This is a genomic window from Burkholderia arboris (assembly GCF_038723655.1).
Classification (GTDB): Bacteria; Pseudomonadota; Gammaproteobacteria; order Burkholderiales; family Burkholderiaceae; genus Burkholderia; species Burkholderia arboris.
Window position 1 is genome coordinate 3,346,032 of record NZ_CP109821.1, and the last position, 55,902, is coordinate 3,401,933.

At 68.5% G+C, this 55,902-nt stretch carries 53 protein-coding genes (2 of these 53 running past the window's edge); 28 read left to right on the forward strand and 25 right to left on the reverse strand.

Annotation, left to right across the window (positions count from 1 at the left end; all coding sequences use genetic code 11):
* Nucleotides 1-609: the 3' portion of a gamma-glutamyltransferase gene (ggt, locus tag OHZ10_RS15675; protein ID WP_342702982.1), read on the forward strand. It extends 1,266 nt beyond the left edge of the window; 609 of the gene's 1,875 nt are visible here — the last part of the coding sequence; its start codon lies beyond the left edge, outside the window; its stop codon occupies nucleotides 607-609.
* 52 nt (nucleotides 610-661) lie between these two features.
* On the opposite strand, the gene OHZ10_RS15680 is transcribed toward ggt, so the two are convergent.
* The 6 genes from OHZ10_RS15680 to OHZ10_RS15705 all read right to left on the reverse strand — a co-directional run bounded on the left by OHZ10_RS15680 (nucleotide 662) and on the right by OHZ10_RS15705 (nucleotide 5,856).
* Nucleotides 662-1,621, reverse strand: coding sequence for an ABC transporter permease subunit (locus OHZ10_RS15680; protein ID WP_059233098.1), 960 nt, complete (start codon nucleotides 1,619-1,621; stop codon nucleotides 662-664).
* On the reverse strand, nucleotides 1,621-2,418 hold the full coding sequence (locus OHZ10_RS15685; RefSeq protein WP_174994461.1) for a taurine ABC transporter ATP-binding protein: 798 nt from the start codon (nucleotides 2,416-2,418) through the stop codon (nucleotides 1,621-1,623). Before OHZ10_RS15685 ends, OHZ10_RS15680 begins: the two co-directional genes overlap by 1 nt.
* Before the next feature lie 28 nt (nucleotides 2,419-2,446).
* Nucleotides 2,447-3,463 carry a taurine ABC transporter substrate-binding protein gene (tauA, locus tag OHZ10_RS15690; RefSeq protein ID WP_342702985.1) on the reverse strand — a complete coding sequence of 339 codons (1,017 nt, stop codon included), beginning with the start codon at nucleotides 3,461-3,463 and terminating at the stop codon, nucleotides 2,447-2,449.
* Nucleotides 3,464-3,714: 251 nt separating this feature from the next.
* Nucleotides 3,715-4,707 carry a lipoyl synthase gene (gene lipA, locus OHZ10_RS15695; protein ID WP_059233095.1) on the reverse strand — a complete coding sequence of 331 codons (993 nt, stop codon included), beginning with the start codon at nucleotides 4,705-4,707 and terminating at the stop codon, nucleotides 3,715-3,717.
* Nucleotides 4,700-5,446, reverse strand: coding sequence for a lipoyl(octanoyl) transferase LipB (gene lipB, locus OHZ10_RS15700; RefSeq protein WP_059233094.1), 747 nt, complete (start codon nucleotides 5,444-5,446; stop codon nucleotides 4,700-4,702). The genes lipA and lipB overlap by 8 nt, the downstream gene beginning before the upstream one ends.
* An 83-nt stretch (nucleotides 5,447-5,529) precedes the next feature.
* Nucleotides 5,530-5,856: a DUF2917 domain-containing protein gene (locus OHZ10_RS15705; RefSeq protein WP_174994463.1), complete on the reverse strand. Its 327-nt coding sequence runs from the start codon at nucleotides 5,854-5,856 to the stop codon at nucleotides 5,530-5,532.
* A 102-nt stretch (nucleotides 5,857-5,958) separates the two neighbouring features.
* Between OHZ10_RS15705 and OHZ10_RS15710 the strand changes: the two genes are divergently transcribed.
* A complete protein-coding gene (locus OHZ10_RS15710) occupies nucleotides 5,959-6,948 on the forward strand; it encodes a transcriptional regulator GcvA (RefSeq protein ID WP_059233093.1) in 990 nt (329 codons plus the stop codon).
* A gap of 24 nt (nucleotides 6,949-6,972) precedes the next feature.
* On the opposite strand, the gene OHZ10_RS15715 is transcribed toward OHZ10_RS15710, so the two are convergent.
* From OHZ10_RS15715 to OHZ10_RS15760, 10 genes are all read right to left on the reverse strand, one after another.
* A complete protein-coding gene (locus OHZ10_RS15715) occupies nucleotides 6,973-7,281 on the reverse strand; it encodes an HP0495 family protein (protein ID WP_011353335.1) in 309 nt (102 codons plus the stop codon).
* A complete protein-coding gene (locus OHZ10_RS15720; protein ID WP_059233092.1) occupies nucleotides 7,281-8,207 on the reverse strand; it encodes a D-amino acid aminotransferase in 927 nt (308 codons plus the stop codon). The genes OHZ10_RS15715 and OHZ10_RS15720 overlap by 1 nt, the downstream gene beginning before the upstream one ends.
* A gap of 48 nt (nucleotides 8,208-8,255) precedes the next feature.
* A complete protein-coding gene (locus tag OHZ10_RS15725; RefSeq protein ID WP_059233091.1) occupies nucleotides 8,256-9,566 on the reverse strand; it encodes a D-alanyl-D-alanine carboxypeptidase family protein in 1,311 nt (436 codons plus the stop codon).
* Nucleotides 9,567-10,112: 546 nt separating this feature from the next.
* The gene (locus OHZ10_RS15730; protein ID WP_059233090.1) at nucleotides 10,113-10,757 is read right to left on the reverse strand and encodes an alpha/beta hydrolase; all 645 of its coding nucleotides are present in this window, start codon (nucleotides 10,755-10,757) and stop codon (nucleotides 10,113-10,115) included.
* Nucleotides 10,758-10,770: 13 nt separating this feature from the next.
* Entirely contained in the window at nucleotides 10,771-11,088 is a 318-nt protein-coding gene (locus OHZ10_RS15735) for a (2Fe-2S) ferredoxin domain-containing protein (protein ID WP_059233089.1), read from the reverse strand.
* 147 nt (nucleotides 11,089-11,235) lie between these two features.
* Complete coding sequence (locus tag OHZ10_RS15740) at nucleotides 11,236-12,387, reverse strand: VanZ family protein (RefSeq protein ID WP_226197026.1); 1,152 nt, start codon at nucleotides 12,385-12,387, stop codon at nucleotides 11,236-11,238.
* A 19-nt stretch (nucleotides 12,388-12,406) separates the two neighbouring features.
* The gene (locus tag OHZ10_RS15745; protein WP_407045125.1) at nucleotides 12,407-13,045 is read right to left on the reverse strand and encodes an ABC-type transport auxiliary lipoprotein family protein; all 639 of its coding nucleotides are present in this window, start codon (nucleotides 13,043-13,045) and stop codon (nucleotides 12,407-12,409) included.
* A 68-nt stretch (nucleotides 13,046-13,113) separates the two neighbouring features.
* Complete coding sequence (locus tag OHZ10_RS15750) at nucleotides 13,114-14,043, reverse strand: MlaD family protein (RefSeq protein WP_059233087.1); 930 nt, start codon at nucleotides 14,041-14,043, stop codon at nucleotides 13,114-13,116.
* 24 nt (nucleotides 14,044-14,067) lie between these two features.
* On the reverse strand, nucleotides 14,068-14,982 hold the full coding sequence (locus OHZ10_RS15755; RefSeq protein WP_059233086.1) for an ABC transporter ATP-binding protein: 915 nt from the start codon (nucleotides 14,980-14,982) through the stop codon (nucleotides 14,068-14,070).
* Nucleotides 14,979-16,103: an MlaE family ABC transporter permease gene (locus OHZ10_RS15760; protein WP_059233085.1), complete on the reverse strand. Its 1,125-nt coding sequence runs from the start codon at nucleotides 16,101-16,103 to the stop codon at nucleotides 14,979-14,981. Before OHZ10_RS15760 ends, OHZ10_RS15755 begins: the two co-directional genes overlap by 4 nt.
* 293 nt (nucleotides 16,104-16,396) lie before the next feature.
* Between OHZ10_RS15760 and OHZ10_RS15765 the strand changes: the two genes are divergently transcribed.
* From OHZ10_RS15765 to OHZ10_RS15790, 6 genes are all read left to right on the forward strand, one after another.
* Entirely contained in the window at nucleotides 16,397-18,466 is a 2,070-nt protein-coding gene (locus OHZ10_RS15765; protein WP_059233084.1) for a bifunctional 2',3'-cyclic-nucleotide 2'-phosphodiesterase/3'-nucleotidase, read from the forward strand.
* Between the two features lie 8 nt (nucleotides 18,467-18,474).
* On the forward strand, nucleotides 18,475-19,320 hold the full coding sequence (locus OHZ10_RS15770; RefSeq protein WP_342702991.1) for a tetratricopeptide repeat protein: 846 nt from the start codon (nucleotides 18,475-18,477) through the stop codon (nucleotides 19,318-19,320).
* Between the two features lie 189 nt (nucleotides 19,321-19,509).
* Entirely contained in the window at nucleotides 19,510-20,055 is a 546-nt protein-coding gene (locus OHZ10_RS15775; protein ID WP_059233082.1) for a hypothetical protein, read from the forward strand.
* A gap of 84 nt (nucleotides 20,056-20,139) precedes the next feature.
* Nucleotides 20,140-21,060, forward strand: a complete 921-nt coding sequence (locus OHZ10_RS15780) for a biotin--[acetyl-CoA-carboxylase] ligase (protein WP_059233081.1) — start codon at nucleotides 20,140-20,142, stop codon at nucleotides 21,058-21,060.
* Nucleotides 21,057-21,842 carry a type III pantothenate kinase gene (locus OHZ10_RS15785; protein ID WP_342702994.1) on the forward strand — a complete coding sequence of 262 codons (786 nt, stop codon included), beginning with the start codon at nucleotides 21,057-21,059 and terminating at the stop codon, nucleotides 21,840-21,842. Before OHZ10_RS15780 ends, OHZ10_RS15785 begins: the two co-directional genes overlap by 4 nt.
* Before the next feature lie 168 nt (nucleotides 21,843-22,010).
* Nucleotides 22,011-22,253 carry a hypothetical protein gene (locus OHZ10_RS15790; RefSeq protein ID WP_027789017.1) on the forward strand — a complete coding sequence of 81 codons (243 nt, stop codon included), beginning with the start codon at nucleotides 22,011-22,013 and terminating at the stop codon, nucleotides 22,251-22,253.
* 16 nt (nucleotides 22,254-22,269) lie between these two features.
* On the opposite strand, the gene rfaE2 is transcribed toward OHZ10_RS15790, so the two are convergent.
* The 6 genes from rfaE2 to OHZ10_RS15820 all read right to left on the reverse strand — a co-directional run bounded on the left by rfaE2 (nucleotide 22,270) and on the right by OHZ10_RS15820 (nucleotide 28,268).
* Complete coding sequence (gene rfaE2 / locus OHZ10_RS15795) at nucleotides 22,270-22,755, reverse strand: D-glycero-beta-D-manno-heptose 1-phosphate adenylyltransferase (RefSeq protein WP_012329309.1); 486 nt, start codon at nucleotides 22,753-22,755, stop codon at nucleotides 22,270-22,272.
* Nucleotides 22,756-22,902: 147 nt separating this feature from the next.
* Entirely contained in the window at nucleotides 22,903-23,781 is an 879-nt protein-coding gene (locus tag OHZ10_RS15800) for a diiron oxygenase (RefSeq protein WP_011353352.1), read from the reverse strand.
* A 466-nt stretch (nucleotides 23,782-24,247) separates the two neighbouring features.
* Nucleotides 24,248-25,474 carry a patatin-like phospholipase family protein gene (locus tag OHZ10_RS15805; RefSeq protein ID WP_059233078.1) on the reverse strand — a complete coding sequence of 409 codons (1,227 nt, stop codon included), beginning with the start codon at nucleotides 25,472-25,474 and terminating at the stop codon, nucleotides 24,248-24,250.
* Nucleotides 25,475-25,498: 24 nt separating this feature from the next.
* Nucleotides 25,499-26,239, reverse strand: coding sequence for a PhaM family polyhydroxyalkanoate granule multifunctional regulatory protein (locus OHZ10_RS15810; protein ID WP_342702997.1), 741 nt, complete (start codon nucleotides 26,237-26,239; stop codon nucleotides 25,499-25,501).
* Between the two features lie 79 nt (nucleotides 26,240-26,318).
* A complete protein-coding gene (locus tag OHZ10_RS15815) occupies nucleotides 26,319-27,146 on the reverse strand; it encodes an enoyl-CoA hydratase/isomerase family protein (protein WP_174994215.1) in 828 nt (275 codons plus the stop codon).
* Nucleotides 27,147-27,275: 129 nt separating this feature from the next.
* Nucleotides 27,276-28,268 carry a fumarylacetoacetate hydrolase family protein gene (locus tag OHZ10_RS15820; RefSeq protein WP_342702998.1) on the reverse strand — a complete coding sequence of 331 codons (993 nt, stop codon included), beginning with the start codon at nucleotides 28,266-28,268 and terminating at the stop codon, nucleotides 27,276-27,278.
* Between the two features lie 130 nt (nucleotides 28,269-28,398).
* On the opposite strand from OHZ10_RS15820, the gene OHZ10_RS15825 reads away from it, so the two are divergent.
* From OHZ10_RS15825 to metH, 5 genes are all read left to right on the forward strand, one after another.
* Nucleotides 28,399-29,265, forward strand: a complete 867-nt coding sequence (locus OHZ10_RS15825) for an IclR family transcriptional regulator (RefSeq protein WP_059233074.1) — start codon at nucleotides 28,399-28,401, stop codon at nucleotides 29,263-29,265.
* Between the two features lie 113 nt (nucleotides 29,266-29,378).
* On the forward strand, nucleotides 29,379-30,632 hold the full coding sequence (locus OHZ10_RS15830; RefSeq protein WP_342703000.1) for a DUF3108 domain-containing protein: 1,254 nt from the start codon (nucleotides 29,379-29,381) through the stop codon (nucleotides 30,630-30,632).
* A gap of 241 nt (nucleotides 30,633-30,873) precedes the next feature.
* Nucleotides 30,874-31,131 (forward strand): BTH_I0359 family protein, encoded by a 258-nt coding sequence (locus OHZ10_RS15835; protein WP_006477667.1) that lies wholly within the window; start codon nucleotides 30,874-30,876, stop codon nucleotides 31,129-31,131.
* Between the two features lie 201 nt (nucleotides 31,132-31,332).
* Nucleotides 31,333-32,400: a homocysteine S-methyltransferase family protein gene (locus OHZ10_RS15840; RefSeq protein ID WP_174994217.1), complete on the forward strand. Its 1,068-nt coding sequence runs from the start codon at nucleotides 31,333-31,335 to the stop codon at nucleotides 32,398-32,400.
* 43 nt (nucleotides 32,401-32,443) lie between these two features.
* On the forward strand, nucleotides 32,444-35,161 hold the full coding sequence (metH, locus tag OHZ10_RS15845) for a methionine synthase (protein ID WP_342703002.1): 2,718 nt from the start codon (nucleotides 32,444-32,446) through the stop codon (nucleotides 35,159-35,161).
* 117 nt (nucleotides 35,162-35,278) lie between these two features.
* On the opposite strand, the gene OHZ10_RS15850 is transcribed toward metH, so the two are convergent.
* The gene (locus tag OHZ10_RS15850) at nucleotides 35,279-35,602 is read right to left on the reverse strand and encodes a DUF1840 domain-containing protein (RefSeq protein ID WP_011353361.1); all 324 of its coding nucleotides are present in this window, start codon (nucleotides 35,600-35,602) and stop codon (nucleotides 35,279-35,281) included.
* A 200-nt stretch (nucleotides 35,603-35,802) separates the two neighbouring features.
* Here OHZ10_RS15850 and argS point away from each other — a divergent pair, with 200 nt between their 5' ends.
* From argS to OHZ10_RS15880, 6 genes are all read left to right on the forward strand, one after another.
* On the forward strand, nucleotides 35,803-37,584 hold the full coding sequence (gene argS / locus OHZ10_RS15855) for an arginine--tRNA ligase (protein WP_342703004.1): 1,782 nt from the start codon (nucleotides 35,803-35,805) through the stop codon (nucleotides 37,582-37,584).
* 92 nt (nucleotides 37,585-37,676) lie between these two features.
* Nucleotides 37,677-38,579: an SPOR domain-containing protein gene (locus OHZ10_RS15860; RefSeq protein ID WP_059233069.1), complete on the forward strand. Its 903-nt coding sequence runs from the start codon at nucleotides 37,677-37,679 to the stop codon at nucleotides 38,577-38,579.
* A 70-nt stretch (nucleotides 38,580-38,649) separates the two neighbouring features.
* Nucleotides 38,650-39,288 carry a thiol:disulfide interchange protein DsbA/DsbL gene (locus OHZ10_RS15865; protein WP_059233068.1) on the forward strand — a complete coding sequence of 213 codons (639 nt, stop codon included), beginning with the start codon at nucleotides 38,650-38,652 and terminating at the stop codon, nucleotides 39,286-39,288.
* Between the two features lie 19 nt (nucleotides 39,289-39,307).
* Entirely contained in the window at nucleotides 39,308-40,081 is a 774-nt protein-coding gene (locus OHZ10_RS15870) for an SDR family oxidoreductase (RefSeq protein ID WP_059233067.1), read from the forward strand.
* 378 nt (nucleotides 40,082-40,459) lie between these two features.
* Nucleotides 40,460-42,055 (forward strand): ABC transporter substrate-binding protein, encoded by a 1,596-nt coding sequence (locus tag OHZ10_RS15875; protein ID WP_059233066.1) that lies wholly within the window; start codon nucleotides 40,460-40,462, stop codon nucleotides 42,053-42,055.
* A gap of 192 nt (nucleotides 42,056-42,247) precedes the next feature.
* Nucleotides 42,248-43,888, forward strand: coding sequence for an ABC-F family ATP-binding cassette domain-containing protein (locus tag OHZ10_RS15880; protein WP_342703005.1), 1,641 nt, complete (start codon nucleotides 42,248-42,250; stop codon nucleotides 43,886-43,888).
* Between the two features lie 16 nt (nucleotides 43,889-43,904).
* Here the strand turns inward: OHZ10_RS15880 and OHZ10_RS15885 are convergent, their stop codons facing one another.
* Nucleotides 43,905-44,984 carry an MBL fold metallo-hydrolase gene (locus OHZ10_RS15885; RefSeq protein ID WP_059233064.1) on the reverse strand — a complete coding sequence of 360 codons (1,080 nt, stop codon included), beginning with the start codon at nucleotides 44,982-44,984 and terminating at the stop codon, nucleotides 43,905-43,907.
* Nucleotides 44,985-45,288: 304 nt separating this feature from the next.
* On the opposite strand from OHZ10_RS15885, the gene aceK reads away from it, so the two are divergent.
* The 9 genes from aceK to bioB all read left to right on the forward strand — a co-directional run bounded on the left by aceK (nucleotide 45,289) and on the right by bioB (nucleotide 55,352).
* Complete coding sequence (aceK, locus tag OHZ10_RS15890; protein ID WP_174994221.1) at nucleotides 45,289-47,106, forward strand: bifunctional isocitrate dehydrogenase kinase/phosphatase; 1,818 nt, start codon at nucleotides 45,289-45,291, stop codon at nucleotides 47,104-47,106.
* Nucleotides 47,107-47,161: 55 nt separating this feature from the next.
* Nucleotides 47,162-47,929, forward strand: coding sequence for a carbonate dehydratase (gene can / locus OHZ10_RS15895; protein ID WP_059233062.1), 768 nt, complete (start codon nucleotides 47,162-47,164; stop codon nucleotides 47,927-47,929).
* 102 nt (nucleotides 47,930-48,031) lie between these two features.
* On the forward strand, nucleotides 48,032-48,709 hold the full coding sequence (locus OHZ10_RS15900) for an SDR family oxidoreductase (RefSeq protein ID WP_174994222.1): 678 nt from the start codon (nucleotides 48,032-48,034) through the stop codon (nucleotides 48,707-48,709).
* A gap of 39 nt (nucleotides 48,710-48,748) precedes the next feature.
* Nucleotides 48,749-49,186, forward strand: a complete 438-nt coding sequence (locus tag OHZ10_RS15905) for a YchJ family protein (protein ID WP_059233060.1) — start codon at nucleotides 48,749-48,751, stop codon at nucleotides 49,184-49,186.
* A gap of 106 nt (nucleotides 49,187-49,292) precedes the next feature.
* Entirely contained in the window at nucleotides 49,293-50,558 is a 1,266-nt protein-coding gene (locus tag OHZ10_RS15910) for a dienelactone hydrolase family protein (RefSeq protein ID WP_174994223.1), read from the forward strand.
* Nucleotides 50,559-51,047: 489 nt separating this feature from the next.
* Nucleotides 51,048-52,394 (forward strand): adenosylmethionine--8-amino-7-oxononanoate transaminase, encoded by a 1,347-nt coding sequence (gene bioA / locus OHZ10_RS15915; RefSeq protein WP_174994224.1) that lies wholly within the window; start codon nucleotides 51,048-51,050, stop codon nucleotides 52,392-52,394.
* Nucleotides 52,391-53,575, forward strand: a complete 1,185-nt coding sequence (gene bioF, locus OHZ10_RS15920; RefSeq protein WP_174994225.1) for an 8-amino-7-oxononanoate synthase — start codon at nucleotides 52,391-52,393, stop codon at nucleotides 53,573-53,575. Before bioA ends, bioF begins: the two co-directional genes overlap by 4 nt.
* Nucleotides 53,572-54,291 (forward strand): dethiobiotin synthase, encoded by a 720-nt coding sequence (gene bioD, locus OHZ10_RS15925; protein ID WP_059233056.1) that lies wholly within the window; start codon nucleotides 53,572-53,574, stop codon nucleotides 54,289-54,291. The genes bioF and bioD overlap by 4 nt, the downstream gene beginning before the upstream one ends.
* A gap of 41 nt (nucleotides 54,292-54,332) precedes the next feature.
* The gene (gene bioB / locus OHZ10_RS15930) at nucleotides 54,333-55,352 is read left to right on the forward strand and encodes a biotin synthase BioB (RefSeq protein ID WP_059233055.1); all 1,020 of its coding nucleotides are present in this window, start codon (nucleotides 54,333-54,335) and stop codon (nucleotides 55,350-55,352) included.
* A gap of 83 nt (nucleotides 55,353-55,435) precedes the next feature.
* On the opposite strand, the gene OHZ10_RS15935 is transcribed toward bioB, so the two are convergent.
* Nucleotides 55,436-55,902 carry the 3' portion of a LysR family transcriptional regulator gene (locus OHZ10_RS15935; protein WP_059233054.1) on the reverse strand. 451 nt of this gene lie beyond the right edge of the window, so the window shows 467 of its 918 coding nt (coding positions 452-918); its start codon lies beyond the right edge, outside the window; it ends in the stop codon at nucleotides 55,436-55,438.

Consider the following 55,902-nt stretch of genomic DNA (forward strand, 5'->3'; position numbering starts at 1 on the left):
GGCGCGACGCTCGCGATGGCCGACGACCGCAGCCCCGAATTGCCGTCGACGTCCGACATCGCGATCGTCGACCGCTACGGCCAGGCGCTGTCGATGACGACCAGCATCGAGGATGCGTTCGGCGCGCGGCTGATGGTGCGCGGCTTCATGCTGAACAACCAGCTCACCGATTTCTCGTTCGTGTCGAACGACAACGGCCGGCCGGTCGCGAACCGCGTGCAGCCGGGCAAGCGGCCACGCTCGGCGATGTCGCCGGAGCTCGTGTTCGACAAGAAGACGAAACAGGTGACGATGATCGTCGGCTCGGCCGGCGGCCCCGCGATCATCAATCACGTCGCGAAGACGCTGGTCGGCGTGCTCGACTGGGGCATGACGATGCAGCAGGCGATCGCGCTGCCGAACTTCGGGTCGATGAACGGGCCGACGCAACTGGAACGCGGCCGCGTGTCGGATGCGCTCGCCGACGGGCTGAAGGGCCGCGGGCACGACGTGCAGCTCGTCGAGATGAACTCGGGGCTGCAGGGAATCCAGCGGCTGAACGTGCAGGGGCAGACGGTGTGGTTCGGCGGCGCGGATCCGCGCCGGGAAGGGGTCGCGATGGGCGATTGAGTGCGGCATGCAAAGGCGGCGCGTGTGCGTCGCCCGCGCCGCCTGCGCGACGTCAGCCTCTTCCCTTCCACGGCACGATCCGCCGCTCGACCCACCGCATCGCGAGATCGAACAGCCACGCGATCGCGCCGATGATCAGGATCCCCATCACGACGATGTCCGTACGCAGGAAGCTCGATGCGTTGAGCACCATCTGCCCGAGCCCGGCCGTCGCGGCAACCATCTCCGCCGCAACGAGCGTCGTCCAGCCGAACCCGATCGCGATTCGCAGCCCCGTGAGGATTTCCGGCAGCGCGGCCGGCAACACCACGTGGCGCACGATCTGCGCGAAGCTGCCGCCGAGCGAATACGCGGCGTTGATCTGCTCGACCGTCGCCGCGCGCACGCCGGCGCGTGCGGCCATCGCGATCGGCGCGAAGCACGCGAGGAAGATCACGACGAGCTTCGCCGTTTCGTCGATGCCGAACCAGATCACGACGAGCGGCAGGTACGCGAGCGGCGGCAGCGGCCGGTAGAACTCCAGCAGCGGATCGAGCACGCCGCGCGCGACGCGGCTCACGCCCATCAGGATGCCCGCCGGCACGCCGATCGCCGTCGCCAGCAAAAATGCGCCGAACACGCGCGCCGCGCTCCACAGCAGATGTTCCGACAGCGGCAGGCCGCCCTGAATGCGGCCGTGCCACGCATCGACGAAAGCGGCCCACACGGCTTCCGGTGCGGGCAGGAACAGCGGCGGCAACCACTGGCGATGTGTCGCGACCCACCACAGCACGGCCAGCGCCGCGACCGTCGCCGCGCTCAGCCCTGCGGTCTTCCCTTCCCCCGGCAGCCGGTAACGGCGCGACGACGGCGCACGACGCGCCGCCTGAGGCCGCGTGCGATCGCCCTGCTCGAAGCCTGCGGCCGCGCGATCGGCCGTCCACGAATCCTGCGTGCTCATGCTGTCCTGCCTGTGCAAAGTACTGTTACGGCCGCGCCCGACGGCCACGCCGTGTCGCGCGAGTTCGCTCATCACGCCGGCTCCGCAACCGCCTCGTCGCGATGCAGGTACGAGATCAGCCGCTCGCGCCACGCGATGAATTCCGGTGACGATTTCACCGCACGTGCATCGCGCGATTCGACGTAGCGGCGCGCGAACGGCAGCTCGAAGGTTTCCGCGATGCGTCCCGGGCCCGGCGTCATCACGACGAGGCGCGTCGCGAGGAACAATGCCTCCTCGACGTCGTGCGTGATGAAGAACACCGTCTTGCCGGTGCGCGCCCACACGTCGAGCACGAGCGCCTGCATCGTGCCGCGCGTCATCGCGTCGAGCGCACCCATCGGCTCGTCCATCAGCAGCACGCGCGGGTCGCTCGCCAGCGCACGCGCGATGCCGACACGCTGCTGCATCCCGCCCGACAGTTCGTACACGCGCGCATGCGCATGGTTGTCGAGCCCGACGAGCGCGAGCATCTGTCGCGCCCGCGCTTCGCGTTCGGCCTTCGACACGCGCGCGAAGCGCAGCCCGAGCGCGACGTTGCCGAGCACGTCGAGCCACGGCAGCAGCGCGTATTTCTGGAACACGACGCCGCGATCGGCGCCGGGGCCCGCGACCGGCACGCCGTCGACGCGCACGTCGCCCGTCGTCGGCGCGACGAAGCCGGCCATGCAGTTCAGGAGCGTCGTCTTTCCGCACCCGGACGCGCCGAGCGCGACGACGAATTCACCGGCCTCGATGCGCAGGTCGACGCGCGCGAGCGCCTGCGTCGTCGGCCTGCCGCGCTCGCCCGGATAGGCAACCGATACCTGACGGACTTCCAGCGTGCTCATGCTCAGGACTCCGCGATGATCGCCGCGCTCAGCGCGCGGCCTTCTGCACGAACTGCGGATCGACGCCGGCCGAATAGTCGGACAGCACCGCCTGGATCGTGCCCTGCGATTTGAGGAACGTGGCCGTGGCCGCGAGCGACTTCGCGGCGCCCGATTGCGCGCCGCCGCCGAGCCACGTCGGCGACGCCTGCTCGGCCGCCGTCGGGAATGCGTAGAGCGCGAGGCTGGCCGGCACGTCCTGCGCGTTCGCGCCCGACACCTTCGCCACCGCGGCGACCTGCGGCGAGCCGACCTTCCATGCCGCCGCGTGCGCGCGGTAGTCGGCATCGGCGGCCGCGAGCACCTTCACGAAGCGCGTGACGAACTCGGGGTTCTCGCGCGCGAACTTGCGGCTCACGACGAAGCCGTCGAAGGTCGCCTTGCCACTTTCTTTCGCAACCTGGCCCGACGTCGTGAGCACGGTGCCCGACTGCTTGACCCTCGCGAGCACCGGATCCCAGATATAGGTCGCGTCGATGTCGCCGCGCGCCCACGCCGCCGCGACTTCGGGCGGACGCAGGTTGACGATCTTCACGTCGTTCGGATTGACGCCCGCGGCCTGCAGCGCGACGAGCGTATGGAAGTGCGACGTCGACACGAACGGCACGCCGATCTTCTTGCCCTTCAGCGCAGCGACGTTCGTGACGCCCGAGCCGTTGCGCGCGACGAGCGCCTCGGCGTCGTTGATGTTGTCGAGCACCCAGAACAGCGAGATGTCGAGGCCCTGCGACAGGCCGGCCGCGATCGGGCTCGACCCGGCTTCGCCGAGCTGCACGGAGCCCGACGCGAGCGCGCGGATCACGTCGGCGCCGCTGTCGAGCTTGCGGAACGTGACCTTGTAGCCGGTCGCCTTTTCGACTTCACCGCTCGCCTGCGCATAACGCCACGGCACGACCATGTCCTGGTACGCAATCACGACTTCGCGCGATTCGGCGTGCGCCGCGCCGAGCGCGGCAAAGGCGGTCAGCGCGACGACGGCGCGGCGGATGAAGCTGAAACGGGACATGCGGCTCTCCTTCGGAATGCGGGCATTGCTGCGGGAGAGCCGACTATAGGAGCTTTGCGCGCGGCGGGAGCGAACTTATCCTGCGAAGCTATCGATGCCGTTTCAGCTTTGCTTTCCACGTTCGACCGGATCGCGCGTCCGGTCGGGTGACGATTGCCATGCGGCAGCGCGGATGGCCGCAGCAGCAACAAAAAAGCCCGCATCGCTGCGGGCTTTTTCGACTGCGTGTGACCGCAGCGGGATTGCGACGCTCAGACCACCCCGGCCCCGTGCGCCTGCAGATCGGCGTGATAGCTCGACCGCACCATCGCGCCGACGGCTGCGTGCGTGAAGCCCATCTTGTACGCCTCTTCCTCGTACATCTTGAACGTATCCGGATGCACGTACGCACGCACCGGCAGGTGGTGCTCGGACGGCTGCAGGTACTGGCCGATCGTCAGCATGTCGACGTCGTGCGCGCGCAGGTCGCGCATCACCTGCAGGATTTCCTCTTCGGTCTCGCCGAGGCCGACCATCAGGCCCGACTTCGTCGCGACGTCCGGATGCTGCGCCTTGAAGTCCTTCAGGAGCTTCAGCGAGTGCGCATAGTCCGAACCCGGGCGCGCTTCCTTGTACAGGCGCGGCACCGTTTCGAGGTTGTGGTTCATCACGTCGGGCGGCGCGGCGTTCAGGATCGAAATCGCACGGTCGAGACGGCCGCGGAAGTCGGGCGTCAGGATCTCGATACGCGTTTCCGGCGACTGCTCGCGCACTTCGCGGATGCACTCGACGAAGTGGGCCGCGCCACCGTCACGCAGGTCGTCGCGGTCGACGCTCGTGATCACCACGTACTTGAGCTTCAGCGCCGCGATCGTGCGTGCGAGGTTCTTCGGTTCGTCCGCGTCGAGCGGATCGGGACGGCCGTGGCCGACGTCGCAGAACGGGCAGCGGCGCGTGCACTTGTCGCCCATGATCATGAACGTCGCGGTGCCCTTGCCGAAGCATTCGCCGATGTTCGGGCAGCTCGCTTCCTCGCACACGGTGTGCAGGTTGTGCTCGCGCAGGATCGTCTTGATCTCGTTGAAGCGCGAGCTGCCGGTGGCCGCCTTCACGCGGATCCACTCGGGCTTCTTCAGCCTCTCGATCGGAATGACCTTGATCGGGATGCGCGCCGTCTTCGCCTGCGCCTTCTGCTTGGCGGTCGGATCGTACGCAGCGGTGGCGGCCGAATCGGCCGGTGCGGGAGAAGCGGTAACGTCAGTCATTCGATTGTTCCAGTGCCTGCGGCTTGTCGGCGGCCGCGGATGCGCCGTCGAGGTTGGCGATCAGACGGCGCACCAGCGTGTGGGCGACGTCGTTCCAGTCGGCGGCAACCTCGAGGCTCGCCATGTCGACAGTTTCCAGTCCGGCATAGCCGCACGGGTTGATCGCAAGAAACGGGCGCAGATCCATCTTCACGTTCAGGCTCAGCCCGTGATAGCTGCAGCCGTTGCGGATCTTCAGGCCGAGGGCCGCGATTTTCGCGCCCTCGTGCACGCCGGATGCTACGTAGATCCCGGGCGCGCCCGCCTTGCGGACCGAAGCGAGATTATACGCCGCGAGGGTTTCGATCACGGCCTCCTCGATCTTCGTCACGAGCGTGCGCACCATCAGCTTGCGCCGGCGCAGGTCCAGCAGCAGGTAGACGACGATCTGGCCGGGGCCGTGGTAGGTGATTTGTCCGCCGCGGTCGACCTTCACGAGCGGCACGCCGCTGTCGGCCACCAGCAGGTGGGCCGGGTCGCCGGCCTGGCCGAGCGTGTAGACGGGCGGATGCTCGACCACCCAGATCTCGTCGCCGGTGTCGGCCGTGCGCGTGTCGGTGAACGCGCGCATCGCGTCGAAGCTCGTCTCGTAGGCCTCGAAGCCCCGCCAGCGCACGGCGACCGGCTGGGCCGGAAAGTCGGCGGGCGATGCGGAAACGGCGACAGGCGTGGACACGATGGAAACCGGCGAGACGGACATGGGCGGTAGTTTACCGAAAACCCATGGGTCTCGCCGGGCTTGGAAAGGGACGGATTGTCAGTATCCGTCGGACGAAATGATGGTCAGACCGTGCGCCAGCCGTCGTGGAGCAGCGTGGTCAAGCGTTCGCGCAGGCGTGCCAGCCCGCCGAGTGCCACCTCCCGGGGCGGCCGCGACACCGAGAACGCGACGCGCGCGCCCTCGCGGCCTTCCGCGCTGAGCCACAGCCGCTCGCCGCGGCGCAGCTTCAGCGTTTCGCCGTCGACCAGGAAGTAGTCGTCGACGTCGTTGCTGCGCGTCGCCCAGACCGGCCCGCATTGAACGATCAGCCGCGTGCTGCGTTGCACCTTCATCGGCACGGTTTCGCCCACGGGGATTTCGAAGGTGATGCTTGAAGAAATTTCTTGCATGATCGACTCCGCCAATAAATGCTTCGATGGCTACAATCGTAGTCACTTCAAGGCGTCTGACAAAACGACCAATTTTCACGTCGATGTGAGGAAAATTAGCAAATGGACCTCCGCCAGCTACCGGCGCTGAACGCCGTTCGCGCGTTCGAAGCCGCTGCCCGTCACGAGAATTTCTCGCGCGCCGCCGACGAGCTGTTCGTCACGCACGGCGCAGTCAGCCACCAGGTGCGCGCGCTCGAGGAAGAGCTTGGCGTGCAGCTGTTCACGCGCAACGGCAAGCGGCTGTGCCTGACCGACGCCGGCATGCGCTATGCGCAGCAGATCCGCACCGCACTGATGGTGATCGCCGACGCGACGCGCGAGGTGCGCTCGAGCGACCGCGACCGGCGGCTGGTGGTGTCGATGCTGTCGTCGTTCGCCGCGCGCTTCATCACGCCGCGCATCGGCACGTTCATCGAGCGGCATCCGGAAATCGACGTCGAGCTGCAGTCGACCAACTCGCTCACCGATTTCGCGCGCGACGACGTCGACCTCGCGATCCGCTTCGGCTCCGGCACCTATCCGGGGCTGCATGTCGAGCCGCTGTTCGAGGAGGTGTTCTTTCCGGCATGCGCACCGACGCTGAACGGCGGCAAGCTGCCGCAGACGCCTGCCGATCTCGTGCATTACAACCTGCTGCGCTCGGATGACGAGCTGTGGCGGCCGTGGTTCGACGCGGCCGGGCTCGATACGCTGACCGAGCCGAAACGGGGGGTGCTGTACCAGGATTCGTCGAACCTGCTGCTGGCCGCGATCGACGGCCAGGGCATCGCGCTGGTGCGCCGCTCGCTCGCGGTGCACGACCTGCTCGACGGGCGCATCGTGCGCCTGTTCGACATCGACGGGCAGAGCCCGTGGCACTATTTTTTCGTGTGTCCGCCGCCGCTACTGAGCACGCCGCGCGTGCAGGCGTTCCGGTCCTGGCTGCTCGAGCAGGTCGTGGAATACCAGCAGCTGTGCGACGAACTGGACGCGCGGCGCGCGGCGGGGAAATGTCCCGCCGAGTGCGCGCTGGAGGGAGGATGGAAAGGGATCAGCGGCCGTTTGCGCTGATCCCCGGAGCGCCGGAACGGGCGCTTAGAGCACGACCTTGACCATCGGATGGCCGGTCAGTGCGCGGTAGATGTTGTCGAGCTGTTCCTGGCTCGTCGCGCGCACGGTGATCGTGAGGCCCGTGTAATTGCCGCCGCTCGACGCGCGCTCCTCGATCTTCTCGACATCGATCTCGTTGTCGTGAACGGCCACGACCTTGAAGATCGTGTCCTTGAACTCCGGGTGCGCCTTGCCCATGATCTTGATCGGGAAATCGCACGGAAACTCCAGCAGCGACTCCTTCCGGGTATCGATCGCGCCGGTGACCTCGATGGTTTTGGTCGGTTCGCTCATCATTTTCTCCGGGTTAGGTCAAACTGTTCAAACTCGCGTGCCTTCGCACGCTGGTACGCGTCATACAGCGCCGCGAACACGGGGCCCGGCTTGCCGCCCTGGACGGGCAGATCGTCGAGCGACGTGACAGGCAGCACTTCCTTCGTGGCCGACGTGATCATGATCTCGTCAGCCGAGCGCAACTCCACTTCGCTGATCTCGCGCGCGACGAACGGGATCTTGCATTCGTCGGCCAGCTCCTCGATCAGCGCATAGCGGATCCCTTCGAGGATCTTGTTGCTGCGCGGCGGCGCGAGCAGCTCGCCGTTCTTCACGACCCACACGTTCGACGACGACCCTTCGGTCAGGTAGCCGTCACGCAACTGCAGCGTCTCGAACGCGTCGTGTTCCGCCGCATGCTGCGCCATCAGCACGTTGCCGAGCAGCGAGATCGACTTGATGTCGCAATGCAGCCAGCGGCGATCCTCGGCCGTCACGCAGCGCACCCCCTTCGCGCGCTCTTCTTCCGGCGGCAGGCGCAGCGGGCTCGTCATCGCGAACACCGTCGGCACCGCGTTCGCCGGGAACGCATGGCCGCGCTTCGCGACGCCGCGCGTCACCTGCAGGTAGACGAGCGCATTGCCGTCGCCGAGGCCTTCGGCATTCGCCTCGACCACGCGCTCGATCAGCGCGCGCCAGCCGGCCGCGTCGTGCGGGTTGTCGATGCCGATCTTCTTCAGGCTGCGCGCGAGCCGCTCCAGATGCGGGTCGATCCGGAACGGCACGTGCGCGCCGTCGTGTGCATAAACGGGGACGACTTCATACACGCCGTCGCCGAAGATGAACCCGCGGTCGAGCACCGGGACACGGGCTTCGGACAGCGGCACCAGTTCCTCCTGCGCCGAGACGCTGAGGTAGACGATCGGTTCGAATTCGGCTTGGCTCATAGCTATGACAGATGGGGATGAAGTCGTAAAAACAAAGGCCCGTCGCGCTTACTTCTTCTTGCTGAACATCAGCAGGATCGAGTCCCAGATACGCCCGAAGATACCCGCTTCCGGCACCGCCTGCAGCGCGACGACCGGGAATTCCGACAGCGTCTTGCCGTCGGCGACGATCTTCACGGTGCCGACCTGCTGGCCTTCCGCAAGCGGCGCGATCAGCGGGGCGTTCACGTCGACTTCGGTCTTGACCTTGTCGCCGAGGCCGCGCGGCACGGTCGCCCACTGGTCGCCCTTCACGCCGACCTGCACGGTGTTTTCCTTGCCCTTGTAGATACGCGGCGTCGACATTGCCTGGCCGCCCTTGAACAGACGCACCGAATCGAACGCGCTGTAGCCGTAGTTCAGCATCTTCATGCTGTCCTGCGTGCGCTCGCCTTCCTTCTGCTCGCCCATCATCACCGACACCAGGCGGCGCTGGCCGTCGACGCCCGGGATCGCGCGCTTCGCCGATGCGATCAGGCAGAAGCCGGCCGCCTGCGTATGGCCCGTCTTCAGGCCGTCGACCGTCGGATCCAGCCACAGCAGGCGGTTGCGGTTGCCCTGGCGGATGTTGTTGTACTTGAATTCCTTCTCCGAGAAGATGCTGTAGTACTGCGGAAAATCGCGGATCAGGTGCGCGGACAGCTTCGCGAGGTCGCCGGCCGTCGTGTAGTGGTTCGGGTCGGGCATGCCGTTCACGTCGGCGAAGTGCGTGCCCTTCATGCCGAGGCGCGCCGCCTCGTCGTTCATCAGCGTGACGAACTGCCCTTCGCTGCCGCCGACGAGTTCGGCCAGCGCGATCGCGGCATCGTTGCCCGACTGGATGATCATCCCGTACACGAGGTCATGCACGGACACCGGCTTGTTCGCCTCGATGAACATGCGCGACTCGTCGCGGCCGACGCGGCGCACCGCGTCGCTCGGCGTGACGATCTGCTCCATCGAGATCTTCTTCTTGTCGAGCGCCTCGAACACGAGGTAGGCGGTCATCAGCTTCGTCAGCGAGGCCGGCTCGACGCGTTCATCCGCATTGCCCGACGCGAGCACCGTGTTGCTGGTCGCGTCGACGAGCACCCACGAGCGTGCGTTCACGCCCGGCGGCGGCACCGCGCCCGGCATGTAGGTCGCGGGCGCGCCGGTGAACTGCTCGGCGGCCGGCGCCGCATGCGCGGCCTTGGCCTTGGCGGCCGGCTTCGCCTCGGCGACGACGATCGTCGATGCGAGCGCGACGGGCAGCATCACGCCGAGCGCGACGTTGCGCGCGGCGGTGCCGAAGGCGATGGAGGAAGCGAGGGACTTGAGGCCTTGGGGAGACAGACGCATGATCGATTCAGGCTGATGGCAGAAAGTGCGGTGCGAAACGCGCAGGGTTGAACGGCAAGGCGGCGGGCGTTTCGGGCACTCGCCCGGAAATCGCCGGGCGACGCGAAACGCGCCGGTTGGACTCGTGCGGACGCGTTCGGTTCGCGGCCGTCGCGAGCGGGCGGACAGGCGGCGAAACGAGCGCCGCATGGGCCCAGCCGGGCCGCGGGCGACGCGGAATGCGGCCATTATACGTGGCCGCGAACGGCGTTTTCGCGAACCTGGCGCCGGACGGCCGCACACCGGCTTCGGGAGCATAGCGCGAGCAGGCTGCGGACCCGCGCACTCGAAGCCGCGCGAAAGGCGTGCGCAGGCGGTGTGCAAGACGGGTCGTGTCGCCGTGCGGCAGGCGGAACGCCGCGCGGTGCGGCGCGATGTCGCGCGACGTTTCGGGAAGGGTCGTGCATCCGGCCGGGTGCCGGTGCGCGGGACGGGCCGCCGGCGCTTACGCCGGCGCCCGCACGCAGGCCGGGGCCGGTTCGCGCGCTTGGCGGGCTTGCGCCGGCCCTAGCGCCACGCGTCGACGATGATGCGCTTCAGCACGTGCAGCTTGCGATGAAGGAAATGCTCGGCGCCGGGAATCACGACGACCGGCAGTTCCTGCGGCCGCGCCCAGTCGTACACCGACGCGATCGGCACCGTGTCGTCGGTTTCGCCGTGGATCACGAGCGTGTTCTCGGGCACGTCGGCCACCTGCCAGCGGCTCGCGGCCGTGCCGACGAACACCATCCGCTCGATCGACTCGCCCGCGTCGCGCAGCCGCTTCGCGACGTGCGACAGCACGAACGTGCCGAACGAGAAGCCCGCCAGCACGAGCGGCAGGTCCGCGTACGCGGGCTGCGCACGCATGTGCGCGAGCACCGCAACGAGGTCGTCGGCTTCGCCGGTGCCGTTGTCGTGCACGCCTTCGGTCGCGCCGACGCCACGGAAGTTCGACCGGTAGACGACGTAGTTCAACTGCACGAGCGTGCGCGCGAGCGTCTGCGCGACCTTGTTGTCCATCGTGCCGCCGAACAGCGGATGCGGATGCGCGACGAGCGCGATGCCGCGCGGCGCGGCGCCTTCTTCACGCACGGCATCAGGCAGGTCGACCGCGATTTCGATCTGCCCGACCGGGCCCGCGATCAGCGATTTCTGCGTATGAACGTTCATTCGGCCGGCCCGCTCAGATCTTCAGGCGGTCGACGACCTTGCCGTCGCGCAGGTGCGATTCGACGATCTCGTCGATGTCGGCCTGGTCGACGTACGTGTACCACGTGCCTTCCGGATACACGACCATCACGGGCCCTTCCTCGCAACGGTCGAGGCAGCCGGCCTTGTTGATGCGCACCTTGCCGGGCCCCGCGAGGCCGAGTTCCTTCACGCGTTTTTTCGCGTATTCCTGCATGGTCTGCGCGCCGCATTGCGCGCAGCTCGGGCGTTCGGCGCCCGGTTCGCGCTGGTTCAGGCAGAAGAAGACGTGGTGCTGGTAGTAGGAATCCATGATGGTGGCGAGCGGCCCGGCGCGAGGCCGTGCGGAAAGAGGAGCGATTGCCGTTGCGCGGGGCAACGGAGGATGCCGAAGATTATAGCGACCGGCGCGCGCGGCTGCCCGCGATACGGCCGCCGCCGCGCGGCCCGGACCGCCGCGTCAGCGGCGCAGCGCGGCCGGCAGCCACGCATGCTCGACGCGCTGGCCGAGCCAGATCAGCGCCGCGTAGGGCCAGATCCAGGCGAGCCAGCGCGCGATGCTGTTGAAATGCACGTAACGCCCCTGCCGCCAGCCCGACAGCGTGAAGTCGAAGAACGGGTTGACCGGCAGCAGGTTCACGAGCGCGACGCCGGCCAGCAGCGCGAGCGCCGCGAGCGTCGCCCGCCAGGTCTCCGGCACGCGCAGCGCGACGAGCGCGGCCGCGAAGCCGAGCTCGATGCCGAGCCGCGCGCCAGGCGTCGCCCAGACGACGACGAGGCCGGTGGCCGACTGCATGAATGTCGCGGCCGCCTTCAGCACCAGCGTCGCCACGACGAGCGCGATCAGCAGCCGGATGCGCGGCGCGCGCGGCCGCATCGCGAGCGACGCGATCGCCAGCGCGGCGAACAGCATCAGCCCCCCGAGCGTGGCCTCCCACGCGGAATCGGACAGCCAGCCGTCGACCCGCTCGGGCCATTCGCTGACGCGCCACGCGTCCGGCAGCCATGCGAGCAGCGTGTCCTGCATCGACGCGTCGGCGCGCTCCCACAGCGCGGCCGGCCAGTCGCCGATGCCGAACAGGAACGGTGACGGAAACAGGATCGCGAACGGCCACAGCGCGGCGAGCAGCAGCGGCGTCGCGCCGTCGGCCTCGAACCATGCGAAGCGCAGCCGGCGCAGCGCGCCGCGATCGAGCAGCGCGCCCGTGGCCGGTGCGGCGAGCGCCGCGCCCAGCAGCGCGCCGAGTGCGTTGGCGCCAAGATCGAGATTCGACGCGACGCGCGTCGGCAGGTAGGTCTGCAGCGCCTCCATCGAGCCCGACAGCAGCACGCCGAGCCCGCCCGCGATCAACGTCGCGGCCACACCGCGCCAGCGCGGGTGCAGCGCCAGCACGCCGAGCGCGCCGAACGGCAGATAGCCGAGCACGTTCGTGACCACGTCGAAGGCGGTCACGTAGCGCTGCATCGGCGCGAACAGGTAGTCGAACGGCCCGATGCCGAGCGACACCCAGCCTTGGAACGGATACAGCGACGCGTAGACGATGAGCGCCGCGTAAGCGGCGAAGGCCTGCCGCGCGAGCGGCGATGCGCGATGCGAGCCGGTCGCGTTCATCGCGGCTGCGCGGCGCGCGTCACGGGGTGCCCGCGTACGCCTGCATGCCGACCCACGCGGCGATCTGCGACACGAGTTCGTCGCTCGCCGTCGCGAGCGCGCGGGCGCCGCCGGCCGCGTCCGGCGTGCTCGACGGGGCGCGCGCGACGAACGTGCGCTGGCCGAGCACCTTGCCGTCGAGCGTCAGCGTCGCGCGGGCGGTCACCGCGCCGTGGCTCTGCGACTGCCCGTCGAACACCTGCTCGAATTCGTTCAGGTCGACCTTGAGGGTCGGCGCGCGCACGCCGTCGGACCCTTCGAGCACCGCGCCGCGCGACGACAGCGCGCCGCGCAGCCGCTGCGTGAGAAGTTGCGCGGGCGGCGCGGTCCAGCGGCTGTCGCGATAGACGGCTACATGCTGCGCGTCCGCGTATGCGAGGCGGTACGCGAACTTGTCCGAGTCGAGCGCGTCGGGCGCGGCGACGTCGAGCACCTTCAGCGCGGGGCCCGAACCGGCCGTCACGACCGACGCGGCCGGCCCGAGGTCGTAGCGGACATTCGACAGCACCGCGCTGTTGCCGGCGCAGCCGGCCGCCAGCGCGAGCGTCAGCACGGCAAGCGCGGCCGCGGCGGGACGCAGCGCGCGGTCAAGGATTCGTGGCATGGCGTGTTCCTGCATGATGTTTCCGGTTTCGATGGGCGTCATGGCCCGGCCGTTTCCGGCCGGACGATCGATGGATTTGCGCTTCACTTCCCGGCCGTCGCACCCGGCCAGACGAAGCCCGCTTCGCCGGGTCCCGGCGCCGCGCCCGGCGAACCGAACAACAGACTGCGCGGGTTGCGGCCGAGCTCACCGGCCACGTCCTTCAATTGCCGCGACGCATCGCCGACGCTGCCGGCCAGCATATTGAAGCGCGGCAACGTGTCGTACTGCACGCGCGCGTTCAGGTCGTTCAGCGCGACGCCGACCTGCTCGGCGGCCGTGCCGGCCTTGTTCAGGTTCGACACGAGCGGCCCGTTCGGCTGCAGCAACGTGTTCGCCGACGCCATCGCGCGATTTACCTCGTGCATCGTTTCCGGCAGCGCGGTGACCGCCGGGCCGAGCTGCTTCGTCAGCGTCGTCGCGCCGTCGGCCGCGTGCTGCAGGCTTTCGGCCGTCGCACGCAACTGCTCGCGCATTTCGGGCGACATCAGCGCATTCGCGCTCTTCGCGGCCAGTTCGAGCTGCCGCAGCAGCACGTCGCCGCGCTCCTGGATCTGGTCGAACAGGCTCGGCCGCATCGGGATCTGCGCGATCGACTTCGCCGACGACGGCAGCGGCGCCAGGTCGCGCCCCGTATCCTCGAGCTGCACGAACGCGATGCCCGTCACGCCCTGGAAGCCGAGGCTGCCGTAGGTCGACTGCGTAATCGGCGCATCGTGGTCGACGAGGATCCGGATCCGGATCTGGCCCGGATGCGTGCGATCGAAGCCGATCGACTGCACCTTGCCGACGTCGAGGCCGCGAAAGCGCACGGCCGCGTCCGGGAACAGCCCCGTCACGTTGGTGCGCGCGAGCAGGTCATACGGCACGCGCACGGTGCGGTCGACGTTGAACCAGAACACGGTGCCCGCGATCGCGAGCGTCAGCGCGATCGTGAACAGGCCGGCCCAGAACGCATGTGATTTGTTTTCCATCGGAGGGTTCCTTGTCCTTGCCTGTTACAGCTCGACGCTCGACAGCGCCGGTTCGAGGGCCGCCTTCGGCAGCTTCGCGCGCCGCTCGGGCGGCAGCGCCTGCAATGCGCGGCGCCCGCGCAGCCCCAGGAAATATTCGTGGATGAACGGATGATCGACGTTCGCGGCCTCCTCGACCGGCGCGGCGACCAGCACCTTGCGGTCCGCCAGCACCGCGACGCGCGTCGACAGCGCGACCATCGTGTCGAGGTCGTGCGTCACCATCACGACGGTCAACCCGAGCGTGCGATGCAGCGTCGCGATCAGCTCGACGAATTCGTCCGACGCCTGCGGATCGAGGCCGGCCGTCGGCTCGTCGAGGAACAGCAGCTCGGGCTCGAGCGCGATCGCGCGCGCGATGCCGACCCGCTTCACCATCCCGCCCGACAACGCGGCCGGCATCTTCGACGCGTGCTTGCACGGCAGGCCGACCATCTCGAGCTTCAGCATCACGATGTCGTGCAGCAGGTCCGGCGGCACGCGGCCGAGCTCGCGCAGCGGCTGCGCGACGTTGTCGAACACCGTCATCGACGAGAACAGCGCGCCCTGCTGGAACAGCATCCCCGAGCGCGTGCGCATCATCCGCGCGCTCGCGTCGTCGATCGTCGCCGTGTCCTCGCCGAACACCTTGATCGTGCCCGACGTCGGCCGCTCGAGGCCGAGGATCTGCCGCACCAGCGTCGTCTTGCCGGAGCCCGAGCCGCCGACGATCGCCACGATCTCGCCGCGCCGCACGTCGAAGTCGAGCTTCTGGTGAATGATGTTGCGCCCGTAGCGCTTGGTCAGGTTGCGCACCTCGATCACGAGGTCGCCGGCATCGGCCTCCCCGGCCGGCTGCGTGCCGACCGCCCCGGCGCCGCTGGCCGCCGCATGCGCCGACGTTTCGTTCGATGCGTTCATCCGAGCCCCACGTTCTGGAACAGGATCGCGAACACCGCGTCGGCGAGAATCACGACCGTGATCGACGACACGACCGACGTGGTCGTGCCTTCGCCGAGACTCTGCGAGTTCGCCTTGATCCGGAAGCCGAAATGGCACGCGACCAGCGCGATCAGCATGCCGAACACGACGCCCTTGCCGACGCCGATGTACAGGTTCGCGATCGGCACGACGCCCGGCAGCGAGCGCACGAAATAGTTGACGTCGATCCCGAGCACGAGCTTCGCGGCAAGCGCGCCGCCCGTCAGCGCGATGATGTTGGTCCACATGACGAGCAGCGGCATGGCGATGCCGAGCGCGAGCACGCGCGGCAGGATCAGCCGCAGCCCGTGCGGGATGCCCATCACGCGCATCGCGTCGAGCTCCTCGGTCACGCGCATCACGCCGATCTGCGCGGTGATCGCCGAGCCCGAGCGGCCCGCGACGAGGATCGCCGACAGCACGGGGCCAAGCTCGCGGATCACCGACAGCCCGAGGATGTTCACGATGTAGCGGTTCGCGCCGAACATCTGCAGCTGCTGCGCGGACAGGTAGCTGAGCACGATGCCGATCAGGAACGCGACGAGCGCGGTGATCGGCAGCGCCTGCGCGCCGGCGCTGTAGATGTTCGCCGAGGTTTCCTTCCACGGCATCGTCTTCGGGCGGCGCAGCACCGACAGCGCATCGAGGATCACGAGGCCGAACATCGCGATGCCGCCCTGCAGGTGCTCGCCGAACGCGAAGATCGCCTGGCCGAGCCGCGTGACGGGATCGAAGCGCACGACGCGCTCCGGCGCCTCGCGCTCGCTGTCGAGCCGTTCGATGCGCTCGAAGATCGTGCGCTGCGTGACGCTCAGCTCGACCCCGGCCGGCAGCTTGCGGCCCCACACGCGCCACAGCGCCTGGCCGCCGACGTGATCGAGCCGCTCGATGCCGGACAGATCCCATTCGCTCACGCGCCCGGTGGCGATGCTCGCGACGCGGCGCGCGACGGCGCCGCGATTGCGCGCAAGCGCGAGCGCGGTCCACTGGCCGTACAGGCGCACCGTCTGGCCCTGGCCGCCGGCGTCGACCGACAGGCCGGGAGGAGTCTCGAAGTCCAAGGGCAGGTTGTTTGCAAAAGGATGACAGCGGCCATTGTAGCGAACCGCCCGGCGCCGCGACGTGAGGATTTCCGTGGGGTGCCGGGCCGGGTGCGCGCGGCCGGGGCACTGCGGCCGGGCCCGCCGGACGCCGCCGCCTGCCGCGGCCCGCGGCCGGTGTCGCGACCTTTCATTCTTCCGTCACGTTTCCTTTCGATACTCTCACGCGCCGCACATCAGGCCGTCGGCGCGCCGCGCCGCCATTTGTTGCGTACCTCGCGTTTCATAAAACAGAACACCGAACAGGACAACCGATGCGTTTCCCCCCGCTTTCCCGCCGCCACGTACCGGCCGCCGCCGCGCTCGCCAGCCTCGCCTTCGCCCTCGCCGGCTGCGGCGGCGACGACGTCACCGCCACGCCGCCGTCGCAACCGCAGGCCCAGGCGCCCGTCGGCACGACGGCCACGCTCGCGCTGCTCGAGACGACCGACCTGCACACCAACGTGCTGTCGTATGACTATTTCAAGCTCGCCGCAGACAATTCGCTCGGCTTCGAGCGTGTGTCGACGCTGATCGCGCAGGCCCGCGCGCAGTACCCGAACACGCTGCTGCTCGACAACGGCGACACGATCCAGGGCACCGCGCTGTCGGACTACCAGGCGCTCGTGAAACCGGTCGGCTGCGACCAGACGCTCGCGATCTACAAGGTGATGAACGCCGCGAAATTCGACGGCGGCGGGATCGGCAACCACGAGTTCAACTACGGGCTGCCGTACCTGTCGCAGGTGACCGGCAACACGTTCGAGGTCGACGGCCTGCCGGCCCCGGCCCAGCAGAAGAAGTGCGCGGGTCCGAATTTCCCGCAGGTGCTCGCGAACGTGATCAGCGCGAAAACCAACGCGCCGCTGTTCACGCCGTACACGATCCTGACGCGCACGGTGACGGCGACGACGCCGGACGGCAAGACGGTCAGCGCGCCCGTGAAGATCGGCATCATCGGCTTCACCCCGCCCGCGATCATGAACTGGGACAAGCGCTGGCTCGACGGCAAGGTCTACACGACCGGCCTGAAGGAAGCGGCCGAGAAGTACATTCCCGAGATGCGCGCGAAGGGCGCCGATCTCGTCGTCGCGATCTCGCACGGCGGCCTCGACAATTCCGCGTACTCGCCGACGATGGAAAACGGCAGCTGGTGGCTGTCGAAGGTGACGGGCATCGACGCGATGCTGATCGGCCATTCGCACCAGGTGTTCCCGGACGCGAACAGCACCGTGTCGCAGTTCAACCTGCCGGGCGTCGACAAGGTCAAGGGCACCGTCAACGGCGTGCCGACCGTGATGGCCAACTACTGGGGCAAGCACCTCGGCGTGATCAAGCTCGGCCTGAAGTTCGACGGCAAGACGTGGAGCGTCGACAAGTCGCAGACGACCGTCGAGGCGCGCTCGACCCAGAACGCCGACAAGAGCTACGTCGCGGCCGACCCGTCGGTGTCCGCGGCGATCGCCGGCGAACACCAGGCGACGATCGACTACGTGAAGACGCCGATCGGCTCGACCGACTACCGGATGAACTCGTACTTCGCGGATGTCGGCGATCCGGGCGCGATCCAGATCGTCAACGAGGCGCAGGCCGACTACGTGAAGACCTACGTGCAGGCGAACCTGCCGCAGTACGCGTCGCTGCCGGTGCTGTCGGTCAGCGCGCCGTTCAAGAGCGGCTTCGGCGGCGGCACCGACTACACCGACGTCGCGCCGGGCGCGCTCGCGATCAACAACGCGGCCGACCTGTACCTGTATCCGAACACCGTGTACGCGGTGAAGGTGAGCGGCGCCGACGTGAAGAACTGGCTCGAGACGGCCGCCAAGCGCTTCAACCGGATCGACCCGACCAAGGCGACCGTGCAGCCGCTCGTCAGCACCTTCCCGGGCTACAACTTCGACATGTTCACGTCGGCCGATCTCGCGTATGAAATCGACGTCACGCAGCCGCTCGGCAGCCGCATCAAGAACCTGACGTACAAGGGCGCGCCGATCGATCCGAACGCGCAGTTCATCGTCGCGACCAACAACTACCGCGCGAGCGGCGGCGGCAACTTCCCGGGCCTCGACGGCAGCAAGACGATCTTCGCGTCGCCCGACGCGAACCGCGACGTGCTGATCGCGTTCGTCAAGAAACGCGGCGCGATCACGCGCGCAGCCGACGGCGCGCAGCGCAGCTGGCGCTTCACGAAGCTCGCGAGCTCGGTCGCGCACGTGCAGTTCGCGTCCGCGCCGAACCGTCTCGGCGACGCCGCGGCGGCCGGCCTGACCGGCATCACGCAGGTCGCGGCCGACGACGGCTCGGGCAAGAACCTCGCCACTTACGAGATCGACCTCACGCAATGAGACACGCGATGCAACCGATCCGGACGATGCGGCCGGCCGAAACCGGCCTCGCCGCCGCCGCGCGGCGCGTGCTGCGCGCGAAACTCCCGCCGGCCGCGCTGCTCGCGGCGGCGGCCGTGACCGTCGCGGCGGTCGTCGCGACGGCCGGCCTGCGCGGCACCGGCCCCGCGCCGAGCGCCGCGCAGCTCGACGAGTGGCAGGCGATGGTCACGCAGGCGACCGAGCCGCACGCGCTGGCGCAGTTGCGCACGCTCGCGCGCCGCGGCTCGGGCGCCGCCCAGGCGGCGCTCGGCATCGCGCTCGTCGATGCGCGCGAACCGGGGCTGCGCGACGAAGGCCGCGGCTGGCTGGAAACAGCCGCGGCGGCGGACGCCAAGGCCGACGCACCGGCCGCACGGCGCGCGCAGCTCGCGCTCGGCAAGGCGCTGCTGCTCGGCAGCAGCGACATCCCGAAAGACTACGCACGCGCCCGCGCGCTGCTCGGCGCAGCGGCCGGACAGGGCGACCCGGCCGCCGCGTATTACCTCGGGCTGATCTACCGCAGCGGTTACGGCGTCGCCGCCGATCCCGTGCAGGCCGCGCACTGGTTCGAGGTCGCGTCGCAAGCCGACATCCCGGCCGCGGACTTCATGCTCGCGAACGCGTACCGCGACGGCAGCGGCGTGCCGCGCGACGACGCGCGCGCACTGGCGCTGTATCGCCGGGCCGCCGAGCACGAGTTGCCGGAAGCCGTGCAGACGCTCGCGATGGCCTATCGCAACGGCGAGCTCGGGCTCAAGCCCGACGCGGACGCGTTCCACGCGCAGTGGATCGAGACCGCGCATGCGCTGAAGCACCCGGTGGTGGCGCCGTGACGGCCGTCCGGCCAGGACGCGCGCGCGATCTGGCCGGCGGCGTGACACGCACCGCCCGTGCTCCGTGCATCGATCGTCCGGAAGCGGCATCGGGGCGCGGGGCGCGGGCGCAAGCCCGCCCGCCCGCCGATACGCGCGCGGCAATGCCTTAACATGCAGCCTCACGATAAAACCTGAGAGCACTGCATCATGTCCGATCGCCTGTCGCGGCTTCGCGCCGCCCTTGGCGTGGCCGTCGTTTCCGTCACGGCCGCTCCGCTCGCTGCCCTCGCCGCGCCGCCCGCACACTACGACATCTTCAACGCCGCGCTCTGCAAGCCGCCGTTCACGTCGGACCTGATGGACTCGATCTACAACACCGCGAAGGCGGCCGATCCAAAGCCGGACGAGTCGATGCTCGGCGCCGCGGTCTATCGCCTGCCGGAGCCGATTCGCCGCGACGGCTTCACGACCCGGCACGTCGTATTCGTCAGTACCGGCATCGGCGTGCTCGTCGACGGCGAAGTCGCCAGCCAGCTCGCCGAGCGTTACCGGCTCACGCTCGAGAAGGGCCACCTGCTGGGCGCGTCGTCCGTCGGCTATTCGCGCCGGCTGACCGTCCGCGGTCCCGGTGGCGCGCTGATCCTCGTGTCGGCCCGCCAGGGCCCGGCGCTGAAGGGCAAGACGCTGCTCGCCTGCGAAATGACGTCCGAAGACGACATCAAAGCGCTGGAACGGATGGAAAAGCAACACTAGGCGGCGCGGCGGTGCTCCGCCGCCCTGCCGGTCGCATGCGCCGTCCGGCGCGCGCCAACGCCCCCTGTCGCTACAATACCCACCATGAACGCCCCCACCTCCCCCGACACGCCCGATTCCGGCGACGCGCACATCGCGCGCAACCGGCTCGAGGCCCATCTGGACGCCGCGCCGCGCGCGTGGCCGCTCGACATCGTCGCCGCCACCGGCTCGACCAACGCCGACGTCGCGACGCGGCTCAAGGCGCTGCCACGCAGCGCAAAAGCACTGCCCGCGCCACTCGTGCGCGTCGCGTTCGAGCAGACGGCCGGCCGCGGCCGGCAGGGCCGCCCGTGGTTCGCGCAGCCCGGCAATGCGCTGCTCTGCTCGGTCGGCTGCATCGTGCCGCGCCCCGTCGACGCGCTCGGCGGCCTGAGCATCGCGATCGGCGTCGCGCTCGCCGAAGGGCTGGCCGCGCTGCCGCTCGACGCCCGCACGCGCGTCGCGCTCAAATGGCCGAACGACCTGCTGCTGACGGCCGACGACGACGGCACGCCGCGCATCGTCGGCAAGCTCGCCGGGATCCTGATCGAAACCGTCTGGACCACTGCCGACGCCACCGCCGTCGTGATCGGCTTCGGCATCAACGTGCGCGGCGCGGAAGCGGTCGCCGCGCAGGTCGACGCGCTGCGTGCGCGCGAAGCGACGCTCGCGAGCGGGCTGCCGCCGGCCGCACTGTCGATCGCGTGCGCGTCGGCCAACCTCACCGATACGCTCGCCGCATCGCTGAACGCGCTCACGCCCGCGCTCGCGCAGTTCGGCACCGACGGCCTCGCGCCGTTCCTGCCGCGCTGGCACGCGCTCCATGCGTACGCGGGCCGCGAAGTCGTGCTGCTCGAGCAGGGCGTCGAGCGCGCGCGCGGCATCGCGACGGGCATCGATGCGACCGGGCAGCTGCTGCTCGACACGCCGAACGGCGTGCAGACGATCGCGGCCGGCGACGTGTCGCTGCGCGAAGCGCAATGAGCGAACCGCACCTGCTGATCGACGCCGGCAACAGCCGGATCAAGTGGGCGCTCGCCGACGCGCAGCGCACGCTCGTCGACACGGGCGCGTTCGGCCACACGCGCGACGGCGGCGCCGACCCCGACTGGTCGCAGCTGCCGCAGCCGCGCGGCGCGTGGATCTCGAACGTCGCGGGCGCCGACGCGGCCGCACGGATCGACGCGCTGCTCGACGCGCGCTGGCCGGGCCTGCCGCGCACGACGATCCGCTCGCGGCCCGCGCAATGCGGCGTGACGAACGGCTATACGACGCCCGAACAGCTCGGCAGCGACCGCTGGGCCGGCCTGATCGGCGCGCACGCGGCGTTTCCGGGCGAGCATCTGCTGATCGCGACGTTCGGCACCGCGACGACCCTCGAGGCACTGCGCGCGGACGGCCGCTTCACCGGCGGGTTGATCGCGCCGGGCTGGGCGCTGATGATGCGCGCGCTCGGCACGCACACCGCGCAGTTGCCGACGCTGACCACCGACGTCGCGAGCGTGCTGCTCGCGGGCGCGCAGGCCGAACCGTTCCAGGTCGATACGCCGCGCTCGCTGTCGGCCGGCTGCCTGTACGCGCAGGCCGGGCTGATCGAACGCGCATCGCGCGACCTCGCCGAAGCGTGGCAGGCGCCCGTGCGGCTCGTGCTGGCCGGCGGTGCGGCGGACGACATCGCGCGTGCGCTGACGGTCCCGCATACGCGGCATGACGCACTGATCCTGTCCGGGCTCGCGCTGATTGCCGCGGAAGCGGCGCAGGATTGATGGGAAGCGAAAGGCACCGGCATCGCGCCGGTGCGTGGCGATGCGGTACGGGCGGTACCGCGCCGGCGGCCCGCGCGAACGACCGGCGGAAACCATGAAAAAGCCGGCCCTGCGGCCGGCTCGACTGAATGACGTGAACCACGTCGATGACGACAAGGAGTTTCGACGATGCTGCGCTGGCTGATCGCTGTTCTCTTTCTCGCCAACATGCTCGCGTTCGTGGTGGCGCGCGGCGTGTTCGGGCCGCTGCCGTCGGCCGGCCCGCGCGAACCCGGCGTGCTGTCGCGGCAGGTGCGGCCCGATGCGCTGCGCGTGACGCCGCTCGCGCAGGCGACCGACCAGCCCGTCGTCGGCGGCCCGATCGCGCCGCCGGCCGTCACGACCGCGCCGCTCGCGGCGTCCGCGCCCTGACGGCGCCGGTCCGCGCTCAGGACTGCTGCGCGCGCACCTTCTTCAGCAACGCGGTGGTCGAGCGGTCGTGCTCGAACGGAATCGCCAGCGCACGGCCGCCCCAGCCGCGCACGAGCGCCGATTCCGGCAGCGCATCCATGTCGTAGTCGCCCCCCTTTACGAGGATGTCCGGACGGACCGCCTCGATCAGCGACACCGGCGTCTTCTCCCCGAACGTCACGACCCAGTCGACGCTTTCCAGCGCCGCGAGCAGTGCCGCGCGATCCTCTTCGCGGTTGATCGGCCGGTCGTCGCCCTTGCCGAGCATGCGCACCGACGCATCGCTGTTCACGCCGACGATCAGGCACGCGCCGAGCGCTTTCGCGTCGGCGAGATACGTGACGTGGCCGCGATGCAGGATGTCGAATACGCCATTGGTGAACACGACGGGCGACGGCAGCGAGGCGCGCAGCGCGACGAGGGCATCACGGGTGATCAGCTTGCGTTCGAAAGTGGCGGACATGGCGAAGGTCGGACGGAATGAACAACGGCGCGCGCGACGCGCGGCGCCAGATAAAAAGCCCGCCGGACTCACCAGGCGGGCTTCATGCAACGGGCACGGCGCCGCACGGCCCGGCGCGATTCACGCCGGCGGCGGCACCTGCCGGCCTCAGGCCGGCTGCGCAGCCGACGACGGGCCGCTTTCGGCCTGCAGGCGGCCGGTGACTTCCTTGCGGTAGCGGTTCAGCTCCTGCGCGGTCGCGAACGTGCGCTCGAACAGGATCGACAGGTTGTGCAGAATGCGCTCGACGACCTTCTTTTCCCACTCGCCGTCGAAACGGATCTGCTCGTCGAGCCAGCGCTCGAGCCATTCCGGATCCGGCAGGCGCGACTGCACGGTGTCGCGCGGGAACAGCGCCTGGTTCACGTGCAGGTTGGTCGGGTGCAGCGGCTTCTCGGTGCGGCGCGCCGACGCCATCAGCACGCCGATCTTCGCGAATGCGGCACGCGCGACGTCGCCGCAGTTGTTCAGCGCCTTCTTCATGTAGCGCAGGTACGCGCCGCCATGACGCGCTTCATCGCGCGAGATCGTTTCGTAGATCTGCTTGATGACGGGCTCCGTGTGCCAGTCGGCCGCGCAGCGATACCAGTGGTTCAGGCGGATCTCGCCGCAGAAGTGCAGCATCAGCGTCTCGAGCGGCGGCGCCGGGTCGAACTGGAAGCGCACCGCGTGCAGCTCCTCCTCGGTCGGCACCATTTCCGGCTTGAAGCGGCGCAGGTATTCCATCAGCACGAGCGAATGCTTCTGCTCTTCGAAGAACCACACGCTCATGAATGCGGAAAAGTCGCTGTCGTGCTGGTTGTCGCGCAGGAACATTTCCGTCGCGGGCAGCGCCGACCATTCGGTGATCGCGTTCATCTTGATCGTCTTCGCCTGCTCGTCGGTGAGCAGCGAAGCGTCGAACTTGTCCCACGGAATGTCCTTCTCCATGTCCCAGCGGACAGCTTCGAGCGACCTGTAAAGTTCCGGATAAAGCATCGTGTTCATGATGGTCCCACCCCTGTTCTGCGCAATGCGACTTCTCTAAACGTGACTGTTGCCGCGCAAGCACGCCGAGCGCGCTTTTTGCAGCCAAGACTCTAATTTTACGCGGGAAACCGGCCCGCCGGACGGGGATTCCTCGTCCGGCAGCCGGGCGGCCGCGTCGCCGCCGTTGGGCATCCCGCAGCCCCGCTCCGTTCGGACGGAGCCGGCCGCGCTTGCCTGAGTGGGGGCCGGCGCTGGCCGGCTCGTTGACGCGCCCGTCCCCTGCCCCAGGCGGGTTCCCCGGAGGGTCCCGTGCGGATGCCGGATCGGCGGGCTGCTCGATATGGTGTATACGGCGGCGGCCATGATATCACGCGTCCATGACGGTTCCGAGACGCCTGCCCGGTCGCGCGCCGCCCACCGCGGGTGCGGCGATCCGTCGCGGTCGACCGTGGCGAAAACGCAACCTTACATTCCCCTGCGCGTGTCAGACCCGTATTTCGCCGGCAGCAAGACCGTCTTCCGGCGGCGTGCCGGCCGCCGGCGCGCTGCCGCCGTCCGCCTGCGCGATCCAGCCGGCCAGCGCGTCGCGCTGCGCGCGCCCGTCGACGTAGCCGAGCTCGATCAGTTCGCGCGTGAAGGCCTCCTCGAACAGCAGATAGCTTGCAAACGACGCGCCGGCCGGCTGGCTGCCGCCGATTGCGCCGAGCAGCCCGCGCATCGGTGCCGGCATCTGCTTCAGGTGTTTCGCGGCGATCAGCTCGATGCGCTCGGACGGCGCGATCGCGAGCACGTCGACATGCCGCCAGCCGCTGTCGATCTCGACCTGGTGCGGCAGGTGCTCGATCATCCGGTTGATGTGCTCGATGCGTTCGATGTCCGAGCCGATCGAGTCGAGGAACACGCTCGCGAGCACCTGCTGGCCGATCTGCGCGAGCGTCGGGTAGCCGCGCACCAGCCCGGCGCCGTTCGCAGCCGGGATCTCGGGCCGCGGGTCGGCCGCGCCGACGACGACGATCCGGTCGGCACCGAAGTGGATCGCCGGCGACAGCGGCGCGATCTGCCGGATCGAACCGTCGCCGAAGTATTCGATCTGCCCGTCGAGCACGAGCGGCACGGCCGGGAACACGAACGGAATGGCCGACGACGCGAGCAGGTGCGACGCCGACAGGTCGACGAGCCGCGCGGTACGCTGCGCGCGCCGCCACGCCTGGATCGGCTGCGCCGCCTGGTAGAACGTCAGGTGCCGGCCGCTCGAATAGCTGAGCGCGGTGATCGAAAGCGCATGCAGCAGGCGGGCCTCGAGCATCTGCTCGATCCGGTGGAAGCTCAGCTCGCGCTGCAGCAGGTGCGCGAGCGGCGCGTTGTCGAGCAGCCCGCGCGGCGAGCGGCGGGACGCCCAGCCGAACGTCATCGCCGCGAGCCAGCGTGCGCCGGCGGCCGCGATGCCGAGCCAGTCGCTGCGATACACGTAATCGGCGCGCAATGGCTCCCAGAATTCGAGCAGGCGCCGCACGCCGTGAGAGAAATCGTCCGCGTGACTCGCGATCGACGTCGCGTTGATCGCGCCGGCCGACGAGCCGCACACGACCGTGAACGGCAGCGTGTGCCGTTGCGGATCGGCCTCACGCGCGATCTCGGCCAGCGCCTTCAGCACGCCGACCTGGTAAGCGGCACGTGCGCCGCCTCCCATCAGAACGAGCGCGAGCCGCATGATCGACCTGCTACCTGCGCCGCGTCACGTCGAGCGCTTCGGCGGACGCGTTTCGGGCGACGATGCGGCGGCGGCGCGCGCCGCGGCCGAACCGGACGGCTTCGCGCGCTTCGCGGCCGGCTTGCGCGGCGCGGCGGCGGCCGGTGCGGGCTTGGCGGCCGGCTCAGGCGCGGCAGCGGCATCCGGCGGCGCGCCGTCCGGCGCAGCAGGCTGCATGCCCGGCTGCGCCATCGCAAGGCTCGCGAGCTGGTTGAACTGCGACTGCAGCAGGTTCCACCAGCCGGCCGGGTCGAACGCCTGCTGCTCGGCGTCGCCGGCGGGCACATCGGCGGCACCCGGCGCCGGCGATGCATCGCCGGACGGCGCGGCCTTCGCCGCCTGCGCGGCTGCAACGGCCGCTTCCTCGGCCGCCGACATCGAGCTTTGCGCGAACGCGCCGAACGCACGCAGCGTCGCGAGCGTCGCACGCTGCACCTCGAGCCCCTGGATCGCGGACTGCAACATGCCGAGGTTGAGCTTCAGCCACTGCTCGACCGCGCGCAGATCGGTGATCCGCTTGTCGAGCTCCTCGACACTCGTGAGCGGCGACATCATGTCGGACATGCTCGACAGCGACGGCGGCAGCCCTGACGTGGCGCCCGGGAAAGACGTCATCCCGCCGAACGGCGACATCCGGATCATGTCCCACATGCGGTCCATCATGTCGGCGGGCTTGAAGCCGGCAAAGCCGGCGAAAGGGTTGGCGCCGGAGGCATCGGTCGTCATACGGGCATCCTGGTTGACTGGGGGAGCGAGGCGGCCGCCATGCGTCGCGCAGCCGCGCGTGGTTCGATCATAGCGCGCGTCAGAACGGCGCGTCGCCGGGGAACGCGGGCGGGCGCCGCTCGCGCAGCGAACGGATGCCCTCCTGCACGTCGGGCCCCGAGAAGCCCATGAATTCGAGCGCGAGCGACGAATCGAAGGTCGGCCCGGCCGAGCGCAGCCAGTTGTTCAGCGCGTACTTGGTCCAGCGGATCGCCGACTGCGAACCGTGCGCGAGCCGCTCGGCCACCTCGTACGCCTTCGGCAGCAGGTCGGCCGGCTCGACCGCGAGCGAGACCAGCCCGATCCGCTCGGCTTCCGCGCCGCTCACGGGCTCGCACAGCAGCAGGTAGTACTTCGCCTTCGCCATCCCGCACAGCAGCGGCCACACGATCGCCGCGTGGTCGCCGGCTGCGACGCCGAGCCGCGTATGGCCGTCGATGATGCGCGCATCCTTCGCGGCAATCGAGATATCGGCGAGCAGCCCGGCGACGAGCCCCGCGCCGACGGCCGGGCCATGCATCGCCGACACGATCGGCTTGCTGCAGTTGATCACGTTGTAGACGAGGTCGCGCGCCTCGCGCCATACGCGGGCGCGCACGTCGAAGTCGTTCGCCATGTCCTCGACGAGCGCGAGATCGCCGCCCGCCGAAAAACCCTTGCCTTCGCCGCGGATCACCGCGACGCGCGTGTCGGGATCGCGATCGACGTCGCGCCAGATGTCGGCGAGCTCGCGATGCATGCGTGCGTTCGCGGTCGCGAGGCCGCTGCGGTTCGCGCCCTCGCCGCTCATCACGATGTCGAGCACGCCGTGGTCGCGGCGCGTCACCTTCAGTGCTTCGTAACCGCTGTACGCGGCGAGATCGGCCATGTGCCGCTCCTTGTTCGAGGCTCTTGAATCGAGTGTAGCCAAGCCCGCGCACTCAAACATCAGGCGAAACCCGGCGCGCGGGCCGGAGCCAGGTTCCGCCGTGGCGTGGCGTGGCGTGCGCCGCGCCGCTTACGCCGTGCCGTCGGGCGGGGCGACCGACTGCTCGATCGCGCCGAAGATCGACTTGCCGGCCGCGTCGAACATCTCGATGCGCACGGTGTCGCCGTAGCGCATGAATTCGGTCTGCGGCGCGCCGTGCTCGATCGTCTCGAGGCAACGCTTCTCGGCGATGCAGCAGTAGCCGCGCTTCGCGTCCTTGTTCGACACGGTGCCCGAGCCGACGATCGAGCCGGCACGCAGGTTGCGCGTCTTCGCCGCGTGCGCGACCAGCTGGCCGAAGTGGAACACCATGTCGGTGCCCGCATCGGGCTGGCCGACCTTCCTGCCGTTCCAGTGGACGATCATCGGCCGGTGCACGCGGCCTTCGCGCCATTCGTCGCCGAGCTCGTCGGGCGTCACGGCGACCGGCGCGAACGCGGTGGCCGGCTTGCTCTGGAAGAAGCCGAAGCCCTTCGCGAGTTCGGCGGGGATCAGGTTGCGCAGCGACACGTCGTTCACGAGCGTGACGAGCCGCACGGCCTTCAGCGCGGCGTCGGGCGACACGCTCATCGGCACGTCGCCGGTGATCACCACGACTTCCGCCTCGAAATCGATGCCCCACGCTTCCGACGGGCACACGACGTCGTCGCGGGGCCCGAGGAAATCGTCGCTGCCGCCCTGGTACATCAGCGGATCGGTCCAGAACTCGGGCGGCATCTCCGCGCCGCGCGCACGGCGCACGAGCTCGACGTGGTTCACGTACGCGGAGCCGTCGGCCCACTGGAACGCGCGCGGCAGCGGCGCCATGCAGTTGGCCGGATCGAATGCGAACGTGTTGCGCGCGCGGCCGTGGTTCAGCGCGTCGTACAGGTCGCGCAGCTGCGGCGCGTAGAACGCCCAGTCGTCGAGGACGCGCTGCAGCGTCGGCGCGATCGCGTCGGCGATCGCCGCGGTGTGCAGATCGCGCGACACGACGATCAGCTGGCCGTCGCGCGTGCCGTCCTTCAGCGAAGCAAGTTTCATAAGGGGGACTCTGCCGTTGTAGTGACGATGGAGGGAATCTATTTTACGATGGTGAATCCATGCGGCGCGCGACGATCGCGCCTGCCGTTTTCACCCCGATTCCTGCCGCATTTTCGCGCACCCGTTGCCCATGCCCGCCAACCCGCTTCCCGACGACGATCTCGCCGACTCCGACACCGACGACGCCGCCTCCGGCGAGAACGGCGAGAAGGTCCGTTCCGGCATCCAGTCGATCGAGGTCGGCTTCCGCCTGCTCGACGTGCTGACGAGCGAACCGCGCGCGATGATGCTGCGCGATCTCGCGCAGCGCGCGGGCATGAGTCCTGCGAAGGCGCACCGCTACCTCGTCAGCTTCTCGCGGCTCGGTGTCGTGTCGCAAGACCCCGTCTCCGGGCGCTACGAGCTCGGCGGCTTCGCGTTGCAGATGGGGCTCGCGCGGCTCGCACGCGTCGACGGCGTGAAGCTCGCGCGGATCGCGCTGACCGAATTCCGCGACCGCCTCGACCAGACGGTCGGCATCGCGGTGTGGGGCAACCAGGGGCCGACGATCGTGCACTGGATGGAATCGAGCCATCCGGCGAAGGCGTCCTTGAAGCTCGGCGACGTGATGCCGCTGCTCGGCTCCGCGACGGGGCTGCTGTTCGCCGCGTACCTGCCGCGCAGCAAGACCGCCGCGATGCTCGAGCGCGAACTCGCCGATACGCGCCGTTCGCCGCACCACGGCGGCCCGCGCACGCTCGACGAGGTCGACGCGGTGCTTGCCGGCGTGCGCCAGCACGAAGCCGCGCGCGTCGAAGGGATGCTGCTGCCGACGATCCACGCGTTCTGCATGCCCGTGTTCGACGCGGTCGGCGAACTCGCGCTCGCGATCGTCGCACTCGGCCAGGAAGGCTCGTTCGACATCGCATGGGGCGGCGAGATCGACACCGCGCTGCGTGCATGCGCGCAGAAACTGTCCTACGAACTCGGCTATAGTCCCGACGCGCGCGACGCCTGACGCCCCCGGTTCGCCCCGTGTCACGCATCGCGAACGCGTAGCGCATCCGACGGTCCGATTCCTGTGGCGCGCTTGCGCGCGCGACGTCACGCGACCGCCCCGATCCTGTTCCGATGCCCATGCAGCCTGCCGACATCCGCCCGAGTCACGCCCTGCCCCGCCGCTGGCTGCGCGTGGGCATTGCGCTCGTCGTCGTGCTGGTGCTGCACGCGCTCGCCGCGTTCTGGCTGATGCGCAACCGGGAATCGTTCACGCCGCCGCCGCCCGCCGAGATCCCCGTGCAGATCGAGCTGCTGAAGCCGCAACCGATCGAACGCCAGAGCGCGCCGAAGGCCGTCGAGCATCCGGCCGCCCCCGCGCCGGCTGCGCCCGGGGCGGCCGCGCCGAAGCCCGCACCGTCGCCCGAGCCGGTCCTCACGGCAACGCAGACGGCCGAGCGCGGCGAACCGCCGGCCGCCGCCTCCGCTGCGAGCGGCGTACCGGGCGCATCGGGCGCGTCGGATGCGCACGCCGCATCGGCCGCCGGCGCCAGCAGCGCCGCAACGCCCGGCCCCGCGACGCATGGCGTGAAGTTCGCCGCGCCGCCGTCCGGCGACCTGCAGTACGACACGTTCTACAACGGCATGCAGAACATGATCGGCACGATCCGCTGGCGCACCGACGGGCACACCTACGACCTGTCGGTGTCGATGCCGGTGCCGTTCGTCGGCCCGTTCACCTATCGCAGCGAAGGCCGCATCGACGCGTTCGGCGTCGCGCCCGACCGGTACGTCGAGAAGCGCGGCAAACGGCCGGAAGACATCGCGATCTTCAATCGCGAGATCCGCCAGGTCGTGTTCACGCGCACGCCGAACAACGCACCGCTGCCCGACGGCGTGCAGGACCGCTTCAGCATGCTGATGCAGTTGTCGGGGCTCGTGCGCGGCAACCCTGCCGCGTACCAGCCGGGCGTCACGCAGCAGTTCTTCGTGATCGACAACAACAGCGGCGAGACCTGGCCGATCACCGTGATCGGCAACGAGCAGGTGCAGACGCAGACCGGCATCATCGACGCGCGGCACTTCATGCGCCTGCCGCGCCGCGACGGCGACACGCGCCGCATCGACATGTGGCTCGCGCCGTCGCTCGGCTGGCTGCCCGCGCGGCTCGTGCAAACCGAGCCGAACGGTGCGCAGATCGAGCTACTATGGCATGGTCGGCTCGCGGCACCGGATGTGCCTGCCGACACCGCGCCGACAGGCGGCGCAACGAACGCGCCCGCCGGCGCAACGCCACCCGATGCAACGTCCGCACCGCCGACGGAACCGGCGCAACCCGCGCCGCCGGCGAGCGGGCAACCGCCTGCATCGTCGGCTGTCACACAGTGAACGCGCACGGATCGGCAAATTCGACCGATTACAGATTTCGTCGAAATGGCCGATGACACTCTTTAACAACTATTTCCGTCCACCGGCAGACAATAAGAAACGTTTCATAGACATCGGCTTCTAACCGATACACCCCAGCAAACGGGAACGGGGTGTGCAGCGCAAGCCCCTTGAAACCGGCAAGGCCCGCCCCACCTAGGGGACAACAAGGCCAGATGCCACTGCGAAGAGGAGTGCCGCCATGCAAATGATCTACAACAGCCCCAACTACTGCGTCGTCGAATTTGCGCCGCAGGCCGGCCATCACCTGATGAATGCCGGTGGCTACGAAATCGTCGACAAGAACGCGCAGCGCGAGATCTTCATCGACGGCGAACTTGCCGAACGATTCCGCGCGCACGTGAAGCAGCTGATCGAGGATGAGCCGTCGCTCGACGAAGTCGACGAATTCCTCGGACAATTCGACAGCCTGATGATGATGCCCGTCGTGCTGCACTGACGACCCGCGGCCCGGCGCCTCGCGCGGCCGGGCCATTCGCCGCGCACCGACGCGGCGCCGCGAGCACTCCGATCCTGCCCCCGCCCGGTTCGCCGGCGGGGGTTTTCATTTGGCGCGCCGCCCGGCGCCGCGCAAGGCCGGGCGGCACCCAGGCGCACCGGCTACAATGGCGGTTTTCCCGTCTTCGCCGGTCTTTCGCCCATGTCTGCGACTCCTCTCGCCGCTTCCGCCCCGCTCGACGCGCCCTACACGCGCGGCGCCGCCCTGCCCGCGCTGCTGAAATCGCGCATCCTGATCCTCGACGGCGCGATGGGCACGATGATCCAGCGCTACAAGCTCGACGAAGCCGCGTATCGCGGCGAGCGCTTCAAGGATTTCCCGCGCGACATCAAGGGCAACAACGAGCTGCTGTCGCTCACGCAGCCGCAGATCATCCGCGAGATCCACGACCAGTATTTCGCGGCCGGCGCCGACATCGTCGAAACCAACACGTTCGGCGCGACGACCGTCGCGCAGGCCGACTACGGGATGGAAGATCTCGTCGTCGAGATGAACATCGAATCGGCGAAGCTCGCACGCGAAGCCGCCGCGAAATACGCGACGCCGGCCAAGCCGCGCTTCGTCGCGGGCGCGATCGGGCCGACGCCGAAGACGGCGAGCATCTCGCCGGACGTCAACGATCCGGGCGCGCGCAACGTCACGTTCGACGAGCTGCGCACGTCGTATTACCAGCAGGCGAAGGCATTGCTCGACGGCGGCGTCGACCTGTTCCTCGTCGAGACGATCTTCGACACGCTGAACGCGAAGGCCGCGCTGTTCGCACTCGACGAGCTGTTCGAGGACACCGGCGAACGCCTGCCGATCATGATCTCGGGCACCGTCACCGATGCGTCGGGCCGGATCCTGTCGGGCCAGACCGTCGAGGCATTCTGGAATTCGCTGCGTCACGCGAAGCCGCTCACGTTCGGCCTGAACTGCGCACTCGGCGCGGCGCTGATGCGCCCGTACATCGCCGAGCTCGCGAAACTGTGCGACACCTACGTGTCGTGCTACCCGAACGCGGGCCTGCCGAACCCGATGAGCGACACGGGCTTCGACGAAACGCCGGACGTCACGTCGGGCCTGCTGAAGGAATTCGCGCAGGCCGGGCTCGTGAACCTCGCGGGCGGCTGCTGCGGCACGACGCCCGAACACATCGCCGAAATCGCGAAGGCGCTCGCCGACGTGAAGCCGCGCCGCTGGCCGAACCAGTACAGCGACAACGCCTGACCCGACCGTCCCCACGTCCTTCATCACCAGAATTCGCACCGCCATGACCGATCACATGATGCGCCTTGCCGGCCTCGAGCCGTTCAACGTCACGTCCGGGACGCTCTTCATCAACGTCGGCGAACGCACCAACGTCACCGGCTCGAAGGCGTTCGCACGGATGATCCTCAACGGCCAGTTCGACGAGGCGCTCGCCGTCGCGCGCCAGCAGGTCGAGAACGGCGCGCAGGTGATCGACATCAACATGGACGAGGCGATGCTCGATTCGAAGGCGGCGATGGTGCGCTTCCTGAACCTGATCGCATCGGAGCCGGACATCGCGCGCGTGCCGATCATGATCGACTCGTCGAAGTGGGAAGTCATCGAGGCCGGCCTCAAGTGCGTGCAGGGCAAGGCGATCGTGAACTCGATCTCGCTGAAGGAAGGCGAGGACGCGTTCCGCCACCACGCGAACCTGATCCGCCGCTACGGCGCAGCCGCCGTCGTGATGGCGTTCGACGAAACGGGCCAGGCCGACACGTACGAACGCAAGACCGAGATCTGCAAGCGCTCGTACGACTTCCTCGTGAACGAAGTCGGCTTCCCGCCGGAAGACATCATCTTCGACCCGAACATCTTCGCGGTCGCGACGGGCATCGAGGAGCACAACAACTACGCGGTCGACTTCATCGAGGCGACCCGCTGGATCAAGCAGAACCTGCCGTACGCGAAGGTGAGCGGCGGCGTGTCGAACGTGTCGTTCTCGTTCCGCGGCAACGACCCGGTGCGCGAGGCGATCCACACCGTGTTCCTGTATCACGCGATCCAGGCCGGGATGGACATGGGCATCGTGAACGCGGGCCAGCTCGGCGTGTACGCCGATCTCGACGCCGAGCTGCGCGAGCGCGTCGAGGACGTGATCCTGAACCGCCGCGACGATTCCACCGACCGCCTGCTCGAGATCGCCGACAAGTTCAAGGCGGGGGGCGCGAAAAAGGAAGAGAACCTCGAGTGGCGCAACCAGCCGGTCGAGAAGCGGCTCTCGCACGCACTGGTGCACGGCATCACGACCTTCATCGTCGAGGACACCGAAGAAGTGCGCGCGAAGATCGACGCGGCCGGCGGCCGTCCGATCAACGTGATCGAAGGCCCGCTGATGGACGGGATGAACATCGTCGGCGACCTGTTCGGCCAGGGCAAGATGTTCCTGCCGCAGGTCGTGAAATCGGCGCGCGTGATGAAGCAGGCCGTCGCGCACCTGATTCCGTTCATCGAGGAAGAAAAGCGCCTGCTCGCGGAAGCGGGCGGCGACGTGCGCGCGAAGGGCAAGATCGTCATCGCGACCGTGAAGGGCGACGTGCACGACATCGGCAAGAACATCGTGTCGGTCGTGCTCCAGTGCAACAACTTCGAAGTGGTCAACATGGGCGTGATGGTCCCGTGCAACGAGATCCTCGCGAAGGCGAAGGTCGAGGGCGCGGACATCATCGGGCTGTCGGGCCTCATCACGCCGAGCCTCGAGGAAATGGCGTACGTCGCATCCGAAATGCAGCGCGACGACTACTTCCGCGTGAAGAAGATTCCGCTGCTGATCGGCGGCGCGACGACGTCGCGCGTGCACACGGCCGTGAAGATCGCGCCGCACTACGAAGGTCCGGTCGTCTACGTGCCCGACGCATCGCGCTCGGTGTCGGTCGCGTCGAACCTGCTGTCCGACGAAGGCGCGGCGAAATACCTCGACGAGCTGAAGTCCGACTACGAACGCATCCGCGACCAGCACGCGAACCGCAAGGCGCAGCCGATGGTCACGCTCGAGCAGGCGCGCACGAACAAGACGAAGGTCGACTGGGCAGGCTATACGCCGGTGAAGCCGAAATTCATCGGCCGCCGCGTGTTCAAGAACTACGACCTGAGCGAACTCGCGAACTACATCGACTGGGGTCCGTTCTTCCAGACCTGGGACCTCGCGGGCCCGTACCCGGCGATCCTGAACGACGAGATCGTCGGCGAATCGGCGCGGCGTGTGTTCTCCGACGCGAAGTCGATGCTCGCGCGCCTGATCCAGGGCCGCTGGTTGACCGCGAGCGGCGTGATCTCGCTGCTGCCGGCGAATACCGTCAACGACGACGACATCGAGATCTACAGCGACGAGTCGCGCTCGGAAGTGCTGCTCACGTGGCGCAACCTGCGCCAGCAGAGCGTGCGCCCGGTGGTCGACGGGGTGATGCGGCCGAACCGCTCGCTCGCCGACTTCATCGCGCCGAAGGAATCGGGCGTGGCCGACTACATCGGGATGTTCGCGGTGACGGCCGGCCTGGGTGTCGACGCGAAGGAAAAGCAGTTCGAAGCCGACCACGACGACTACAGCGCGATCATGCTGAAGGCGCTTGCCGACCGCTTCGCCGAAGCGTTCGCCGAAGCGATGCATGCACGCGTGCGGCGCGAGCTGTGGGGCTATGCGAGCGGCGAGACGCTCGACAACGACGCGCTGATCGCGGAGAAGTACGCGGGCATCCGCCCGGCGCCCGGCTACCCGGCCTGCCCCGACCACCTCGTGAAGCGCGACATGTTCGACGTGCTGCGCGCGGACGAGATCGGCATGAGCGTGACCGACTCGCTGGCGATGCTGCCGGCCGCGAGTGTGTCGGGCTTCTACCTCGCGCATCCGGACAGCCGCTATTTCTCGGTCGGCAAAATCGGGCAGGATCAGCTCGAGGACTACGCGCAGCGCATGGCGCTGTCGCTCGACGACGCGCGACGCGCGCTCGCGCCGCAGCTCTGAGCGACGCGAACGGGCGGCCAGCGGCCCGCCTTCGTTTGGTCAGACAAAAGAAAAAGCCCGCTCGAAAGCGGGCTTTTTCTTGTCTGGCCAATCTGTCGTGTTGCCAGGCAAGGACGCTCAGAAGCCCCAGTGCACGTCGGCCTCGCCGGCCTTCGCTTCGCGCAGCATCGTGAGGAACGGCGCGACGCGCTGGGCCAGGCTCGGCGGCACTTCGTGGTGCGCGTGGTCGGCTTCGTCCTCGTGGAAATGGCCGGCATGCTCGGCGCGCTCCTGCTTCGCCTGCGCGACGGCGCCTTCCAGCTTGGCGATCGCGTGGTCCAGCTCATCGTGCGTAATCACACCGCGCTCGCCCAGCTGCTTGCCGACGAGACCCAGCACATACACGGCGAAATCCTTCAGCACGTCGAGATCCTGTGCCGCCTTGCTCTTGAACGTAATCATGACAATTCCCTTTTCATCTTGTTGTGCCTGCGCGGCGCGGTTGGGGAACGCCGGCAGACCGGCGTCCGGCCTCGCGGACGCGGGCCGCCTGAGCGGCATATTAGCACCTGTTAAAATTCTGCGATCCCTGAAACGCGCGCTTAAAAAGCGCGCCGGCGGGCCGGCGTTTCCGGCCGCCACCAACGAAGCCTTCTACCAGCATGCTGCCAGCACACAAACAGACCCTCGAAGCCCTGCTCGCGGATAGCGTCAAGCAGGTCGCACACGCGCTGAAAGGCGCCGACGGCGCGTCCGTCGCCCCGACCATCACGCTGGAGCGCCCGAAGGTCGCCGCGCACGGCGACGTCGCGTGCAACGTCGCGATGCAGCTCGCCAAGCCGCTCGGCACGAACCCGCGCCAGCTCGCCGATCAGATCGTCGCCGCGCTCATCGCGCAGCCGGCCGCGCAAGGCCTCGTCGAAGCCGCCGAGATCGCCGGCCCCGGCTTCATCAACCTGCGCCTGTCGGCCGCCGCGAAGCAGGCGGTGATCGCCGCCGTGTTCGACCAGGGCCGCGCGTTCGGCACGTCGGATCGCGAGAAAGGCAAGCAGGTGTTGCTCGAATTCGTGTCGGCGAACCCGACCGGCCCGCTGCACGTCGGCCACGGCCGCCAGGCCGCGCTCGGCGACGTGCTCGCGAACGTCATCGCGAGCCAGGGCTACGCGGTGCACCGCGAGTTCTACTACAACGACGCAGGCGTGCAGATCGGCAACCTCGCGATCTCGACGCAGGCGCGCGCACGCGGCCTGAAGCCGGGCGACGCGGGCTGGCCGGAAGCCGCGTACAACGGCGAATACATCGCCGACATCGCGCGCGACTTCCTGAGCGGCGAAACGGTCGCCGCATCGGACGGCGAGCCGGTGAAGGGCACGGGCGACGTCGAGGATCTCGACGCGATCCGCAAGTTCGCGGTCACGTACCTGCGTCGCGAGCAGGACATGGACTTGCAGGCGTTCGGCGTGAAATTCGACCAGTATTACCTCGAGTCGTCGCTGTACAGCGAAGGCCGCGTCGAGAAGACGGTCGACGCGCTGATCAAGGCCGGCATGACCTACGAGCAGGACGGCGCGCTGTGGCTGCGCACGACCGACGAAGGCGACGACAAGGATCGCGTGATGCGCAAGTCGGACGGCACGTACACGTACTTCGTGCCGGACGTCGCGTACCACGTGACGAAGTGGGAGCGCGGCTTCACGAAGGTGATCAACATCCAGGGCTCGGACCACCACGGCACGATCGCGCGTGTGCGCGCCGGCCTGCAGGGGCTGCACATCGGGATCCCGAAGGGCTATCCCGACTACGTGCTGCACAAGATGGTCACCGTGATGCGCGACGGCCAGGAAGTGAAGATCTCGAAGCGCGCGGGCAGCTACGTGACGGTGCGCGACCTGATCGAATGGTCGGGCGGCGCAGCGGCGGGCCAGGAAGCGGCCCCCGACCTGATCGACGAGGCGACCATCACGCGCGGCCGCGACGCGGTGCGTTTCTTCCTGATTTCGCGCAAGGCCGATACCGAGTTCGTGTTCGACATCGACCTCGCGTTGAAACAGAACGACGAAAACCCGGTCTATTACGTCCAGTACGCGCATGCGCGGATCTGTTCGGTGCTCAACGAGCTGAAGTCGCGCTACAACGTCGACGTCTCGCAACTGCCGGGCGCCGACCTGTCGCAGCTGACGAGCACGCAGGCGGCGTCGCTGATGCAGAAGCTGGCCGAGTATCCGGACATGCTCACGCACGCAGCGAACGAGCTTTCGCCGCACGCGGTCGCGTTCTACCTGCGCGATCTCGCTGGCGAATTCCACTCGTTCTACAATGCGGAGCGCGTGCTGGTCGACGACGAAGCGCCGCGCAATGCGCGCGCCGCGCTCCTCGCCGCGACCCGGCAGGTGCTCGAAAACGGTCTGGCGGTGCTCGGCGTGTCCGCGCCCGCCAAGATGTAAGGATGTAAGCGGCCCGAACCGGGCAGCGAATGGCCGTGGCAGAAGCGCCTGCCACGGCCCTTTCACGATTCTTTTTGCAGGTGACTCAAGCAATGGCACAACCACGCCGAACTTCGAAGCAATCGAAACAAGCCGGAGGGACATTTCTTGGAATCGTGTTGGGCCTGATCGTCGGCCTCGCGATCGCCGTGGTGGTGGCGCTCTACATCACGCGCTCGCCGTCGCCGTTCGTGTCGAAGGTCGCGCCGCCGCCGGCCGACAACGGCGCGAGCCAGCCGCAGCAGTTCGACCCGAACCGCGCGCTGCAGGGCAAGACGCCCGGCCAGCCGGTACCGCAGGCCGCACAGCCCGCCCCGCCGAACACCGCGCCCGGCCAGGCCGCGAACCAGACCCAGGGCGGCCTGCTGCCCGAACCGCAGATCGTCGAAGTGCCGCCGTCGGCCAACGGGTCGAGCGGTTCGAACAACACCGGCAGCTCGAACAACACGACCGCGTCGAACAATCCGTCGTCGGGCAATGGCGTCGCCGTCGCACCGAAGCCGGCTGACACCCCGCCGCCGCCGAAGAAGACCCAACAGGCGCAGCAACAGCAGCAAGGCGGCGAGGACGACCTCGCCCGCTTCGCCGCGCAGAAGCAGGCGCAGCAGGCTGCCGCACAAAAGCAGCAGCAACAGCAGCTGGCCGCGAACACGCCGAAGCCGACGTCGTCGGCCACGGCCGCAGCCGCAGCGAAGCCGCCGACCGCGGCCGACGCGAACACCGGCTACTTCCTGCAAGTGGGTGCGTACAAGACCGAAGGCGACGCCGAGCAGCAGCGCGCGCGCCTCGGCTTCCAGGGCTTCGAGTCGAAGGTGTCGAAGCGCGACGTCAGCGGCGTGACCTATTTCCGTGTACGCGTCGGCCCGTTCTCGAAATTCGAGGATATGAACTCGGCCCGTCAGCGCCTGTCCGATGCAGGTGTCGACACGGCGGTGATCCGCTTCACGAAGCAGTAAGCCAACCGGCCGAGCCCACGCAGAACCCGTTACGTTCCGTAACCCGAGCAACTGATTCGACGTTCACAACATGAAAAAACTGCTTAGCACGCTCCTTCTGTCCCTGGGCCTGGCCGCCGGTCTCGCCCAGGCTTCGCCCGCCGCACCGGTCGCCGGCAAGGACTTCGAGGTGATGAAGTCGCCGCAGCCGGCGTCCGCGCCGGCCGGCAAGGTCGAGGTGATCGAGTTCTTCTGGTACGGCTGCCCGCACTGCTACGAATTCGAGCCGACGATCGAGGCCTGGGTGAAGAAGCAGGGCAACAACATCGACTTCAAGCGCGTGCCGGTCGCATTCCGTGACGATTTCGTCCCGCACTCGAAGCTGTACTACGCGGTGTCCGCGCTCGGCATCTCCGAGAAGGTCACGCCGGCGATCTTCAACGCGATCCACAAGCAGAAGAACTACCTGCTGACGCCGCAGGCGCAGGCCGACTTCCTGGCCACGCAGGGCGTCGACAAGAAGCAGTTCATGGACGCGTACAACTCGTTCAGCGTGCAGGGCGAGGTGAACCAGTCGGCCAAGCTGCTGAAGGACTACGCGATCGACGGCGTGCCGACGGTCGTCGTCAATGGCAAGTACAAGACGGGCCCCGCTTACACGAACAGCATCCCGGGCACGGCCCAGGTGCTCGACTTCCTCGTGAAGCAGGTTCAGGACAAGAAGCTCTGATCCCCGTCCGCGCACCGGCATGACTACTCCACTGAAGGTCTTCATCACCGGTGCGTCGAGCGGCCTCGGCCTCGCGATGGCCGAGGAATACGCCCGCCAGGGCGCCACGCTCGCCCTCGTCGCGCGACGCACCGATGCACTCGAGGCGTTCGCGCGGCGATTCCCCAAGCTGACCATCTCCGTCTATTCCGCCGACGTGCGCGACGCCGACGCGCTCGCGACGGCCGCCGCGTCGTTCATCGCGACGCACGGCTGCCCCGACGTCGTGATCGCGAACGCGGGCATCAGCCAGGGCGCCGTCACGGGCCAGGGCGATCTCGCGACGTTCCGCGACGTGATGGACATCAACTACTACGGGATGGTCGCGACGTTCGAGCCGTTCGTCGGCCCGATGACGGCCACGCGCCACGGCACGCTGGTCGGTGTCGCGAGCGTCGCCGGCGTGCGCGGCCTGCCCGGCTCCGGCGCGTACAGCGCGTCGAAATCGGCCGCGATCAAGTATCTCGAATCGCTGCGCGTCGAGCTGCGTCCGGCCGGCGTCGGCGTCGTGACGATCGCGCCCGGCTACATCCGCACGCCGATGACCGCGCACAACCCGTACCGGATGCCGTTCCTGATGGACGCCGACCGCTTCGCCGCACGCGCGGCGCGCGCGATCGCGCGGCAGCACGCGTTCCGCGTGATTCCGTGGCAGATGGGCGTTGTCGCGAAGGTGTTGCACGTGCTGCCACGCTGGCTGTACGACCGCCTGTTCGAAAAGGCGCCGCGCAAGCCGAAGGCCGGCGCGCACTGACGATCCGCCGAAGCGGCCTCGCGCGACGTGCGCCGGGCCGTATCGTCGCGCCGTGACGCGTCGGTTCTGCGTCGGTTCCGCGTCGGTTCCGCGCCGGTTCCGCGTCGGTTCCGCGTCGCCTTCCGTTGCAGCTTCACCACCCCATCCCCCGCTCCGCCCGCCGGCTCTCCCGCCCCCGCCGCACCTTCCGCCGCATCAACACCCGTTCCGTCGCGAACGCAGCCGTTTTTCGGTCAATTCGCCGCGTTCCGTCGCCTTTTTCCACGCGTCGCGCGCTTTGACGGTATGCTATTCGCCAGCCGCGCCGGCCCTGCCCGCTTCCGGGCCGCGCCCGCATCCCGTCACCCAGCAAAAAACACAAGCCACGTGGGAGATCCTATGCACGTCAAGCTGTTCGCCGCGGCCGCCGTTGCCGCCGCCCTTGCCGCCCCCGGCCTCGCCGCCGCCAAGCCGCTCACCGTCTGCACGGAATCGAGCCCGGACGGCTTCGACGTCGTGCAGTACAACTCGCTCGTCACGACCAACGCGTCGGCCGACGTGATCTTCAACACGCTCGTGTCCTACGACGAAGCCGCGAAGAAGGTCGTGCCCGCGCTCGCCGACAAATGGGAAGCGAGCGCCGACGGCCTCACGTACACGTTCCACCTGCGCCCGAACGTCGCGTTCCAGACCACCGACTATTTCAAGCCGGGCCGTGCGCTCGACGCGGACGACGTCGTGTTCACGTTCACGCGCATGCTCGACGATTCGAACCCGTGGCACAAGGTCGCCGGCGCGAGCGGCTTCCCGCATGCGCAATCGATGGGCCTCGTGAAGCTCGTGAAGTCGGTCACGAAGGTCGACGACAGCACGGTGAAATTCGTGCTGAACGAGCCGAACGCGACCTTCGTGCCGATCCTGACGATGGGCTTCGCGTCGATCTACTCGGCCGAATACGCGGACCAGCTGCTGAAGGCCGGCAAGCAGGCCGACCTGAACGCGAAACCGGTCGGCACCGGCCCGTTCGTGCTGAAGAGCTATACGAAGGACGCGCTGATCCGTTACGACGTGAACCCGACGTACTGGGGCACGAAGCCGAAGGTCGACCGGCTGATCTACGCGATCACGCCCGACCCGTCGGTGCGCCTGCAGAAGGTGAAGGCCGGCGAATGCCAGATCGCGCTGTCGCCGAAGCCGCAGGACGTGCTCGCCGCAAAGGGCGAAAGCGCGCTGAAGGTCGTGCAGACGCCCGCGTTCATGACCGCGTTCGTCGCGCTGAACACGCAGAAGAAGCCGCTCGACAATGACAAGGTGCGCGAAGCGCTGAACCTCGCGTTCGACCGCGCGACCTACCTGAAGGTCGTGTTCGACAACACAGCGACGGCCGCGAACAACCCGTATCCGCCGAACACGTGGAGCTACGCGAAGGACGTCGCGCCGTATGCGTACGATCCCGCGAAGGCGAAGCAGCTGCTCGCGCAGGCCGGCTTCCCGAACGGCTTCTCGACGACGATCTGGACGCGCCCGACCGGCAGCGTGCTGAACCCGAACCCGAAGGTCGGCGCGGAACTGCTGCAGGCCGACCTCGCGAAGATCGGCGTGAAGGCCGAAGTGAAAGTGATCGAATGGGGCGAGCTGATCAAGCAGGCGAAGCTCGGCCAGCATGACATGCTGTTCATGGGCTGGGCCGGCGACAACGGCGATCCGGACAACTATCTGTCGCCGCTGTTCAGCTGCAACGCGGTGAAATCGGGCATCAACTTCGCGCGCTTCTGCGATGCGCAGCTCGACAAGCTGATCGCCGACGGCAAGTCGACCGCCGACCAGGCGAAGCGCGCGAAGCTGTACGAATCGGCGCAGAAGATCATTCACGACCAGGCGCTGTGGATCCCGCTCGGCTACCCCACCGCCGCGGCACTGACGCGCACGAACGTGAGCGGTTATCACGTGAGTCCGTTCGGACGCCAGAACTTCACGACGGTCGCCGTGCAGTAACCGTGCGTGGCGCGCAAGCGACGGCGTTCGCGCCGCCCGCTTGCGGCCCGCGCGTTTCGCTTGCTACACTGCGCGCCTGTTCCTCATACCGGACGCCAGCCAAAGTGAACAACTAAGCCTTCCCGAAATGTTTTCGCCGCCCGTGCCACGCACGCCGCGCGCGAAGGTCTTCACGCATTTTTGGAGGTGCTTATGGCTGCAGCCACGCCCACCGGCGCGCTCGTCGCGCTTCATCACGTTTCCTTCCGCTTCGACGACGGCATCACGCTGTTCGATTCGCTCGACCTGTCCATCGATCGCACGCCGACCGGTATCGTCGGCCGCAACGGCATCGGCAAGAGCCTGCTCGCGCAACTGATCGCGGGTCGCTGCGCACCGAGCGCGGGGACGATCGAGCGGCATACGCCCGTCGTCTACGTCGCGCAGCAGCATGACGACGACGCGGCCGGCCCCCGAACCGTCGCGCAGGTCGCCGCGCTCGATGCGCCGCTCGGCGCGCTCGCGCGTCTTGCGAATGGCCGCGCGGCGCCACACGACTTCGACCTGATCGGCGATCGCTGGGATCTCGCGGAGCGGCTGCGCACCGCGCTCGACGCAGCCGGCCTGCACGACGTGCACGCCGGTACACCCGCGCACGCGCTGAGCGGCGGCCAGCTCGCACGCGTCGCGCTGATCGGCGCGCTGCTGTCCGGTGCCGGCTTGCTCGTGCTCGACGAACCGACCAACCATCTCGACGCGCCGGGCCGCGCGTGGCTGCAGGCGGCGCTCGACGGCTGGCGCGGCGGCGTCGTGATCGTGAGCCACGACCGTGCGCTGCTCGCCGGCGTGCAACGCATCGTCGAGCTGACGCCGCACGGGGCGCGCTCGTATGGCGGCAACTACGCGCTCTACCGCGCGCAGCGCGACGCGGAACAGGATGCGGCGCACGCCGCGCTCGACCATGCGCGCACCGAGCGCGGACGCGTGCGGCGCAGGCTCGAACAGGAACACGACACGATCCAGCGCCACGCGGCCGCGTCGTTGCGCGACGCGAAGACGGCCAACCTGTCGTCGATGGCGCGCCAGAGCCGCAAGGGCGCGGCGCGCAGCATCATGGGCCATGTGCGGCGTCATCAGGACACGTTCAAGACGGCGCTCGACGAACGCGTGCAGCAGGCGGCCGCGCGCGTCGAAGCCGACGCCCCCGTGCTCGTGTCGCTGCCGGGCACCGAAGTCAGCGCACGCCGCCAGCTGTTCACGCTCGACCGCGCGCAACTGCCGTGGCACGTCGCGGGCAACGCCGACGCAATCACGTGGTCCGCGAGCGGCGCGGTGCGCATCGCACTGACGGGCCCGAACGGCTGCGGCAAATCGACATTGCTGAGAATGCTCGCGGGCGAACTCGCGCCGCGTTCGGGGGAATGCACGACACACGTGAGCGCCGCGTATCTCGACCAGCGCCTCGCGCTGCTCGATCCCGAGCGCTCGATCGTCGAACAGTTGGGGCTGCTCGATACGCCGCTTGCCGAAGGCGACCTGCGCAGCCGTCTCGCGTTGTTGCAGCTCGACGCAACACGCGCGACGCAGGCCGCCCGGCAGCTGAGCGGCGGCGAACGGCTGAAGGCCGCGCTCGCGTGCGCGTTGTGGCGCGGCACGCCCGCGCAGCTGTTGCTGCTCGACGAGCCGACCAATCACCTCGACCTCGAATCGGTGCGCGCGATCGAAGCGGCGCTGGCCGGCTTCCCGGGCGCGATCGTCGTCGCATCGCACGACCCCGCGTTTCTCGCGGCGCTCGAACCGACGCACACGATGCAATGGCATCACGACGGGTGGCGCTACGAACCCGTCGTGTAAGGACGACGCAGCGCGCTCAGCCGGCGGTGCGGAACCGCAGCACGCCGTCGTCGCCCTGCTCGCGCACGAGTTCGCCCGCGAGCCACAGCAGGTTCAGGTGCGCGAGCGCCTCGCCAAGCGCGAACGTCATCTGGTGGATGTCGAGCTCGCGGCGGCGGAACATGATCGGCACGATGTCGGCTGCGCTCATCGGCTTCTCCGCGCACGCGACGCGCACTTCCGCGAGCCGCGCGTCGTGGTGTTCGCGCAGTTGCGCGATGCGCGTGCGCACGCCGCGGAACGGCTTGCCGTGCGACGGCAGCACGAGCGTGTCGGGCGCCATCGTCTCGTAGCGGCCGAGCGACTGCAGGTACAGCGCGAGCGGGTTCCCTTCCGGCTCGAGGTCGAACACGGACACGTTCGTCGAGATGCGCGGCAGCACCATGTCGCCGGAAATCAGCACACCGTCCGCGTCGCTGTGCAGCGCGCAATGTTCAGGCGAATGGCCGAAGCCGGTGACGACGCGCCAGGTGCGCGCGCCGATCGTCACCGCGTCGCCTTCGCGCAGGCGCCGGTAGCGCGGCGGCACGGCCGGCACGAGATCCGAGTAATAGTTGCGGCGGTTGCGCAGCTTGTCGAGCGCGGCCGGATCGGTCAGCCCGTGGCGCGCGAAGTGGTCGGCGGCCGCCGCGCCGCCCGCGTTCGAGCCGTTGCCGGCCGCCATCAGGCAGCCGAACATGTATTCGCCGAGCGTCATCCACAGCCGCACGTTCCAGCGACCCTGGTCGCCGCCTTCGCACAGCCAGTTCGCGAGGCCGAAGTGATCGGGGTGGCAGTGCGTGACGAGCACGCGCAGCACCGGCAGGCCGTCGAGATGCGTGTCGAAGATCTGCTCCCAGTGCGTGCGGATCGCGTCCGACGAGATCCCGCAATCGACGATCGTCCAGCCGGCCTGCCCGTCGATCTCGTCGCGCAGCAGCCACAGGTTGATGTGGTCGAGCGAGAACGGCAGCGGCATGCGCAGCCAGCGCACGCCGGGCGCAACCTCGAACGTGTCGCCCGCGGCGGGCAGCGTGTCGGCGAAGGGGTAGTCGAGTTGGTGTTCCAGTGCGTTCATCGGTGGGGTGTCTCGTCGTTATCGGTGCGAATGCGCGCCGGCAGCGGGCACGGCGGGCGTTGCGTCGATTCTATCGCCGTCGCACGAAACGCGTGCCCGGCCGCCGCCGGGCGGTCAAAAAAAGTTCGTGCCAGAATCGGTCCCGTACCCGTATCTTTACGCGAAGATGCACCGAACGGTACGCAACGGTGAACAACGCGCCGATTGCCGACCGTTGGCGCGTCACCCCGAAAGTCATTGAAACGCCGACTTGGGCGCTAAAATGGCGAGTGCTTACAGCCCCTCCCGAACGAGCCTGCACGCGATGAATCACTTCCCCAAACTGCTGTCGTCGCAGATCGGTTTCGACGTCGCGCAGACGATGCTCGAATACTTCGATCGCCACTACCGGATCTTCCGTGAAGCGGCGGTCGAGGCGAAGACGCTGTACGAGCATGGCGACTGGCACGGGCTGCAGCGGCTCGCGCGCGAGCGGATCACGTCGTACGACGATCGCGTGCAGGAATGCGTCGAGGTGCTGGAAGACGAATACGACGCGGAGAACATCGACGACGAAGTGTGGCAGCAGATCAAGCTGCACTACATCGGCCTGCTCACGTCGCACCGCCAGCCCGAGTGCGCGGAAACCTTCTTCAATTCGGTGTGCTGCAAGATCCTGCACCGCTCGTACTTCAGCAACGATTTCATCTTCGTGCGCCCGGCGATCTCGACCGAGTACCTGGAGAACGACGAGCCGGCCGCGAAGCCGACCTACCGCGCGTACTATCCGGGCACCGACGGGCTCGCCACCACGCTCGAGCGCATCGTCACGAACTTCCAGCTCGAACCGGCGTTCGAGGATCTCCCGCGCGACATCGGTTGCGTGATGCAGGCGATCGACGACGAGTTCGGCCACTTCGACGAAGCGCCGAATTTCCAGATCCACGTGCTGTCGTCGCTGTTCTTCCGCAACAAGAGCGCGTACATCATCGGCCGCATCATCAACGCCGACCGCGTGCTGCCGTTCGCGGTGCCGATCCGCCACGTGCGGCCGGGCGTGCTCGCGCTCGACACGGTGCTGCTGCGCCGCGACCTGCTGCAGATCATCTTCAGCTTCTCGCACTCGTACTTCCTCGTCGACATGGGCGTGCCGTCCGCGTACGTCGACTTCCTGTGCACGATCATGCCGGGCAAGCCGAAGGCCGAGATCTACACGTCGGTCGGCCTGCAGAAGCAGGGCAAGAACCTGTTCTACCGCGACCTGCTGCACCATCTGTCGCATTCGAGCGACCGCTTCATCATCGCGCCCGGGATCAAGGGCCTCGTGATGCTCGTGTTCACGCTGCCGTCGTTCCCGTACGTGTTCAAGATCATCAAGGATCACTTCCCGCCGCCGAAGGAAACGACGCGCGCGCAGATCATGGAGAAGTACCAGCTCGTGAAGCGCCACGACCGCCTCGGGCGGATGGCCGACACGCTCGAATATTCGAGCGTCGCGCTGCCGCTCGCGCGGCTCGACCACGCGCTCGTGCGCGAGCTCGAGAAGGAAGTGCCGTCGCTGCTCGAATACGAGGACGACAACCTCGTGATCAGGCACCTGTACATCGAGCGCCGGATGACGCCGCTGAACCTGTACCTGCAGAACGGCAGCGACGCGGACGTCGAGCACGGCGTGAAGGAATACGGCAACGCGGTGAAGGAGCTGATGAAGGCGAACATCTTCCCCGGCGACATGCTGTACAAGAACTTCGGCGTCACGCGCCACGGCCGCGTCGTGTTCTACGACTACGACGAGATCGAGTACCTGACCGACTGCAACGTGCGCCGCGTGCCGCCGCCGCGCAACGAGGAAGACGAGCTGTCCGGCGAACCGTGGTATACCGTCGGCCCGCACGACATCTTTCCGGAGACCTACGGACCGTTCCTGCTCGGCGACCCGCGCGTGCGCAGCGTGTTCATGAAGCATCACGCGGACTTTTTCGATCCCGCGCTGTGGCAGGCGAGCAAGGACAAGCTGATGCAGGGCGAATTGCCCGATTTTTACCCGTACGACGCGGCGCTGCGCTTCAGCGTGCGCTACCCTGCGCGCTTCGGCGCGTCGGACCAGAACGACGGCGAAGGCAACGCGCAGCGCGCTGCCTGACGCCGGTGACACCGAACCGATATCGACCCGATTTCCGCCAACGGAAGCCACACCGATGAATACCCAAGACAATCCGCTTTCACATCTGTTCGACAACAACGAAGCCTGGGTCAAGCGCAAGCTCGAGGACGATCCGCAGTTCTTCGCGCGCCTCGCCGACCAGCAGGCGCCGGAATACCTGTGGATCGGCTGTTCGGATTCGCGCGTGCCCGCAAACCAGATCATCGGCCTGCCGCCGGGCGAAGTATTCGTGCACCGCAACATCGCGAACGTCGTCGTGCACAGCGACCTGAACTGCCTGTCGGTGATCCAGTTCGCGGTGGACATCCTGCGCGTGAAGCACATCATGGTCGTCGGCCACTACGGCTGCTCGGGCGTGAACGCGGCGCTGCTCAACCGGCGCGTCGGCCTCGCGGACAACTGGCTGCATCACGTGCAGGACGTGCGTGAGCGCCATGCGGACCTGCTCGACGACTGGCCGGTCGGCGAAGCGCGCTATCGCCGCCTGATCGAGCTGAACGCGATCGAGCAGGTCGTCAACGTGTGCCGCACGACGATCGTCAACGACGCGTGGGCCCGCGGCCAGTCGCTCACCGTGCACGGGCTCGTGTACGGCGTGCACGACGGCCGGATGCGCAACCTCGGGATGGCCGTGTCGAACTTCGAAGCGCTCGACGAGACCTACAAGCGCTGCGTGGCCGCGCTCACCGCCGGCGGCGAGCATGCGCCGGACAACGACATGATCGCGGCGGACGCCGCGCGGCTCGAAGGCGTCGCGCAGGCGGTCGCCGCCACGCTGAAGCCGTGCGACGACGCGAAGTAACGCGGCATTCGCCTGGCGGCCGCTGCGACGCGGCCGCGACACGCATCGAACGGATCTGACACCGGCGCCGCCGCGGCGGCGCCACGGAAAGGAGCGACGGGCATGAAAACCGTATTGATCGTCGGCGCATCGCGCGGCCTCGGCCGCGAATTCGTCCGGCAATACCGGCGCGACGGCTGGAACGTGATCGCCACCGCGCGCGACGATGCGTCGCTCGACGCGCTGCGCGCGCTCGGTGCGCAGGCGCATGCGCTCGATATCGCGCAGCCCGAGCAGATCGCGGCGCTCGGCTGGAAGCTCGACGGCGAACGGCTCGATGCGGCCGTGCTCGTGTCGGGCGTGTACGGGCCGCGCACCGAAGGCGTCGAGACGATCACCGCCGAGGATTTCGACGCGGTGATGCATACGAACGTGCGTGGACCGATGCAACTGCTGCCGATCCTGCTGCCGCTCGTCGAAGATGCGCGCGGCGTGCTGGCCGTCGTGTCGAGCCGGATGGGCAGCATCGCCGAGGCGACCGGCACGACCGGCTGGCTGTACCGCGCGAGCAAGGCCGCGCTGAACGACGCGCTGCGCATCGCGTCGCTGCAGACACGCCATGCCGCGTGCATCTCGCTGCATCCCGGCTGGGTGCGCACCGACATGGGCGGCGCGCAGGCCGCGATCGACCCGGAAACCAGCGTGACCGGCATGCGCCGCGTGATCGCCGAATCCGGTTCGGACGTGTCGCAGGCCAACGGCCGCTTCTTCCAGTACGACGGCATCGAGCTGAGCTGGTGAGCCGAACCGACAACCGATCGTCGTTAATTCCCGTTTCGCATGATTTTGACCCGACCTGACGCGTGCCCGTGCGGCGGCGCGTCCCCCGCCGCCGCCGGTAAAGCGGCGCCGCCGCGCTATGCGGCCTGCTGCGGCCGCTTCATCGACGGCGGCGAAGCCGCGCCGACCGCGCTCGAGTTGATGCGTTCGCGGTACAGCGCATACGTGCTCGGCGCGACCGACTACCTGCGCGCGACGTGGGCGGCGCGCACCTGCCCGCCCGATCTCGACACCGACCCCGAAGCACCCGACGCGCCGCGCTGGCTCGGCCTCGCGGTCAAACGCCATGCGCCGCTCGACGAACGCCACGCGGAGGTCGAATTCGTGGCGCGCTACAAGGTCGGCGGACGCGCCTACCGGCTCCACGAGACGAGCCGTTTCGAGCGCGACGAGCACGGTTTCTGGCGCTATGTCGACGGCGAAGTAAGCGAACGCTGACAAATAGTTGCTGTGTCAGACGCCGGGTAATTCCCGCATTGCACAACCCGATTTTGTCGGGCTACGATGACCTCGAATTGGTCATGTTGCATGGCAGGGCTTACGAATGGCGTTCAGCAAGGTATTGGTGGGATGGATGGCGGCCTGTGCGCTGTCGGCCGCTCAGGCCGGTACGCTGCCGAACGCCAATACAGGTACCAGCGTATCGCTCGCCCATGCCGAGCGCTTCGACTACAGCGACGCGAACCTGCCGCAGGTCGCGGCCGATCTCAACGAACAGATTCTCCGCATCCCGGCCGATGCTTCGGGCGCCGTAACGCTCGAGGCGACGCTCTTCAAGCCGGACGGCCCCGGCCCGTTCCCGCTCGTCGTCTTCAACCACGGCAAGAACACCGGCGATCTCCATCTGCAGCCGCGCAGCCGGCCGCTCGCGTTCGCACGCGAATTCGTGCGCCGCGGCTATGCGGTGATCGCGCCGAACCGCCAGGGCTTCGCCGGCTCGAGCGGCACGTACCAGCAGGAAGGCTGCAACGTCGGCAAGAACGGCCTCGCGCAGGCCGCCGACGTCGATGCGACGGTGCGCTACATGTCGCACCAGCCGTACGTCGATGCGTCGCGCATCGTCGTCGCCGGCACGTCGCACGGCGGCCTCGTATCGGTCGCGTACGGCACCGAAGCCGCGCCGGGCGTGCGCGGCATCATCAACTTCTCGGGCGGGCTGCGCCAGGACCTGTGCGACGGCTGGCAGCGCAACCTCGTCGATGCGTTCGACCAGTACGGCGCGCACACGGCCGTGCGGTCGCTGTGGCTGTACGGCGACAACGATTCGGTATGGACCCCGGCGCTCGTCGCGCAGATGCACGACGCGTACGTGTCGCATGGCACGCAGGCCCAGTTCATCGATTTCGGCCGCTACAAGGACGACGCGCACCGGCTGATCGTCGATCGCGACGGCGTGCCCGTGTGGTGGCCGGCCGTCAATGCATTCCTCGCGCAACTGAACCTGCCGACCTCGGTACGCTACGCAGTCGCGAACCCGCACGAGCCGAAGGCCACCGGCTATGCGTCGATCGATGCGGTCGGCGCGGTGCCGTTCGTCGACGAAGCCGGCCGCGAAGGCTATCGCCGCTTCCTGAACCAGCATCCGAGCCGCGCGTTCGCGGTGTCGTCGGAAGGGGCGTGGTCGTGGGCAGAAGGCGGCGACGACCCGATGGCGCTTGCACTCGACAACTGCGCGAAGCAAGGCGCGGGGGCATGCCGGCTGTACGCGGTCAACGACCGTGTCGTGTGGAACGCGAACACGACGCAGACGGCCGACAACGGCGACGACACCACGCGCGACACCGACACGCGCGCGCTGGCCTCGCGCTGACGCGCGGCGGCCCGTCCGCCGCCGGCCCGCTCAGCTGACGCTCCTTCCTGCGTTTTCTCCTGTCCGCGTGCACCTCGCGCGCCGTCGCACGCCGTTCCGGCGCGCCCGTTTCCGCACCTGATTTCACGCCCGATTCCGCACCCGATTCCGCAGATCATTCGACCGCCGCCTTGTGCGCGCGACGTCGCCCCGTTCGCCCGTTTCCCCCTTCGCTCCCCGATTTTTTGCAATCGTGCCGCGTGCCGTCCCGCGATTTTTTTCTGTCGGGGGGTGTCACTCGAACGTTGTCATCTGCGGCCATTTCCCCCCTTCCGCCGCGTTCCGTTCCGAGTCGCCATGAACTGCGCCGAACTCCCGCCCAGTAAGGCTTTGCAGGGTTTGTAACCGCTAGTGCAACGTCCCGCGGAACACGCTAATCTCAGCGCGTTTCGTATCCCGCCGCGCGGCATCCCGTCGATGCCGCGCGGTCGTTTTACCCCCGGAGTCGCCTTGAGTACGCCAGCCACCGACGACTGGGTCGCGCGCAGTCTGCGCGCGGTCTGGCATCCCTGCACCCAGATGAAGCATCACGAGCGCCTGCCGCTCGTCCCCGTCGCGCGCGGCGCGGGCGTGTGGCTGTACGACCGTGACGGCCGCCGCTACTTCGACGCGATCAGCTCGTGGTGGGTCAACCTGTTCGGCCATGCGAACCCGGACATCAACGCGGCGCTGAAGGACCAGCTCGATACGCTCGAGCACGCGATGCTCGCCGGCTGCACGCACGAGCCCGCGATCGAGCTCGGCGAGCGGCTGCACGCGCTCACCGCGCGCAACCTCGGCCATGCGTTCTTCGCGTCGGACGGCGCTTCGGCCGTCGAGATCGCGCTGAAGATGAGCTTCCACGCGTGGCGCAACCGCGGCCGCGCGAACAAGCAGGAATTCGTCTGCGTCGCGAACAGCTATCACGGCGAGACGATCGGCGCGCTCGGCGTGACCGACGTCGCGCTGTTCAAGGATGCGTACGACCCGCTGATCCGCCATGCGCACGTCGTCGCGTCGCCCGATGCGCGCGGCGCGCTGCCGGGCGAGACGGCTGCCGACGTCGCGGGCCGCGCGCTCGCGGACGTGCGGCGCCTGTTCGCCGAACGCGGCGACCGGATCGCCGCGCTGATCGTCGAGCCGCTCGTGCAGTGCGCGGCCGGCATGGCGATGCATGATCCGTCGTACGTGCGCGGGCTGCGCGCGCTGTGCGACGAATTCGGCGTGCACCTGATCGCCGACGAGATCGCGGTCGGCTGCGGCCGCACCGGCACCTTCTTCGCCTGCGAGCAGGCCGGCGTCTGGCCCGATTTCATGTGCCTGTCGAAAGGCATCAGCGGCGGCTACCTGCCGCTGTCGCTCGTGCTCACGCGCGACGACGTGTTCGCGGCGTTCTACGACGACGACACGACCCGCGGCTTCCTGCACTCGCATTCGTACACCGGCAACCCGCTCGCGTGCCGCGCGGCGGTCGCGACGCTCGACCTGTTCGCGCGCGACGACGTGCTCGCGGGCAACGCGCGCAAATCGGCGACGCTGCGCGCCGCGCTTGGCTCCCTCGACGCGCATCCGCAGGTGCGCCACCTGCGCGAACGCGGCACGCTGTTCGCGTTCGACGTCGCGCTCGACGGCGACGCGGCACGCGGCTTCTCGCGGCGCTTCTTCGAACGCGCGCTGGAGCGCGAGCTGCTGCTGCGCCCGATCGGCACGACCGTGTACCTGATGCCGCCGTACGTGATGAGCGACGACGACATCGCGTGGCTCGCGCAGCGCACGCGCGACACGCTCGACGCGACCCTGGAGGAAATCGGCCGATGAGCCTGCTCGACACCCTGCAACGCGGCCTCGCGGATCTCGACGCGCAAGGGCTGCGCCGCGTGCGCCGCATCGCCGACACCGCGTGCGACGCGCGCATGACCGTGAACGGCCGCGAGATCATCGGCTTCGCGAGCAACGACTACCTCGGCCTCGCTGCGCATCCGGCGCTCGTCGCCGCATTCGCCGAAGGCGCGCGGCGCTACGGCTCCGGTAGCGGCGGCTCGCACCTGCTCGGAGGCCATTCGCGCGCACACGCGACACTCGAGGACGAACTCGCGGGCTTCGCGGGCGGCTTCTCGGATGCCCCGCGCGCGCTGTACTTCAGCACCGGCTACATGGCGAACCTCGCCGCGATGACGGCCCTGGCCGGCAAGGGCGCGACACTCTTCTCCGACGCGCTGAACCACGCCTCGCTGATCGACGGCATGCGGCTGTCGCGCGCGAACGTGCAGGTCTATCCGCACGCGGATACGGCGGCGCTCGCCGCACTGCTCGACGCATCGGATGCCGAAACGAAACTGATCGTCAGCGACACCGTGTTCAGCATGGACGGCGATATCGCGCCGCTCGCCGAACTCGTCGCGCTGGCCGAACGCCACGGCGCGTGGCTCGTCGTCGACGATGCGCACGGCTTCGGCGTGCTCGGCCCGCAGGGCCGCGGTGCGCTCGCGGCCGCCGCGCTGCGTTCGCCGCATCTCGTCTACGTCGGCACGCTCGGCAAGGCGGCCGGCGTCGCGGGCGCGTTCGTGATCGCCCATGAAACCGTGATCGAATGGCTGATCCAGCGCGCGCGCAGCTACATCTTCACGACGGCCGCACCGCCGGCCGTCGCGCATGCGGTATCGGCCAGCCTGAAGGTGATCGCGGGCGACGAAGGCGACGCACGACGCACGCACCTCGCCGCCCTGATCGAACGCACCCGCGCGCTGCTGCGCAACACGCGCTGGCGACCGGTCGATTCGCACACGGCCGTGCAGCCGCTCGTGATCGGCAGCAACGACGCGACGCTCACCGCGATGCGCGCGCTCGACGCGCACGGCCTGTGGGTACCCGCGATCCGGCCGCCGACGGTACCCGCCGGCACGTCACGGCTGCGCGTGTCGCTGTCGGCCGCGCATTCGTTCGACGATCTTGCGCGGCTCGAAGCCGCGCTGCTGGCAGCAAGCAAGGACGCAGCATGACGGCCCCCCTTTCCCTTTTCGTCACCGGCACCGACACCGAAATCGGCAAGACCTTCGTGTCGGCCGCGATGCTGCACGGGTTTGCGCGGCACGGCCTGCGTGCGGCCGCACTGAAGCCCGTCGCGGCCGGCGCGTACGAACGCGACGGCATCTGGCGCAACGAGGACGCCGACCAGCTCGATGCCGCCGCGAACGTCGTGCTGCCGCCCGAGCTGCGCACGCCGTTCCTGCTGAAAGCACCGGCCGCGCCGCATATCGTCGCCGCGCAGGAAGGCGTGACGCTCGACATCGACACGATCGTCGCGTGCCATCGCGAAGCGCTCACGCGCGCGGATATCGTCGTCGTCGAAGGCGCCGGCGGCTTCCGCGTGCCGATGAACGACACGCAGGACATGGCCGATCTCGCCGTCGCGCTCGGCGTGCCGGTCGTGCTCGTGGTCGGCGTGCGGCTCGGCTGCATCAACCACGCGCTGCTCACCGCCGACGCGATTGCCGCACGCGGCCTCAAGCTCGCAGGCTGGGTTGCGAACCACGTCGACGCGGCCATGTCGTTCCCCGACGAGAACATCGCAACGATGCGCGACTGGCTCGCGCGCGAGCACCGCGCGCCGCTGCTCGGCCGCATTCCGTACATGAGCCCGGCCGCCTCCGAATCCGCCGCGGCGATGCTCGACATCGCCGCGCTCGTCGAGACGCTGCGCACCGCGCAGCATTGACCCAACCGATCCCCCAATCCCGCCCAGGACAGGAAAACGAAATGACCCAAGCCCAGACCGCCGCCGTGCAACCCGACGCGATTCCCGTGGCTGCACCGGCCTCGCAGCGCTGGCGCGTCGCCGACGTCGTCGCGCTGTTCGCACTGCCGTTCAACGACCTGCTCTTCCGCGCGCAGCAGGTGCATCGCGAGCACTTCGACGCGAACGCAGTGCAGCTGTCGACGCTGCTGTCGATCAAGACGGGCGGCTGCGAGGAAGACTGCGGCTACTGCTCGCAGTCGTCGCATCACGACACGGGCCTGAAGGCCGAGAAGCTGATGGACGTCGACGCGGTGCTCGATGCCGCGCGCGCGGCGAAGGCGAACGGCGCGAGCCGCTTCTGCATGGGCGCCGCGTGGCGCAACCCGAAGGAGCGCCACATGCCGGCGCTGACCGAGATGGTGCGCGGCGTGAAGGAGCTCGGCCTCGAGACCTGCATGACGCTCGGCATGCTCGAGGACGAACAGGCACAGGAACTCGCGAACGCGGGCCTCGACTACTACAACCACAACCTCGACACGTCGCCGGAGTTCTACGGCCAGGTGATCTCCACGCGCACGTACCAGGACCGCCTCGACACGCTCGACCGCGTGCGCGACGCCGGCATCAACGTATGCTGCGGCGGCATCATCGGGATGGGCGAATCGCGCCGCGAGCGCGCGGGCCTGATCTCGCAGCTCGCAAACCTGAACCCGTATCCGGATTCGGTGCCGATCAACAACCTCGTCGCGATCGAAGGCACGCCGCTCGAAGGCACCGCGCCGCTCGACCCGTTCGAGTTCGTGCGTACGATTGCAGTCGCGCGCATCACGATGCCGAAGGCCGTCGTGCGCCTGTCGGCCGGCCGCGAGCAGCTCGACGACGGGCTGCAGGCGATGTGCTTCCTCGCCGGCGCGAACTCGATGTTCTACGGCGACCAGTTGCTGACGACCAGCAATCCGCAATCGCAGAAGGACCGCGCGCTGTTCGAGCGCCTCGGCATCCGCTCGAGCGACGCGGACGCGATGTCGGCCAGCGCGTAAGCGCCACGCACGGCGGATTCGTCCGCCATACACAAAAAAGCCGGGATGCGTCCCGGCTTTTTTCATGCGCGTTCGCCGCGCGCTCAGGTCGCGCCGCCCAGCGCGCGCGGCTCCATGAACGTGTGCCGGAAGTAATCGCGCACCGCGTGCATCGCGGGGCTCAGCTCGATGTTCTTGCGCCACGCGAGACCGACGCTCATCGGCGGCACCGGGTCGCGCAGCACGATCGTCTCGATGCGCCGTCCTTCGAGCGACCACGGCCGATACACCATGTCGGACAGGATCGCGACGCCGCTGCCGTTCGCGACCATGCTGCGCACGGCCTCGACCGACGACGTGCGCAGGATCACGTTCGGCCGGTACGGCGTCTCGTTCCAGTAGCGCAGCGCCGTCTGTCCGGCCTCGTCGACCGTCAGCATCACGAACGGCTCGTGCGCGACCTCCGCGAACGTGACGCTCTCGCGCCTGAGCAACGGATGATGCGCGCCGACCCACAGCCGGCGCACCGAATGGATCACCGGCTCCAGCACGAGCTCGGGATTCGACACGT

Excerpts from the sequence above, each read along its gene's own strand:
- rfaE2 (WP_012329309.1), bottom strand. The coding sequence starts at position 22,755 with ATGTCCGCCACTTTCGAACGCAAGCTGATCACCCGTGATGCCCTCGTC.
- bioB (WP_059233055.1), top strand. The coding sequence starts at position 54,333 with ATGACCCAAGCCCAGACCGCCGCCGTGCAACCCGACGCGATTCCCGTG.
- OHZ10_RS15770 (WP_342702991.1), top strand. The coding sequence starts at position 18,475 with ATGCAACCGATCCGGACGATGCGGCCGGCCGAAACCGGCCTCGCCGCC.
- OHZ10_RS15785 (WP_342702994.1), top strand. The coding sequence starts at position 21,057 with ATGAGCGAACCGCACCTGCTGATCGACGCCGGCAACAGCCGGATCAAG.
- OHZ10_RS15685 (WP_174994461.1), bottom strand. The coding sequence starts at position 2,418 with ATGAGCACGCTGGAAGTCCGTCAGGTATCGGTTGCCTATCCGGGCGAG.
- argS (WP_342703004.1), top strand. The coding sequence starts at position 35,803 with ATGCTGCCAGCACACAAACAGACCCTCGAAGCCCTGCTCGCGGATAGC.
- OHZ10_RS15805 (WP_059233078.1), bottom strand. The coding sequence starts at position 25,474 with ATGCGGCTCGCGCTCGTTCTGATGGGAGGCGGCGCACGTGCCGCTTAC.
- bioF (WP_174994225.1), top strand. The coding sequence starts at position 52,391 with ATGAGCCTGCTCGACACCCTGCAACGCGGCCTCGCGGATCTCGACGCG.
- OHZ10_RS15765 (WP_059233084.1), top strand. The coding sequence starts at position 16,397 with ATGCGTTTCCCCCCGCTTTCCCGCCGCCACGTACCGGCCGCCGCCGCG.
- OHZ10_RS15790 (WP_027789017.1), top strand. The coding sequence starts at position 22,011 with ATGCTGCGCTGGCTGATCGCTGTTCTCTTTCTCGCCAACATGCTCGCG.
- OHZ10_RS15725 (WP_059233091.1), bottom strand. The coding sequence starts at position 9,566 with ATGCGTCTGTCTCCCCAAGGCCTCAAGTCCCTCGCTTCCTCCATCGCC.
- OHZ10_RS15880 (WP_342703005.1), top strand. The coding sequence starts at position 42,248 with ATGGCTGCAGCCACGCCCACCGGCGCGCTCGTCGCGCTTCATCACGTT.
- bioD (WP_059233056.1), top strand. The coding sequence starts at position 53,572 with ATGACGGCCCCCCTTTCCCTTTTCGTCACCGGCACCGACACCGAAATC.
- OHZ10_RS15830 (WP_342703000.1), top strand. The coding sequence starts at position 29,379 with ATGCCCATGCAGCCTGCCGACATCCGCCCGAGTCACGCCCTGCCCCGC.
- OHZ10_RS15735 (WP_059233089.1), bottom strand. The coding sequence starts at position 11,088 with ATGGATTCCTACTACCAGCACCACGTCTTCTTCTGCCTGAACCAGCGC.
- OHZ10_RS15875 (WP_059233066.1), top strand. The coding sequence starts at position 40,460 with ATGCACGTCAAGCTGTTCGCCGCGGCCGCCGTTGCCGCCGCCCTTGCC.
- OHZ10_RS15870 (WP_059233067.1), top strand. The coding sequence starts at position 39,308 with ATGACTACTCCACTGAAGGTCTTCATCACCGGTGCGTCGAGCGGCCTC.
- OHZ10_RS15810 (WP_342702997.1), bottom strand. The coding sequence starts at position 26,239 with ATGACGACCGATGCCTCCGGCGCCAACCCTTTCGCCGGCTTTGCCGGC.
- OHZ10_RS15720 (WP_059233092.1), bottom strand. The coding sequence starts at position 8,207 with ATGAGCCAAGCCGAATTCGAACCGATCGTCTACCTCAGCGTCTCGGCG.
- lipA (WP_059233095.1), bottom strand. The coding sequence starts at position 4,707 with ATGACTGACGTTACCGCTTCTCCCGCACCGGCCGATTCGGCCGCCACC.
- OHZ10_RS15800 (WP_011353352.1), bottom strand. The coding sequence starts at position 23,781 with ATGAACACGATGCTTTATCCGGAACTTTACAGGTCGCTCGAAGCTGTC.
- tauA (WP_342702985.1), bottom strand. The coding sequence starts at position 3,463 with ATGTCCCGTTTCAGCTTCATCCGCCGCGCCGTCGTCGCGCTGACCGCC.
- OHZ10_RS15850 (WP_011353361.1), bottom strand. The coding sequence starts at position 35,602 with ATGATTACGTTCAAGAGCAAGGCGGCACAGGATCTCGACGTGCTGAAG.
- OHZ10_RS15815 (WP_174994215.1), bottom strand. The coding sequence starts at position 27,146 with ATGGCCGATCTCGCCGCGTACAGCGGTTACGAAGCACTGAAGGTGACG.
- OHZ10_RS15715 (WP_011353335.1), bottom strand. The coding sequence starts at position 7,281 with ATGAGCGAACCGACCAAAACCATCGAGGTCACCGGCGCGATCGATACC.
- can (WP_059233062.1), top strand. The coding sequence starts at position 47,162 with ATGAATACCCAAGACAATCCGCTTTCACATCTGTTCGACAACAACGAA.
- OHZ10_RS15775 (WP_059233082.1), top strand. The coding sequence starts at position 19,510 with ATGTCCGATCGCCTGTCGCGGCTTCGCGCCGCCCTTGGCGTGGCCGTC.
- OHZ10_RS15755 (WP_059233086.1), bottom strand. The coding sequence starts at position 14,982 with ATGAACGCATCGAACGAAACGTCGGCGCATGCGGCGGCCAGCGGCGCC.
- aceK (WP_174994221.1), top strand. The coding sequence starts at position 45,289 with ATGAATCACTTCCCCAAACTGCTGTCGTCGCAGATCGGTTTCGACGTC.
- OHZ10_RS15730 (WP_059233090.1), bottom strand. The coding sequence starts at position 10,757 with ATGAACGTTCATACGCAGAAATCGCTGATCGCGGGCCCGGTCGGGCAG.
- OHZ10_RS15780 (WP_059233081.1), top strand. The coding sequence starts at position 20,140 with ATGAACGCCCCCACCTCCCCCGACACGCCCGATTCCGGCGACGCGCAC.
- OHZ10_RS15865 (WP_059233068.1), top strand. The coding sequence starts at position 38,650 with ATGAAAAAACTGCTTAGCACGCTCCTTCTGTCCCTGGGCCTGGCCGCC.
- OHZ10_RS15680 (WP_059233098.1), bottom strand. The coding sequence starts at position 1,621 with ATGAGCGAACTCGCGCGACACGGCGTGGCCGTCGGGCGCGGCCGTAAC.
- OHZ10_RS15820 (WP_342702998.1), bottom strand. The coding sequence starts at position 28,268 with ATGAAACTTGCTTCGCTGAAGGACGGCACGCGCGACGGCCAGCTGATC.
- OHZ10_RS15705 (WP_174994463.1), bottom strand. The coding sequence starts at position 5,856 with ATGCAAGAAATTTCTTCAAGCATCACCTTCGAAATCCCCGTGGGCGAA.
- OHZ10_RS15885 (WP_059233064.1), bottom strand. The coding sequence starts at position 44,984 with ATGAACGCACTGGAACACCAACTCGACTACCCCTTCGCCGACACGCTG.
- OHZ10_RS15840 (WP_174994217.1), top strand. The coding sequence starts at position 31,333 with ATGTCTGCGACTCCTCTCGCCGCTTCCGCCCCGCTCGACGCGCCCTAC.
- OHZ10_RS15900 (WP_174994222.1), top strand. The coding sequence starts at position 48,032 with ATGAAAACCGTATTGATCGTCGGCGCATCGCGCGGCCTCGGCCGCGAA.
- OHZ10_RS15710 (WP_059233093.1), top strand. The coding sequence starts at position 5,959 with ATGGACCTCCGCCAGCTACCGGCGCTGAACGCCGTTCGCGCGTTCGAA.
- lipB (WP_059233094.1), bottom strand. The coding sequence starts at position 5,446 with ATGTCCGTCTCGCCGGTTTCCATCGTGTCCACGCCTGTCGCCGTTTCC.
- metH (WP_342703002.1), top strand. The coding sequence starts at position 32,444 with ATGACCGATCACATGATGCGCCTTGCCGGCCTCGAGCCGTTCAACGTC.
- OHZ10_RS15750 (WP_059233087.1), bottom strand. The coding sequence starts at position 14,043 with ATGGAAAACAAATCACATGCGTTCTGGGCCGGCCTGTTCACGATCGCG.
- OHZ10_RS15745 (WP_407045125.1), bottom strand. The coding sequence starts at position 13,045 with ATGCAGGAACACGCCATGCCACGAATCCTTGACCGCGCGCTGCGTCCC.
- OHZ10_RS15905 (WP_059233060.1), top strand. The coding sequence starts at position 48,749 with ATGATTTTGACCCGACCTGACGCGTGCCCGTGCGGCGGCGCGTCCCCC.
- OHZ10_RS15860 (WP_059233069.1), top strand. The coding sequence starts at position 37,677 with ATGGCACAACCACGCCGAACTTCGAAGCAATCGAAACAAGCCGGAGGG.
- OHZ10_RS15740 (WP_226197026.1), bottom strand. The coding sequence starts at position 12,387 with ATGAACGCGACCGGCTCGCATCGCGCATCGCCGCTCGCGCGGCAGGCC.
- OHZ10_RS15910 (WP_174994223.1), top strand. The coding sequence starts at position 49,293 with ATGGCGTTCAGCAAGGTATTGGTGGGATGGATGGCGGCCTGTGCGCTG.
- OHZ10_RS15835 (WP_006477667.1), top strand. The coding sequence starts at position 30,874 with ATGCAAATGATCTACAACAGCCCCAACTACTGCGTCGTCGAATTTGCG.
- OHZ10_RS15825 (WP_059233074.1), top strand. The coding sequence starts at position 28,399 with ATGCCCGCCAACCCGCTTCCCGACGACGATCTCGCCGACTCCGACACC.